We start from the raw sequence: 55,487 nt of genomic DNA on the forward strand, positions 1-55,487 counted from the left end.
TCGGCCTCGCGCGAGGTGATGCGGTCGCTGAGCGCGGCGATGCTGATCGCGGCCACCGGCCGCCCGTCGGCACCGAGGATCGGCACCGCGATGCCGCCCATGCGCTCGACCACCACGTCGAGCAGCACCGCGTGGCCGCGCTCGCGCGCCTCGCGCGCATGGGCCTCGAGCAGCTTGGGCGTGATGCGCGGATGGCGCTTGAGCTGCGGCGCGATCACCGCCAGCGCGGCCTTGCGCTCGGCCTCGGGCATCCAGGCCAGCAGCGCGAGGCTGCCGGCGCCCACGCCGAGCGGGCGGCGGCTGCCCACCGACAGGTAGTTGGCGCGGATCGGGAAGCGGCCCTCCTCCACGTCCACGCACAGCGACTCGACGCCGCTCGGGATCGAGAGGATCACGCTGTCCTCGAAGCGGCCCGTGAGGCGCAGCAGGCTCGGGCGCACCAGCGGGCGCGGATCGAAGCGCGCGAGCGCCGCGGCCCCCAGCACCAGCAGTTCGGCGCCGAGGCGGTAGTGCTTGGATGCGGCGTCGCGCACCACGAAGCCGTCGCGCATCAGCACCTCGAGCAGGCGCAGCACGGTGGTCTTGTCGAGGCCGGTCGCGGCGGCGATGTCGGTCAGGCGCGCGATGCCGGGGTCGGAGAGCGCGCGCAGGATGCGGCAGGCCCGCTCGACCGAGGAGGTCGGTTCGGTGGCGCTGTCGGCCAGCACGGAGCTGGCGGCACGGGGTCGGAGGGCCATCGGTCTTGTCTCTTTGTTTCGTTCCATGGAACCGCGATATCGGCGCCATTGGAGGACCGCGCCCCCACGCGGTCAAGAAAACGCGAAGAAGTTGCTGCCAGCGAAACTTTTCAAGGGAAAACCCCGAACGCGGCGCCGGCGCGCGTTCGGCGTTCAGGGCAGGCGGTGCTGCCAGTAGCGCGGCGCGCGCTCGCGCTCGCAGGCCACCTCAAACGGGCTCGCGCTGTGCCAGTGCGCGGCGCCGCAGCGCACGTTCTCGACCAGGCGCACCTCGCGCTCGGCATGGCGCGCCACCACCTCGGGCACCGGATGGCCGAAGCGGTTGCGGTAGCCGGCCTGGACCAGACCGATGCGCGGGCGCACCGCATCGAGGAAGGCCGCGCTCGACGAGGTCTTGCTGCCGTGGTGCGGTACCAGCAGCACGTCGGCGCGCAGCCGTTCGGGCACGCGCTCGAGCAACGCGGCCTCCTGCAGCCGCTCGATGTCGCCGGCCAGCAGCGCGGTCGCGCGGCCGTTGCCGATGCGCAGCACGCACGAGATGGCATTGGGCCGCGTGAAGAACAGGTAGTCGCCGGAGCGCGGGTGCAGCAGCTCGAAGTCCACGCCGTCCCAGATCCAGCGCCGGCCCGCCTCGCAGCGCCGCGCGGGGCGCTGCGACTGCAGCGGGTGCCCGGCCTCGATCGAGCTCAGCAGCTCGGCGCGCGGATGCATCGCGAGCACGGCGCTCGCGCCGCCCGTGTGGTCGCTGTCGCGGTGGCTCAGCACCAGCAGGTCGAGCCGCTCGCCGAGGGCGCGCAGCAGCGGCACCAGCACGCGGTGGCCGGCGTCGCTCTCGAGGCTGTAGCGCGGGCCGCTGTCGTAGAGCAGGCTGTGGGTCGCGGTGCGCACCAGCACCGCGTTGCCCTGGCCGACGTCGGCCGCGAGCAGTTCGAACTCGCCGACGGCGGGACGCGGCGGCTGCCACAGCAGCACCGGCAGCAGCAGCGGCAGGCCCAGCGCGCGCAGCGACCACGGCAGCCGCATCGCGACCAGCACGCCGCCCGCCACGCCGCAGGCCGCCAGCCATGCCGGCGGCGCGGCCATCGAGACGCTGGCGAACGGCAGCGCCGCGAGCCATGACAGCAGCAGCCCGAGCCCCTGCACCGCGCGTGCCGCGAGGTCCCACAGCGGCGCGGCGACGGTGCCGAGCATCGCCAGCGGCGTGATCACCAGCGTGACCCAGGGAATCGCGACCAGATTCGCCACCAGCCCGACCAGCGACACCTGCTGGAACAGCAGCAGGCTCAAGGGCGTGAGCGCCAGCGTGATCGTCCATTGCTCGCGCAGCAGCCGCCACAGCCGTGCGCGCAGGCCCGGGCGCGTGTCGCCGGGCCAGCCCGCGTCGGTGGCGAACAGCACGCCCACCGCGACGAAGCTGAGCCAGAAGCCGGCCTGCGTCAGGGCCCAGGGATCGAGCGCGACCACCACCGCCGCGGTCAGCAGCCAGCCGTGCGGCCAGGGCCAGCGCCGCCCCGTGAGGCGCAGCAGCGCGACGGTCGCGAGCATCCAGACCGTGCGCTGCGATGGCACGCCCCAGCCGCTGAACAGCGCATAGAGCGTGGCCAGCAGCACGCCGCCCGCGAGCGCCGCGCGCTGTGCCGGCAGGCGCAGCATCAGCCGCGGGCTGCGGCGCCAGAGCGCGCCGACGACATGCGCGGCAAGCCATGCGAACAAGGTCACGTGCAGGCCCGAGATCGACATCAGGTGGGCCACGCCGGTGGCGCGGAAGACGTCCCAGCCCTCGCGGTCGATCGCGCCCTGGTCGCCCGTGACCAGCGCGGCGATCACGCCCGCGGCAAAGCGCTCGGCCACGCGCGCGAAGATGGCATCGCGCACGGCCTCGCGCGCGCGCTCGATCGGGTGCCGCCCCGTGAGGCCCAGCCGCGCGGGCGCCTCGTCGCGCGCGCCGAGGCGCACATGGCCGCTGGCACGCAGGCCCTGCTCCCACATCCACAGCTCGCTGTCGAAGCCATGCGGGTTGCGCTGGCCATGCGGCGCCTTGAGGCGCACGGTCAGGCGCCAGCGCTCGCCCGCATGCACCGGGCTCTCGGGCAGGAGCGTCGGTGCGGACGCATCGGCCGGGCCGTTCCAGAGGCTGCCGCCTTCGGCATACCAGCCGAGCGCGATGCGGTCGGGCACCGCGGGCGATCCGGCCATGGCAGGGTCCGCCCAGCGCGCGGACTCGACGGCAAAACGGAAGCGCGTTCCAGCCTCGCCGCGCTGCGGCATCTGCGACACCACGCCCATGAGCTGCAGGTCGCGCCCCTCGAGCGCGGGATCGAGCGCACCCGCCGCATAGACCGTGGCCCGTGCGCCCGCGAGCCCCGCGCCGATCGCCGCACCGGCCAGCGCGGCGCAGACCCAGGCGACTCGCGCATGCCGCGGCATGCGCCAAACCCCGATGAGACCTGCGATGCCCGCGAGCAGTCCGCCCGCGTAAGCCATGCCGTCCCACAGCACCGGCTGCCGCAGTTGCAGCGCCACGCCCGCGAGCGCCGCCGCGAGCGCGACGAACGCGCAGCGCGCGCGCAAGACGGCATCGGATGCGTCTCGCACACCCTTGGCGACCATGATGCAAACCCTCCCCCAACGACGCTCCGTGGCGCGCTAATTGCTTTGTCTTCTGGGCTAGTATGCGTCTCACCAGAGACATCTTTTCGATGCAATCTGCCAGTACTGCACACAAAAACGCATGTCCATCCACGCCGCGCTCCACCACGTCACCCACTACAAATACGACCGCCTGGTGCAACTCGGCCCGCAGGTCGTCCGGCTGCGCCCGGCACCGCATTGCCGCAGCAACGTCATCTCGTACTCGCTGCGCGTCGAACCCGCGGATCACTTCGTCAACTGGATGCAGGACCCGTTCGCCAACTACCAGGCGCGGCTCGTGTTCCCCGAGAAGACGCGCGAGTTCAAGGTCACGGTCGACCTCGTGGTCGAGATGGCGGTCTACAACCCCTTCGACTTCTTCCTCGAGCCGCAGGCCGAGAACTTTCCGTTCGCCTACACGCCCTCGCAGGCCGAGGAACTCGCGCCCTATCTCGTCACCGAGGAGCCCACGCCGCTGCTCGCGGCCTACCTCGACAAGATCGACCGCAAGGAACAGCGCACCATCGACTTCCTGGTCGGCATCAACCAGCAGGTGCAGCAGGACGTCAACTACCTGATCCGCATGGAGCCCGGCGTGCAGACGCCGGAAGAAACGCTCACCAACGGCAGCGGCTCCTGCCGCGACTCGGGCTGGCTGCTGGTGCAGCTGCTGCGCCACTGCGGCCTGGCCGCGCGCTTCGTCTCGGGCTACCTGATCCAGCTCACGCCCGACGTGAAGGCGCTCGACGGCCCGAGCGGCACCACGGTCGACTTCACCGACCTGCACGCCTGGTGCGAGGTGTTCCTGCCGGGCGCCGGATGGATCGGCCTCGATGCCACCTCGGGCCTGCTGGCCGGCGAGGGCCACATCCCGCTGGCCTGTACGCCCACGCCCTCGAGCGCCGCGCCCATCGAGGGTGGCGTCGACGAGTCGAAGGTCGAGTTCGGCCATGACATGAAGGTCACGCGCATCTACGAATCGCCGCGCGTGACCAAGCCCTACACCGAGGAGCAGTGGGCCGAGGTGCTGACCCTGGGCGACGCGGTCGACGCGCGGCTGCAGGCCGGCGACGTGCGCCTCACGATGGGCGGCGAGCCCACCTACGTGGCCACCAGCGACCGCGACGCGCCCGAGTGGAACACCGACGCGCTCGGCCCCACCAAGCGCGGCTACGCCACCGAGCTGGTCCACAAGCTGCGCGCCGAGTACGGCCAGGGCGGCTTCCTGCATTTCGGCCAGGGCAAGTGGTACCCGGGCGAGCAGCTGCCGCGCTGGGCGCTGTCGATCTTCTGGCGCGCCGACGGCCAGACGCTGTGGCACGACCCCGAGCTGTTCGCCGACGAACGCTTCCCGACCCACTACACCAGCGAGGACGCGCGCCGCTTCACCAGCCTGCTGGCGCGCAAGCTCGGCCTGACCGATCGCTACGTGCAGCCGGGCTTCGAGGACATCTACTACTACCTGTGGCGCGAACGCCGCCTGCCGGTCAACGTCGACCCCTTCGACTCGAAGCTCGACGACGAACTCGAACGCGTGCGCCTGCGCCGCGTGTTCACGCAGAAGCTCGACGCGGTGATCGGCTACATGCTGCCGATCGAGCCCGGCAACGCGAACCGCGACGCGCCCGCGCTCGAGGGCCCGGCCTGGAAGACCGGCCCCTGGTTCCTGCGCGACGACCGCCTCTACCTGATCCCCGGCGATTCGCCGATGGGCTACCGCCTGCCGCTCGATTCGCAACCCTGGGCCAGCAAGGGCGACTACCCCTACCTGATCGAGCGCGACCCGACCGCGGCGCGCGGCGCGCTGCCGAGCGCGGCCGACTACCGCGCGCGCTACACCGTGGGCGCGACCGGCGGCACCGGTGCCGACCTGGGCGCCGTGCCCTATGCCTTCGGCACGCCCGCGGCCGTGCCCGCCACGCTGCGCATGCAGGGGCCGGGCACCGGCGAAGGACTCGACGGCAAGCCGGGCCAGGGCGATGCCGGCCACACAGGTGACGGGGCCGATGGCGATGCCGGCGATCCCGCGCGCGTCTCCGCCACGCGCCAGCCGCTGCGCGGCGAATCGGCCCACTGGGTCACGCGCACCGCGCTGTGCGTCGAGGTGCGCGACCCGCGCCGCGCCAACGGCCCGGCGGCCGAGAAGAAGGGCAGCGCCTCGGGCGTGCTCTACGTCTTCATGCCGCCGCTGGCGCGCCTCGAGGACTACCTCGACCTGGTCGCCGCCGTCGAAGCCACCGCGCGCGAGCTCGGCGTGCGCATCGTGATGGAAGGCTATCCGCCGCCGCGCGATCCGCGCCTGAAGATGCTGCAGGTCACGCCCGACCCCGGCGTGATCGAGGTCAACATCCATCCGGCCCACAACTGGAAGGAACTGGTCGACCACACCGAATTCCTCTACCAGGCCGCGTTCGAGACCCGGCTGTCGGCCGAGAAGTTCATGACCGACGGCCGCCACACCGGCACCGGCGGCGGCAACCACTTCGTGATGGGCGGCGCCACGCCGGCCGACAGTCCCTTCCTGCGCCGGCCCGAACTGCTGGCCAGCCTGCTGCTCTACTGGCACAACCATCCCTCGCTGAGCTACCTGTTCTCGGGCATGTTCATCGGCCCGACCAGCCAGGCGCCACGCGTGGACGAAGCGCGCAACGACCAGGTCTACGAGCTCGAGATCGCGCTCAAGGAGATCGCGAAGAACCGCGAGCTCTATGGCCAGCACATGCCGGCCTGGCTGGTCGACCGCACCCTGCGCAACATCCTGATCGACGTCTCGGGCAACACGCACCGCAGCGAGTTCTGCATCGACAAGCTCTACTCGCCCGACTCCAGCACCGGCCGGCTCGGCCTGCTCGAGCTGCGCGCCTTCGAGATGCCGCCGCATGCGCGCATGAGCATCGCGCAGCAGCTGCTGATCCGCGCGCTGGTGGCGCGCTTCTGGGACGAGCCCTACAAGGCGCCCGTCACGCGCTGGGGCACCGAGCTGCACGACCGCTTCCTGCTGCCGACCTTCGTCAGGATGGACTTCGACGACGTCATCAGCGAGATGCGCCAGGCCGGCTTCGCCTTCGATCCCGACTGGTTCGCGCCGCACTTCGAGTTCCGCTTCCCGCTCGTGGGCCAGGTGCAGGCGATGGGCGTCGAGCTCTCGCTGCGCAACGCGCTCGAGCCCTGGCACGTGATGGGCGAGGAAGGCTCGGCCGGCGGCACGGTGCGCTACGTCGACTCCTCGCTCGAGCGCATCGAGGTGCGCGTGACCGGCCTCAACGAGAGCCGCCACGTGGTCACCGTCAACGGCCGCGTGCTGCCGCTGCAGCCCACGGGCGTGACCGGCGAGTTCGTGGCCGGCGTGCGCTACAAGGCCTGGAACCCGCCCTCGGCGCTGCATCCGAGCATCAAGGCCCATGCGCCGCTGACGGTGGACCTGGTCGACACCTGGATGAAGCGCTCGCTGGGCGGCTGCCAGTACTTCGTGGCCCATCCGGGCGGACGCAACTACGAGACCTTCCCGGTCAATGCCTACGAGGCCGAGAGCCGGCGCCTGTCGCGCTTCACGCGCACCGGCCACACGCCGGGGCTGATGCGCACGCCGGCCGCCACCATCGAGGTGCCCGGCAGCCGCGAATTCCCGTTCACGCTCGACCTGCGGCGCTGAGCGGCGCCGCGCGCCCGCCGGCCCTTCGGGGTGGCGGGCCGGGCGGCCGGCTGTGTCGTGGCGCCCACACCGATGGCTGCGGCGGGCATTTCGCACGCCATCGCCACCGGGGCCGGTGACGGCAATGTGACAATCCCAACCCTGTGGAACCCCTCAACGAATCCCTGTTCGACGCCCAGGCGCTGGATTTTCCAGCCGCCTTGGCGTCGGCGCTCGCCCCGGCCGCCCTGCCCGGCCACTTCGACGAGCTGCGCGGCACGGCGACGCCCGAGGCCGCGGCACGGCCCGCCGCCGGGCCGGTAGCGCCCGCGGGGCCGCACCTGCACGACGCGACGGCGGGCACGCAGAGCCAGTCCCAGGCCCAGGGCGCCGGGTCCGGCCCGACCCAGTCGCAATCGCAATCCGCATCCCCGCCCCCGCGCGCGCCCTCCGCCGACCCCGCCTCGTCGGCCGCCGCCCCCGGCGACAAGCCCCCGCTGCTGCCGCCCTGGCATGCCTTCTTCGAACAGCTCGGCCCCGACGGCTTCGGCGACCTGCCGCGGCGCGCGGTCAGCCTGGAGCGCCAGATCCGCGACAACGGCGTCACCTACAACGTCTACGCCGACGCCAACGGCCCGCAGCGGCCCTGGTCCCTCGACCTGTTCCCGCTGATCGTCTCGCCCGAGAGCTGGGCGCAGATCGAGACCGGCGTGCTGCAGCGCATGCGCGTGCTCGACCGCGTGATGGCCGACGTCTACGGCCCGCAGCGCCTGCTCGCCGAAGGCCTGCTGCCGCCCGCGCTGGTGCGCGGCCATCCGGGCTACCTGCGCGCGCTGCACGGCGTGAAGCCGCCGGGCGACACCTGGCTGCACATCGCGGCCTTCGACCTCGCGCGCGGCCCCGACGGCAACTGGTGGGTGGTCTCGCAGCGCACCCAGGCGCCCTCGGGCCTGGGCTACCTGCTCGAGAACCGGCTCGCCATCACGCGCCAGTTCCCGCAGGCCTTCGAGGCGCTCCACGTGCAACGGCTGGCCGCCACCTACAGCGCCATGATGGACGGCCTGCAGCGCATGTGCCCGGCCGGCGTGCCGCCGCACATCGCGCTGCTCACGCCCGGCCCCTACAACGAGACCTACTTCGAGCACGCCTACCTGGCGCGCTACCTCGGCGTCACGCTGGTCGAGGGCAGCGACCTCACGGTGCGCGACCAGCGCCTGTACCTCAAGACGCTGCAGGGCCTGCGCCCCGTGCACGGGCTCATCAAGCGGCTCGACGACCAGTTCCTCGACCCGCTCGAGCTGCGCCCCGACTCCACGCTCGGCGTGCCGGGCCTGCTGCAGGCGATCCGCGCCGGCAACGTGCTGGTGGCCAACATGCCGGGCTCGGCCTTCCTCGAATCGCCGGCGCTGCTGGGCTTCCTGCCCGGCCTGGCGCGCCACCTGCTCGACGAGAAGCTGCTGCTGCCCGCGCTGCCCACCTGGTGGTGCGGCGAGCGCGCGGCGCTCGAGGCCGTGCTGCCGCAGCTCGGCGACTGCTTCATCAAGCCCACCTACCCGGGCATCGACGGCCGCGAGAGCTTCGACGCGGTGCTGGGCCGCCAGTTCGGCCGCCGCGAGCTCGACGAATGGGCCGGGCGCATCGTGCGCGAGGGCGAGGCCCACACGGTGCAGAGCTACCTGCCGCTGTCGCAGATGCCGACCTGGGCCAGCGACCTCGGCCCCGGCCACATCGCGCCACGCGCGGTGCTGCTGCGCGTGTTCGCGGTCAGCGACGGCGCGCAGTCGTGGCGCGTGCTGCCCGGCGGGCTGGCGCGGCTCGCGGGGCCCGATGCGCAGATCGCCTCGATGCAGCGCGGCGGCAGCAGCGCCGACGTCTGGGTGCAGACCCATGGCGAGGTCGACCGCACCACGCTGCTGCAGCCGCAGGCCACGCCGGCCTCGCTGGCGCGGCACCGCGCGCCGGTCACCAGCCGCGCGGCCGAGAACATGTTCTGGCTCGGCCGCTACACCGAGCGCGCCGAGAACGCGGTGCGCCTGGCGCGCCTCACGCTCAACATCCTCGGCGGCGAGGACCAGTCCTCGCGCCCGCTGCTCGAATGGCTGCACCGCATGGCGGCGCGCAATGCGCTGGTGCCGGCCGGCGTGCCGAGCGCGCCGCAGTCGCGCCGCGTGTTCGAGCGCGCGCTGATCGCCGAGCTCGGCGACGTGGCCCAGGGCGGCAGCGTGGGCTACAGCCTGCGCAGCATCCGCCAGGCCGCGGCCGCGGTGCGCGAGCGGCTCTCGCCCGACCACTGGAACCAGATCGTGCGCGCCGAGGCCGACTTCCTGCGCCGCGCCGCCGAGCAGGCCGGCGAAGGCAGCTTCGCCACCGGCGCGGCGCTGCGCTCGCTCGAATCGGCGAGCTCGGCGCTGTCGGCCATGACCGGCGCGCAGACCGACCGCATGACGCGCGACGATGCCTGGCGGCTGCTGTCGATCGGCCGCCACATCGAGCGCCTGAGCTTCCTCGCCAACGCCCTGCTCGCGGGTTTCCAGAACCACGCGGTGCACGAGGTCAGCGGCTTCGAGGCCATGGTCGCGCTGTTCGACAGCACCATCACCTTCCATGCGCGCTACCAGCAGCGCCGCGATGTCGCCACGCTGGTCGACCTGCTGGTGCTCGACGCCGAGAACCCGCGCTCGCTGGCCTGGGTCACGCAGACCCTGCGCGGGCGCATCGCGCGGCTCGCGGGCAGCGCGCCCGGCAAGCTCACGGCGCTGTCGTACGAGCTGCCCGACCCGGCCACCTGGACGCTCGAGCACCTGTGCGACCCCGGCCCCGCCGGCGGCGAGGACGGCCCCTATGCGGCGCTGGCCGCGCTGCTCGCGCACTGCGAGGCCGCGGCCTACCACGTGTCCGATGCCATCGGCATCCGCTACTTCACGCTGACCTCCGAATCGCTGCGCTCCGTGGGCGCCTGAGCCCGCGCTGCGCGCGCCGCGCGACCGACCATTCACCAACAACGACAACCTCAGGAGGGCTCCCCATGACCATCATCCACCGACGCTTCGCACGGACCGCCGCCGGCCTCGCCGCGGTCCTCGCGCTCGCCGGCTGCGGCAAGCAGGAAGCCGCCGCGCCCGCCGCCGCTTCGGCAGCGCCGCCCGCAGCGCGCGTGCTGGTGGTGGGCACCGATGCCGCCTACACGCCCTTCGAATCGCAGAACGAGAAGGGCGAGATCGTGGGCTTCGACATCGACATCGTGAACGCCGTCGCGAAGAAGGCCGGCATCGAGGTGAAGTTCGTCAACACGCCGTGGGAAGGCATCTTCAACACGCTCGACCAGGGCGACCGCGACTTCCTGGTGTCGGCCATCACCATCACGCCCGAGCGCCGCCAGACCATGGACTTCTCGCAGCCCTACTTCGACGCGCGCCAGCTGATCGCGATCAAGAGCGACGCGAGCGTGACCCGCTTCGAGGACCTGAAGACGCTCAAGGTCGGCGTGCAGAACGGCACCACCGGCGACGAGGTGGTCGGCAAGCTGCTGGGCAAATCGAGCGCGAACATCAAGCGCTTCGAATCGACGCCGCTCGCGCTCAAGGAGCTCGAGGCCGGCGGCGTGCAGGCGGTGGTGGCCGACAACGGCGTGGTGGCGCACTACCTCGCGAACAATGCGGGCGCGGGCTTCAAGACCGTGAGCGATGCCGGCTTCGCGACCGAGCAGTACGGCCTCGCGGTGAAGAAAGGCAACGCCGAGCTGCTCGCCAAGCTCGACAAGGGCCTGGCCGAGATCAAGGCCGACGGCAGCTACGACCGCATCTACGCCGCGCACTTCGGCGCCGCGTCGAAGTAATCTCGCACCCGCGCCATGCGACTCCACGTCACCCACGAAACCCGCTACGAGTACTCGCCGCCGGTCGAGACCGCGCAGCACCTCGCGCACCTGCGGCCGCTGGTCACGCCCTCGCAGCGCCTGCTGAGCCACCGGCTCGCGATCGAGCCCTCGCCCGCACAGCGCGTCGAGCAGGCCGACCTCTACGGCAACGTGCGCGCCTTCTTCGCGCTCGACACCACGCACGACAGCCTGGTGGTCACGGCCGAGAGCATGGTCGAGACCTCGGCGCCCGTGCTCTCGAGCGCGGTGGCGCGCGAGCTGCCGTGGGAGTCGGTGCGCGAGCGCTTCCGCTTCCGCAAGGACGCGCTGTTCGACCCGGCCTCCGAGTTCGTCTTCCCCTCGCCCTACGTGCCGCGCCACGACGACTTCGTCGCCTATGCGCGCGCGAGCTTCGCGCCGGGCCGCCCGGCCTTCGACGTGGCGATGGACCTCACCGAGCGCATCCACCGCGACTTCGACTACGACGCCGACAGCACCGAGATCAACACGCCCGCGGTCGAGGCGCTGGCCCAGCGCAAGGGCGTGTGCCAGGACTTCGCGCACATCATGATCGCGTGCTTCCGCGGGATGGGATTGCCGGCGCGCTACGTCAGCGGCTACCTGCTGACGCAGCCGGCGCCGGGCCAGCCGCGGCTGATCGGCGCCGATGCCTCGCACGCCTGGGTCTCGGTCTACCTGCCCGGCGAAGGCGACGGCCCCGACAGCGCCGGCGACTGGGCCGACTTCGATCCCACCAACGGCCGCCAGCCCGGCGAGGACTACGTGACGCTGGCGATCGGCCGCGACTACTCCGACGTCTCGCCGATGCGCGGCGTGCTGCATGGCGGCGCGCGCCACACGCTGCACGTGGGCGTGACGGTGCAGCCGGTCGACGAGCTCGAATCGCCGCAAGCCCCCGGCGGCGCAGGGCCTTCGGCCGCGGCGTCGCCTACGATCGCGGCTTCGCCGGTACAAACGCCGGTCGATTCCCCGCAGCCGCCCTCCGCGCGGCCGCCTTCACCACCGTCTCACCAGGAGCCTTCTTCATGAGCGTCTACGACAAGCTTTCCAGCCTCGGCATCACCCTCCCGCCGGTCTCGGTTCCGGCCGCCGCCTACGTGCCTTTCGTGCAGACCGGCAACCTCGTGTTCCTGTCGGGCCACATCGCCAGGAAGGACGGCAAGGTCTGGACCGGCCAGCTCGGCGCCGACGTCAGCACCGAGCAGGGCAAGCAGGCCGCGCGCGCGGTCGCCATCGACCTGCTGGGCACGCTGCACGCGGCCGTGGGCGACCTCGACAAGGTCAAGCGCATCGTCAAGGTGATGAGCCTCGTCAATTCGGTCGGCAGCTTCACCGAGCAGCACCTCGTGACCAACGGCGCGAGCGAACTGTTCGCCGAGGTCTTCGGTCCCGAGAAGGGCGCGCATGCACGCAGCGCCTTCGGCGTGGCGCAGATCCCGATGGGCGCCTGCGTCGAGATCGAACTGATCGCGGAGATCGGCTGATTCGCCTGCCGCGGTCCCTGTGGCTGGCACTGCCGCTCGCGGCCATCGCGCCGTTGGCGGCTGCGGCCGACGAGATCCCGGCGCCGCTGCGCGAGCCGGTCGCGCGCTATGCCTGCCTCAGCTGCCACGGCATGGTGCGCAAGCAGGTGGGCCCGGGCTTCGCGCAGATCGCGGCGCGCTACCGCCACGACCCCGAGGCACCGGCCCGGCTGGCCGACAAGCTGCGCGACGGCAGCGTCGGTGCCTGGGGCCGCGTCATCATGCCGCGCCAGCCCCACATGAGCCTCGACGAATCGCGCCGGCTCGCGCAGTGGGTGCTGTCGCAGCCCTCCCCGCCCTGAATGTCTTCGCGACCATGACCGATGCATTGCTGATCTGCGACGTGCTGCCCGAATCCCGCGACGCGGTGAAGTTCGAGGCGCCGGGCCGCGGCCCGGCCTTCGTCGTGCGCTGGCAGGGCCGGGTCCATGGCTACCTCAACCAGTGCGCGCACGTGGGCGGGCCGATCGATTTCGAGGGCCAGGTGCTCGAGCGCTCGGGCCGCTTCCTGATGTGCGCGCGGCACGGCGCGATCTACGAGCCCGACACGGGTTTGTGCGTGGGCGGCCCCTGCAAGGGAGCGCGCTTGGTGCCCCTGGCGGTGGAAGAGTCGGCCGACGGCAAGGTCTGGCTGCGCGCGGCCTGAGCCGGAGCGGGCGCCCCGGCATCGAGGATCTAATGCGCGGCCACGCCGCGTTCAGCCGTGCGCGCCTCGGCGCCGGTCCAGAAGTTCTCGGGCACGCCGCGCGGCTGCCGCTCCTCGATCTCGACAGTGACGCTGACCGAGATGTCGGCCGCCTGCTCGCGCCGCTTCAGAAAGCTTTCGAACTGGTCGAGGTAGTGATGTTCTTCATTCACGGATCGGGCCTCCATCTGGTTTTCGATACCAGAGGTTTTAATCCGTCGCAGCGTGTCGCCAAAGGTTGCGGATGCCGCCGCCGCGTGCAGGACAACAGGCCATCGCCGCCGCCGTGCCGCGCCTGCAAGGCCTACGACCTTCCGTAGTTGTCAGGCCGCCTTCACCGCGCGCGCGCCGGTCAGGGTCGGCATCTCGGTCGCGCTCGAGTTCACGTTCACGCTGCGGTCGAGCCGCAGGTAGCGCGAGGCGAAGCGGCAGGTCACGGTGTCGCGGAAGGCCGACTCGACGAAGGTCAAGCTCATCACGAAGGTGCGCTCGTCGAGCCATTCCCCGCTCGCCACCACGCGCATCACCGCGGGCTGGTACTCGTGGTGCAGGCGGTTGCCGGTCATGGTGGTGTCGCCCTCGATCGGCTTCCTGAGCCCCACCTGCACCGTGTGCGTGCCGCGCTCGTCCTCGAGCGTGAAGCTGCAGGCCTCGGCGCCGAAGTCCAGGCGCGCGGCCTTGATCCTGTCGGGGTTGTCGGGAAACTCGTAGCGCTGGCCCGACACGGCCGCGGCCACCGGCGACGAGGTCGGCCGCACCGGCGGCAGCAGGCGCAGGCCCGCCATGCGCCGGCGCAGCGCGGCGCTGGCCTGGCCGCCGTCGGCCGGTGCGTTCTCGAACGCGGCCGGGAAATGCTTGTAGAGCAGCCCCGCGTTGAAGCCGGCCTTCGGCGGCAGCGCCGCGTTGATCGCGAGCACCGCGTCGTGCGCGGGGAACACCACCGCGTACTGGCCGAACAGCCCGTCGGCGTTGTAGGCGCCGTTCGGGCCCAGCCACCACTGGTAGCCGTACTTGTCCTTGGTGTGCGGCTGGTGCACCGCATCGACCCATTCCTTCGTCAGCACCTGCCGGCCGTTCCACACGCCGTTCTGCGCATGCAGGATGCCGAGCTTGAGCGAATCGACGGTCTTCCAGCTCAGGCCGTTGGCGCCCGGCGAGATGCCCTCGGGCCCGACCTCCCATTCGTAGCCCGTGATGCCCAGCGGATCGAAGAAGCGCGGCTTCAGGTAGTCGGCCACCGGCTGGCCCGTGGTCTTGGTCACGATGGCCGACAGCATGTAGGTGGCGGCACTGGTGTAGACGAACTGCGTGCCGGGCGGATTCACCACCGGGATCTTGAAGAACTCGGCGATCCAGCTGGTGCGGATCTGGCGCCACACCGAGCCCGAGGTCATGGCGACGTGGCCGGTGCGCATGGTCAGCAGGTCGCGCACCGTCATCGCCGCGAGGTTCGGGCTCACCACCGGCGGCAGGTGCTCGGGGAAGAAGGACACCACCTTGTCGTCGAGCCCGAAGCGCCCCTCGGCCACCGCCATGCCGACCGCACAGACGGTCACGCTCTTGGTCAGCGAATGCGTCATGTGGCGGCGCTGCGGGCCGTAGGGCTCCCACCAGCCCTCGGCCAGCACCTGGCCGCGGCGCCACAGCATGAAGCCGTGCAGCTCGAAGGCGCCACGCTCGGCCTCGTCGAGGAAGGCCAGGATCGCCGCCGACGACACGCCCTGCGCCTCGGGTCGCCCGCGCGGCAGACCATCGGTGGGCGCCGGCGCGGCCAGCCCGGTGGCGGCCCAGCCGAGGCCGGGCACCGAGGCCATCGCCATGCCGCCGAGCGACAGGCGCAGCGCGCCGCGGCGCGAGAGCGCGGGGAAGGAAGAAGAGGAGGAGGAAGAAGAAAGTGGCGGCATGGCGGCGGTCTCCGGGAGCTGTCGTTGTTCTTCGCCGAGTGTGGACCGCGCAACTGTCATTCGCCTGTCGGCCCCGCCAGGGGAAACCCCGTCGGAGGTTCCTATTACACGCGTCGCGCACGCGACAGTGCCACTTTGGTCCGACGGGAAAACGCTAGGCGCCCCGCCCCGTTTCGTTCCTACAGTCCACGGGCCGGCATCGGCGCAATCGAAGAAGAAGCAGGAAAGGACGCGGGGCGATGGAGTTCGACTACGTGATCGTCGGTGGCGGCTCCGGGGGCGCCACGCTCGCCGCGCGGCTCAGCGAGGACGCGCGCGTGCGCGTGTGCCTGATCGAGGCCGGCGGCGACGGCCGCGGCATCCTGGTACGCGCGCCGGCCGCCACGGTGGCGATGCTGCCGGGCCGCCCGCCGATCAACAACTACGCGCTGCGCACCGAGCCGCAGCCGGGCCTGGACGGCCGCCGCGGCTACCAGCCGCGCGGGCGCTGCCTCGGCGGCTCGAGCGCGATCAACGCCATGCTCTACGTGCGCGGCCACCGCGAGGACTACGACGACTGGGAGCGCGCCGGCTGCAGCGGCTGGTCCTTCGGCGACGTGCTGCCGTGGTTCCGCCGCGCCGAGGGCAACCAGCGCGGCGCGAGCCCGCTGCACGGCGCCGACGGTCCGCTGCAGGTGGCCGACCAGCAGACGCCGCGCGCCATCAGCGAGGACTTCGTGCGCGCCGCGGTGCAGTCGGGCGTGCCCTTCAACGACGACTTCAACGGCATCGAGCAGGAAGGCGCGGGCCTCTACCAGGTCACGCAGTTCCATGGCGGCGCGAGGAACGGCGAGCGCTGCTCGGCCGCGGCCGCCTACCTGCATCCGGCGATGACGCGCCCCAACCTCGCGGTGCTCACGCACACGCAGGCGCTGCGCGTGGTGATCGAGCATGGCCGCGCCGTGGGCGTGGAGGTGCGCCGCGGCGGCAACGTCGAGCGCATCCATGCGCGGCGCGAGGTGGCGCTGTGCGGCGGCGCCTTCCATTCGCCGCAGCTGCTGATGCTCTCGGGCATCGGCGATCCCGCGCAGCTGCAGCAGCACGGCATCGCGGTGCAGCAAGCGCTGCCCGGCGTGGGGCGCAACCTGCAGGATCACCTCGACTTCATCCTCGCCTACCGCTCGAAGCACCGCGACCTGTTCGGCATCGGCCTCGGCGCGAGCTGGACCCTGCTGCGCCAGGCGCTGCTGTGGCGCAGGACCGGCACCGGCCTGATCGCCACGCCCTTCGCCGAGGGCGGCGCCTTCGTCAAGTCCTCGCCCGAGCTGCGCCGGCCCGACCTGCAGCTGCACTTCGTGATCGCCATCACCGACGACCATGCGCGCAAGCTGCATGCGGGCTACGGCTTCTCGTGCCATGTCTGCGTGTTGCGGCCGAAGAGCCGCGGCGAGGTGCGGCTGGCCGATGCCAACCCGGCCTCGGCGCCACGCATCGATCCGCGCTTCCTGTCCGACCCCGAGGACCTCGCGCTGCTGCTGCAGGGCGTGAAGAAGACGCGCGAGATCATGGAGGCGGCGCCGCTCGCGAAGTACCGCCAGCGCGAGCTCTACACGGCCGATGCGCGCAGCGACGAGGAACTGGTGCGCCAGATCCGCGCGCGCGCCGACACCATCTACCACCCGGTCGGCACCTGCCGCATGGGCGCGCCCAACGACGCGGGGGCGGTGGTCGATCCGCGGCTGCGCGTGCGCGGCATCGAGGGCCTGCGCGTGGTCGATGCCTCGGTGATGCCGACCTTGATCGGCGGCAACACCAACGCGCCCACGGTGATGATCGCCGAGCGCGCGGCCGACTGGATGCGCGGGCCTGCGCGCTTCGCGGCCGAAGCCGATCCGGCTACGCAGGGACAGGCGCCTTCGACGAGCCCCGCACCTGCAACTGCCCCGGCAGCAGCAACTGCCGCGGCGGGCTTTCGAGCCCCCGCAGCCGGTCGATCAGGCAGCTAGCGGCGGCGCGGCCGATGTCGTCGGTGGGCTGGGCCACGGTGCTGAGACCCGGGCCGATCAGCGAGGCCCATTCGGGATCGTCGAAGCCGACGAAGCCGAGATCGGCGCCGAACTGCCAGCCCAGCCGCGCCATCGCCTGCGCCACGCGCAGCGTGACGACCGCATTGCCCGCCACCACGGCGGCGCGCCGGCCGCGCCTGGCGCGCTTGCGCAGCGCCGCCAGGGCATCGTCGAGCGCCTGCTGTTCGCCCTCCACGCTCTCGAACACCTCGCCGGCCATGCGCGGCCCGTTGGCGGTCACGCAGGCGCCGAAGGCCGCGGTCCGCTCGCGCCGCGAGCTCACGCCCGCGAGCGGCTCGGTCACGTAGAGCAGCTCGCGAAAGCCGCCCTCGACCAGGTGGTCGCAGGTGGCCTTCATCGCGGCCTCGTTGTCGAGCGAGACGAAGTCGGTGTGCATGCCCGCGTGGCGCCGGTCGACCAGCACCGCGGGCTTGCCGTGCAGCGCGACCGCGTCGAACACGCCGCTGCCGCGGCCCAGGGTGTTGAGGATGAAGCCGTCGACCTGGTAGCCCGCGAGCGCGTCGATGGCCTCGCGCTCGCGTTCGCTCTCGTTGCCGAGGTTGAACAGCATCACGAGGTAGCCGGCGTCCTGGCAGGCCTTCTCGGCGCCGCGCAGCACCGCCACCGAATAGGGGTTGGTGATGTCGGCCACGATCAGGCCGATGAGCCGCGAGCGGCCGTGGCTCAGCGCCTGCGCCATCGGGCTCGGCGAATAGGCGAGCTGGGCGATCGCGGCCTCGACCCGCGCGGCGATGTCGGGGCTCAGCAGCCGCTCGCGGTGGTTGAGGAAGCGCGAGACCGTGGCCTTGGAGACGCCCGCGGCCTGCGCCACGTCGGCGATGGTGGCGCGGCCCGTCGGTTTCATGCGCTGGCCGTGTCGTAGGGCGCGGTCGGCGTCTCCCCGGCCAGCACCTGCAGCAGGTTGGTGGTCGCGAGCTCGGCCATCGCATGCCGGGTCTCGTGCGTGGCCGAGCCGATGTGCGGCAGCGGCGTCACGCGCGGATGGGTGCGCAGCGGCGAATCGGCCGGCAGCGGCTCCTTGGCGAACACGTCGAGGCCGGCCGCGCGCAGCGTGCCCTTGTCGAGCGCGTCGAGCAGCGCCTGCTCGTTCACGGTCGCGCCGCGGCCGCCGTTGATGAAGGCGGCGCCGGGCTTCATGCGCGCGAAGAAGGCGGCGTCGGCCATGCCGCGCGTGGCCTCGGTCAGCGGCAGCATCGCGAGCACGATGTCGGCGCGCGCCAGCAGCTCGTCGAGCGGCGTGTGCGTGGCCCGGCCCTGCAGCTCGGGCGCCTGCGCGGCCAGGTCGACCGCGCGGCGCGCGTGGTAGAGCACCGGCATGCCGAAGCCCAGGGCGGCGCGGCGCGCCACGGCCTGGCCGATGCGGCCGAAGCCGAGGATGCCGAGCGTCTTGCCGTGCACGTCGGTGCCGAACAGGTCCTCGCCGATGTTCTTCGTCCAGCGGCCTTCGCGCACCAGGGTCGAGAGCTCGACCACGCGGCGCTGCGTGGCCATGAGGATCGCGAACATGGTGTCGGCCACGGTCTCGGTCAGCACGTCGGGCGTGTGGCACAGCACGATGTTGCGGCGGCGCAGCTCGGTCAGCGGGTAGTTGTCGACACCGACCGAGACGCTCGAGATCACCTCGAGCCGCGGCGCCGCGTCGAGCATCGAGGCATTGAAGTTGACGCTCGAGCCGATCAGGCCCTGCGCCGCGGGCAGCGCGGCCGCGAAGGCCTCGGGCGACTGGCGCGCGTCGGCCACGACGACCTCGTGCACGGCCTGCAGGCGCGCGAGCTGGTCCTCGGGCAGGGTGCGGAAGACCAGGACGTTCTTGCGGGTGGAGGAAGACGAAGAGGAAGCCATGGCGTTCACAGCCCCGCCGCTTCGAGTTCGGCCCGCGTCGGCAGGCCCTCGGTGTCGCCGAGCACCTGCACCGCGCGCGCGCCGATCCAGGCGCCGCGGCGCACCGCCTCGGGCACGCTGCGGCCCTCGAGCAGCGCGCTGACCACGCCGGCCGCGAAGCCGTCGCCCGCGCCCACGGTGTCGATCACTTCCTTCACCGGGAAGCCCTCGACGCGACCGGTGCCGGCCACGTCGCTGTCGTAGTAGGCGCCCTCGGCGCCGAGCTTGACCACCACCAGCTTGGCGCCGCGCTCGCGGTAGAAGCGCGCCACGTCCTCGGGCTGGTCGTGGCCGGTGAGCAGCAGGCCCTCCTCGATGCCGGGCAGCACCCAGTCGGCGCGCGCGGCCAGCTCGTTGATCCAGTGGCGCATGGTCTCCTTCGAGGACCACAGCGTCGGGCGCAGGTTGGTGTCGAAGGAGATGGTGCGGCCCGCGGCGCGCATCACGTCCATCGAACGCAGCGCGGCCTGCAGGCTGGTCTCGGAGATGGCCGCGAACACGCCGGTGGCATGCAGGTGGCGCGCCGAGCGCAGCCAGGGCTCGTCGATGTCGGCCGGGCCCATGTGGCTCGCGGCCGAGCCCTTGCGGTGGTATTCGATCGGCGGGTCGCTGCCGTCGGTGACGCGGCCCTTGAACTGGAAGCCGGTGCGCTGCGCGGCATCGGCGATCACGTGCGAGCAGTCGATGCCTTCGGCGCGCATCGCGTTGAGCAGCGCGCGGCCCATCGAGTCGGTGCCGAGCCGGCTGGCCCAGCCCACCTTCAGGCCCAGACGCGACAGGCCGATGGCCACGTTGGTCTCGGCGCCGGCGGTGCGCTTGTGGAAGGACTGCGCATCCTCGATCGGCCCCGGCCGGTCGGCCACGAGCAGCAGCATGGCCTCGCCGAACAGGGCGACGTCGAAGGCGGTGGGTTCTGTCATCGGTGTGTGTGGTTCGCTACGCGCGCGCGGCGCGGATGAAGTCGATCTGCGCGCGGACGACGGCCTCGAGGTCGTCGCCCACGAGCGGGTATTCGATGGCGTGCGGCACGTCGGCCGGCAGCGCGCGCAGCACGGCGCGCCAGGGTGCCACCGAGTCGCCCAGCGGCACCGCCACCCACTTGTGCGGCAGGCGCTGCGCGCCCTTGCAGTGCACGTAGCGCACGCGCTGGCCGAGCGCCTGCGCGGCCTGCAGCGGGCATTCGCCGACCCAGTGCCAGTTGCCCATGTCGAAGGTCATGCCCAGCGACACGCCGGCGCGGTCGGCGGCTTCGAAGAAGGCCTGCAGCGCGGGCACGGTGCCGGCGCGCACGCTCTGGTCGTTCTCGATCACGAGCTCGACGCGGGTCTCGGCCAGCTCGACCTTGAGGCCCCAGAGCGAGCCGTGCGAGGACGCCTGGAAGTCGCCGATCGACATCTTCAGCCGCTTCGCGCCCACGCGCGTGGCGGCCGCGATGCCGCGCTTGAGCGCGGCGCTGTCGAGCCAGCCGCCCTGGGCCCACAGGCCCTCGGGACTGGAATAGACCGAGGCCAGGCCGTTGAGCGCCGGCAGTTCGGCCTCGGCGTCGCGCAGCATCTCGCCGCGCACTTCCACCGAATCGGCGCCCGCGCGCTTCGACAGCTGCGAGCACCAGAGCTGGCCATGGCGTCCCACCTCGGCCGCGCCGAAGGAGGACAAGGAAATCAGGACCTCGAAGGACATCAGTGGGCCTGGTGCGAGCTGAGGATCTGGCCCAGGAACTGCCGGGTCTTCTCGTTCTGGGGATTGCCGAAGAATTCCTCGGGCGGCGCCTGCTCCACGATCCTGCCCTCGGCCATGAAGATCACGCGGTCGGCCACGCTGCGCGCGAAGCCCATCTCGTGCGTCACGCACAGCATGGTCATGCCGTCCTCGGCCAGGCCGATCATGGTGTCGAGCACTTCCTTCACCATCTCGGGGTCGAGCGCGGAGGTGGGCTCGTCGAACAGCATGATCTTGGGCGTCATGCACAGCGCGCGCGCGATCGCCACGCGCTGCTGCTGGCCGCCCGAGAGCTGGCTCGGGTACTTGTTGGCCTGCTCGGGAATGCGCACGCGCGTGAGGTACTTCATCGCCACCTCCTCGGCCTGCGCCTGCGTCATGCCGCGCGAGCGCATCGGCGCCAGCGTGCAGTTCTGCAGGATCGTGAGGTGCGGGAACAGGTTGAACTGCTGGAACACCATGCCGACCTCGGCCCGCACCGCGTCGACATTCTTGCCGCCGGCCGTGAGATCGATGCCGTCGACCTCGATGCGGCCCTTCTGCACCGTCTCGAGGCGGTTGATGCAGCGGATCAGCGTCGACTTGCCCGAGCCCGAGGGCCCGCAGATCACGATGCGCTCGCCCGCGCGCACGCTGAGGTCGATGCCGGTCAGCACCTGGAAGTCGCCGTACCACTTGTTGACGGCTTCCATGCGGATGATGGGGTCGGTCATGGGGTGTTCCGCTCCCGGCTCACTGCATCTTCGGCAGGTCGGCCTGCAGCCACTTCTGGTAGAGCTTGTTGAGCTCGCCGTTGGCGGTGTTCTTGGCCACGAAGTCGTTGACGGCCTTGGTCAGCTCGTCCTGGCCCGGACGCAGCGCGATGCCCATCGACTGCTGCACCAGCGTGAACTTGTTTTCGTAGGTGCCGGCGGGCACGCGCTTGGCGATCTGGGCGGCCACGGTCACCGAGCAGCCGATGGCGTCGACCTGGCCCGAGATCAGCGCCTGCATGGCCGAGGCGTCGTCGTCGAAGCGGCGGATCTCGGTGCCTTCGGGCGCGGCCTTGGTCACGGCCACGTCCTGGGTCGAGGCACGGGCCACGCCCACGCGCAGGCCCTTGAGGTCGCCGGCGGCCTTGATCGGGGTCTTGGTCGCGCCGTACAGCACGATGGTGGCGGCCGCGTAGGGCTGCGAGAACTGCACCTGCTTCGCGCGCTCGGGCGTGATGGCCAGCGAGGCGACCAGCAGGTCGACCTTGTTGGTCAGCAGGAAGGGAATGCGGTTCGGGCCGGTCACCGGCACGATGTTGGCCTTCACGCCCCAGTCCTTGGCCAAGAGCTTGGCCACGTCGGCGTCATAGCCGTCGGGCTGGTTCTTCGCGTCGGTGGTGCCGTAGGGCGGGAAGTCGACCAGCATGCCGATGGTGATCTCGCCCTTCTTCTTGATGTCGGCCACGCTCTGCGCCGAGGCGAAGGGGGCGAAAACGGTGAGGGCGGCTCCGAGGCCGAGGGCTGCGATCGCTGCGCGGCGGGTGGTGGTGCGGGTCATGGGATGTGTCTCCTGAAAAAGAAAGGAAGCGACGGAAAAAACGAAAGCGACGGGGAAGATGGCGAACGGGGAAATCAGCGGGCCAGCGCGCGTGCGCGCTTGCGTTCCATGCGCGCAGCCAGCAGCGACAGCGGCCAGCAGATGACGAAGTAGATGGCGGCCACCACCGAGAACACGATGAGCGGCTGGAAGGTGGCGTTGTTGACGATCTGGCCGGCGCGCGTGACCTCGACGAAGCCGATGATGGCCGCGAGCGACGTGCCCTTGATGATCTGCACCAGGTAGCCCACGGTAGGCGCGAGCGCGATCCTGAAGGCCTGCGGCAGCACCACGTCGCGCATGCGCGCGCTGTAGCTCAGGCTCAGCGCCTGCGCCGCCTCCCACTGGCCGCGCGGAATGGCCTCGATGCAGCCGCGCCAGATCTCGCCGAGGAAGGCCGCGCTGTTGAGCACCAGCGCCACGCCCGCGGCGACCCAGGGGTTGATGTCCAGCCCCAGCACCGGCGCGCCGAAGAACACCAGGAACAGCTGCAGCAGCAGCGGCGTGCCCTGGAAGATCTGGATGAAGGTGGTCGAGACGCCGCGTGCCCACGCCGATTCGGACGTGCGCATGAGCGCGATCGCGAGCCCCAGGATCGCGCCGCCCACGAAGGCGATGGCCGACAGCGCGAGCGTCCATTGGGCCGCTTCGAGGATGAACAGGAATTCGGGAAAGCCGAAGGTGCGCATGGTGTGATGGTCTCCGTCGGTCGACGCTTACCGGCGGTCCGGGTAGTTGAGCGTGCGCTTGTAGATCAGCTTGAACATCGCCGAGAAGGCGAGCGCCAGCGCGAGGTAGATGGCCGCGACCACGATGTAGATCTCGAAGCTGCGGAAGGTCTGCGACTGCAGGTTGGCGGCCACCGAGGTCAGGTCGTCGGCCGAGATCACCGAGACCACCGCCGAGCTCAGCATCAGCAGGATGAACTGGCTGGTGAGCGCGGGGTAGATGGCCTTGAGCGCGGGCTTGATGATGATGAAGCGGAAGATCTCCCAGGACTTGAGGTTGAGCGCGCGGCCCGCCTCGATCTGGCCCTTGGGAATGGATTCGATGCCGGCGCGGATGATCTCGGTGGCATAGGCGCCGAGGTTCACCACCATCGCCACCAGCGCGGCCGTCTGCGGCGACCAGCGCAGCCCGATGGCCGGCAGCGCGAAGAAGAAGAAGAACAGTTGCACCAGGAACGGCGTGTTGCGGATCACCTCGATGTAGGCGTTGATCACGAAGCGCAGCCAGCCCGGCCCCGAGGTCTTGCCCCAGGCGCAGAAGATGGCCACCACCAGCCCGAGCACGGTGGCGACCAGCGACAGCTGGACGGTGATCCACGTGCCCTTGAGCAGCAGCGGCCAGGCGGCGAAGACGGCGTCGAATTGAAACTGGTAGTTCATGGTCCGGCTGCGGCGCGGGTGCACGCGCACAGTGGAAAAGCAATGCTTGCAGCTTATATGAAACCGGTTTCACGATGACCGAGGGATTACCCTAGTCGGTCTTTGCGGGGGGCCGCTGCCTACACTTCCGCGATGCTCACACCCCTGGCCGACCCCACGACCGCGCAGCTGGACGACATGGCCGCAGACCCCGGCGCCACGCTCGCCGAGACCTCCGCCCATGCCCCTGCCGTGAAGCACCTGCGCCAGGCCCTGCTGTGGCCCGTGCGGCTGATGCCGGTGCGCGATGCCAAGTCCGCGCACCAGGCGCCCTGGCACCTGCTGCGCGAGATGGGCGAGGCCTCGCCCTGGCGCGAGGAGATCGACGAATACACGGGCGACAGCAGCCGCTTCCACCAGCGCCACTACAACGAGTTCGTGAGCTTCCTGCCCTATGTGCAGCGCTTCCTCTACGGCGAGGGACGCTCGCGCGCGCAGGCCGGCGGGCCCGAGACGGGCAGCGACGGCGACTCGCCGATGCGCATCTTCCGCCGCCACGACATCGCCGCGGTGCGCGTGGTCACGCGCGCCGGCGAGGCACCGATCACGCTCGAGGTGGTGCACTGCGACCTCTACTTCTTCTTCGACGTCGACGTGGTGCTGCTGAACCTCGAAGTCGGCGTGAACGACCTGAGCCTGGCGCAGGCGCAGGAGCTGCTCTACCGCTTCGGCCGCGCCTATCCCGCGGGCTGGGATGCCGAGGGCGGCGCGCTGCACTGCATGGCCAGCGTCGAATGGCTGGCGGCCGACGGCCGCGTGCTCGCCAGCTCCGACGCGCAGCACAGCGAGGCCTTCATCTCGCACGTGGCGCAGCACCGCGCGCCACGCATCGCGGCCCATTGGGCCTACCTGATGCAGCCGCTGGTGAGCGACCATTCGGAGGACAAGGGTGCGCTGCGCTACCGGCAGATCGAGTACTACCGCATGCCGGTGATGGCCTATCTGTCGCTCGACGATCCGAAGCGGCTCACGCGCAACGACTTCATCCGCCTCGGCCTGGTCACGGGCGCGGGCGAGGCCGAGGCGGCGCTCGCGGGACGCCAGGACCACCTGCCCTATGCCGACCATCACCTGGCCGACTTCGAGAGCCGCTACTGCTACGACCGCTTCTGGGTCGATGCCGGCGCGGCCCCCCACACGCGCTACCTGTGCAACGGCCATGCGCTGATCGTGGTGGGCGATGCGCGCTCCGAGTTCTTCTGCTGCCGCGACCGCGGCGTGCTCGCGCAGTTCCGCCACCAGCACTTCCTGCTGTTCCTGATCGCGCACTTCCAGAAGGCCTCGCTGCTGATGTTCTCGGACCAGTTGGTGGAGGCGCTCAAGCGCCTCGACATCCGCAGCACGCCGAGCGTGAAGCGCTTCAAGCGCGCGATCCGCGCGAGCTTCGAGCGCTTCCTGCGCTTCACGCACCGCTACTGGTTCCACGAGATCTCGGAGCAGGCGCAGGTGCGCGCGCTGTCGCACCTGTGCGCCACCCACCTCGGGCTCGATCCGCTCTACGACGAGGTCAAGGAGCGCATCGCCGACATGAACACCTACCTCGACGCCGACAGCCTGCGGCGCCAGGCCAACACCGTGGTGCGACTCACGGTCGTGACCCTGTTCGGCCTGATCGGCACCATCACCACCGGCTTCCTCGGCATGAATCTGCTGGCCGAGGCCGAGGCGCCGCTGTGGCGCAAGGCGATCTGGTTCGGCATGGTGCTGGTGTTCACGACCTGGCTCACGGTCTACACCATGGTCAAGTCGCAGCGGCTGTCGGACTTCATCGACGTGCTGTCGAACGACCGCATGAGCTTCCGCGAGAAGCTCGGGGCGCTGGTGCGGGTGTGGAAGCCCGGGGCCGACTGAAGACCCGCCGACCTCAACCGCCGAACGACACCTGCGCGCTGTCGACCGCGCGGATCGGAACGCCGAAGCTCATTATGTCCGCCAGCGTGGCGTTGTGGTGGGCGCGGATCCGTGCGCCCGTGGCATGCGGCTTGTCGTGCGAGGTGTGGGCGTCGGCCGCGAGCGTCACCGCGTAGCCCAGCCCGGCCGCGCGGCGCACCGTGGTGTCGACGCAGAACTCCGACGAATAGCCGCAGACCACCACGCGCTTCACGCCACGCTCCGAGAGCCAGGCATCGAGCGGCGTGCGCAGGAAGGAATCGGGCGTGGTCTTGCGCAGCCGCGCGTCGCGCGTGTCGGTGTTGAGCGCGCCGGCGAGCTGCCAGCGCTCGGAGTCGAACACCAGGTCGACCTCGTTCTCGTGCTGGATGAAGGCCACCGGCACGCCGGCCGCGCGGGCGCGGGCGGTGAGCGCGTTGATGCGCTCGATCACCGCGGCGGCTTCGTGCGGACGCGGGGCGTCGTCGACGAGGCCGCGCTGCATGTCGATGACGAGGACGGCGAGAGTCATGGGGAACCCTTTCTGGTGCGCGGACGGTGAGGCCGAAGGATCGCACAGGACGCCTCCAATGCCCCTGCCCGGCGAATGTTTCTGACGTTGAAACCATTGCCCGCGCACCCACCGCTAAGCTCGCGCCGCCCGCAGAACCACACAACACCTGCCATGACCGACCCCAACGCTCCTTCCCTTTCGCAGCGCCTGCGCAGGCGCGCCACCGCCGCCTTCGCGGCCGCCTGCGCGCTGCTGGCCGGCTGCAGCAGCAACAGCGGCTGCGAGGTCCGCTACGACGCCTCGCCGCAGTTCAAGGGCTGCACCTTCCAGAACATGGACAACCCCGACGTGCTGCCCAACCAGAGCACGTGGAAGATCTGGACCCGCTTCTTCTTCGAGACCAAGACCGACTCGGTGCCCACCGATGCGATCCCCGTGGAGCCGCTGACGCCGGCCGCGCTGGCCGCGCTCGACGCGCAGGCCAACCACGTGGTGCGCCTGGGCCATTCCTCGCACCTGCTCAAGCTGCGCGGCAAGTACTGGCTGATCGATCCGGTGTTCGGCGAGCGCGTGTCGCCGTTCTCGTTCGCGGGGCCCAAGCGCTTCCACCAGCCGCCGATCGCGCTGCAGGACCTGCCGCCGATCGAGGGCCTGATCCTCTCGCACGACCACTACGACCACCTCGACGTCTACACCATCGAGTACCTCGCGAAGCGGGTACAGCACTACTTCGTGCCGCTGGGCGTGAAGGCGCGGCTGATCGCGATGGGCGTGCCGCCCGAGCGCATCAGCGAGCTCGACTGGTGGCAGGGCGGCGAGCACGACGGCGTGAAGCTCACGGCCACGCCGGCACAGCATTTCTCGGGCCGCTCGCTGACCGACCGTGGCCGCACGCTGTGGGCCTCGTGGGTGGTGCAAAGCGGCGAGCAGCGCATCTTCTACAGCGGCGACTCGGGCTACTTCCCGGGCTTCAAGCAGATCGGCGAGCGCTTCGGCGGCTTCGACCTCGCGCTGATGGAGAACGGCGCCTACGACGCCTACTGGCCCGCGGTCCACATGACGCCCGAGCAGAGCGTGCAGGCCTTCGAGGACCTGCGCGGCAAGGTGCTCTATTCGGTGCACAACAGCACCTTCGACCTCGCCTTCCACAGCTGGCACGACCCGCTGGACCGCATCGCGAAGCTCACGCAGGAGCGCAAGATCGAACTGGCCACGCCGGTGATCGGCGAGGTGCTGACGGTGGGCCAGGCGCGCACCAACGTGCGCTGGTGGGAAGGCCTGAAGTAACGGGTAGCGAGCGGCTAGCCGCGCTCGCGCCGCTCGCGCGCGCGGCGCTGCTGGCGCGTCTCGAGCGCCTGCGCCGCCACGCGGTCCTTCGCGCGCTTCTTCTCGGCGCGCTTGCCGCGGAAGTGCCGGCCCACGAGAAAGCTCCCGATGCCGGTCACGATCGCGATGACGAAGCCGATGGTGCTGATGTCGAGGCCGCCCATCAGAGCACCCGCACGATGCTGGCCGGCTTGAAGCCCAGGTCGGCCGCCTTGCCCTTGCGCGCGCGGGCGCCGCGCGCGTTGTTGAGGGTGCGGATCTCGAGCGTCTCGTCGCGCTCCTTGCCGCCGCGGCCGATGCCCTCGATCCTCACGCTGCGCGTGTAGGCCGCGGCACCCGCGAGGGTGTCCTTGGGCTCGAGGTCGATCAGCGTGAGGCCGCGGCCGCCCTTGGGCAGGCTCTTGAGCTCGGCGATCTCGAAGGTCAGGATGCGCCCGCCCGTGGAGGCGCAGGCCACGTGCGTGGCCATGGGCATCGGCTCGGCGCCGCCGGCACCGCCCACCAGCGAGGGCCGGCACAACTGCTCGCCCTCGCCCACGTCGATGAAGGCCTTGCCGCCGCGCTGGCGCGACATCATGTTCTCGACCGTGGCGATGAAGCCGTAGCCGCCCGAGTTGGCCAGCAGCAGGCTGGCCGCGACCGGGCCCGCGAAGTAGTGCGTGACATGCGTGCCCGCATCGAGCTCGATCAGCGTGGTGACCGGCTGGCCGTCGCCGCGCGCGCCCGGCAGCGAGGCCACGGGCACGGTGTAGACGCGCACGCTCTTGTCCTTGGCGCTGCCGAACACCAGCAGCGTGTCGACGCTGCGGCATTCGAAGGCGCCGTAGAGCGAGTCGCCCGACTTGAAGCTGTACTCGGGCGCCGCGGCGCCGTTGCCCGCGGCCTTCTCGCTGGCCCAGCCCTTCTGCGCGCGCACCCAGCCCTTCTGCGAGACGATCACGGTGACCGGTTCGTCGACCACCCTGACCTCGGCCACGGCGCGCTTCTCGGCCTGGATCAGCGTGCGGCGCGGGTCTTCGAAGGTCTTGGCGTCGGCCTCGATCTCCTTGACCAGCAGGCGGCGCAGCGCCGCGGGGTTGCCGAGAATGTCCTCGAGCTTCTTCTGGTCCTCGCGCAGGTTCTTGAGCTCCTGCTCGATCTTGATGGCTTCGAGCCGCGCCAGCTGGCGCAGGCGGATTTCGAGAATGTCCTCGGCCTGGCGATCGCTGAGGTTGAAGCGCGCGATCAGCGCGGCCTTCGGCTCCTCGGCGGCGCGGATGATCGCGATCACCTCGTCGATGTTGAGCAGCACCAGCTGCCGCCCCTCGAGGATGTGGATGCGGTCCAGCACCTTGTCGAGCCGGTGACGCGAGCGCTTCTCGACGGTGATCTCGCGGAACGCGATCCACTCGTTGAGCATCTGGCGCAGCGACTTCTGCGTCGGCTTGCCGTCGATGCCCACCATCGTGAGGTTGATCGACGACGAGGTCTCGAGCGAGGTCTGCGCCAGCAAGGTGGTGATGAACTCCTCCTGGCTGATGCGCGAGGTCTTGGGCTCGAACACCAGGCGCACGGCGGCGTCCTTGCTCGACTCGTCGCGCACCACGTCGAGCACCGAGAGCATCGCGGCCTTGACCTGGGTCTGCTCGGTGCTCAGCGCCTTCTTGCCGGCCTTCACCTTGGGGTTGGTGATCTCCTCGATCTCCTCGAGCACCTTCTGCGTGCTCACGCCCGGCGGCAGCTCGTTGACCACGAGCTGCCACTGGCCGCGCGCGAGGTCCTCGATCTTCCAGCGCGCGCGCACCTTGAGCGAGCCGCGGCCGCTGCGGTAGGCATCGGCGATGTCGCCCGCGCTGCTGATGATCTGCGCGCCGCCCGGATAGTCGGGGCCGGGCACGATGGCGAACAGCTCTTCCTCGCTGAGCTTGCCGTTCGACTTGATCAGCGCCACGCAGGCATCGGCGATCTCGCGCAGGTTGTGGCTCGGGATCTCGGTGGCCAGGCCGACCGCGATGCCGCTGGCGCCATTGAGCAGCGTGAACGGCAGCCGCGCGGGCAAGAGGCGCGGCTCCTCGGTGCTGCCGTCGTAGTTGGGGATGAAGTCGACCGTGCCTTCGTCGATCTCGTCGAGCAGCAGGCTGGTGATGCGCGCGAGGCGCGCCTCGGTGTAGCGCATGGCCGCGGCGCCGTCGCCGTCGCGGCTGCCGAAGTTGCCCTGGCCGTCGACCAGCGGATAGCGCTGCGAGAAGTCCTGCGCCATGCGCACCAGCGCGTCGTAGGCGGCCTGGTCGCTGTGCGGATGGAAGCGGCCGAGCACGTCGCCGACCACGCGCGCGCTCTTCACGGGCTTGGCGCCCACGGTGCCGTTGGTGCCGCCGAAGCCCAGGCCCATGCGCGACATCGAATACAGGATGCGCCGCTGCACCGGCTTCTGGCCGTCCGACACGTCGGGCAGCGCGCGGCCCTTGACCACGCTCAGCGCGTATTCGAGGTAGGCGGTCTGGGCATAGTCGGCGAGCGTGAGCGAGGTGCCGTCGCCGCCGTTGTTGTCGTCGCCGGGAGGCAGGAGATCGAGCGGGGGTTGGGAGTCCATGAAAGAGCGGGTGAGAAAACGAAAAAAGAAGGGGCGACGAAGGCGCTCAGCCCAGCGTGAAGGCCTCGTGCACCGCCGACTGGACCGAGCCGCCGAGCACGGCGCCACCGCCGGCCACGTAGATCCAGTCGCCGATGACGGCGGCACCGACGGCATGGCGCGGCGTGGTCATGGGCGCATGGCGCTGCCAGCTGTCGGCCACCGGATCGTAGCTTTCCATCTGGCCGAAGACCTTGGCCTGGCGCGGCACGCCACCGACGAGGAAACCGCCCTCGCCGCCCATGGCGAAGAAGCGGTCGCGATAGACCACCAGGCCATGGCCCGAGCGCGCGGTGGGCAGCGGCGAACGCGGCTCCCAGGTGTCGCGCGCGGGAAGGTAGACGTGGTGCAGGTCGGTGTTGTATTCGAAGGTGTTGAAGCGCCCGCCGACCACGTGGATCAGGCCGCCGTGCGCCACGCAGCCCACGTGGTCGCGCGCGCCGGGCAGCGGCTTGCGCGCGCTCCAGCGGTCGGCCTTCGGGTCGTAGACCTCGTGCCAGCCCACGCTGGCGCGTTCGGCCGCGGGCTCGGAGGCGCCGCCGATCAGGTGCAGCTGCCCGTCGAGCACCACGGCGGCGGCCGCGCCGCGCGGGCGCGGCAGCGGCGCGATGGCGCTCCAGCGGTTGGCCGCGATCTCGTAGACGTAGGCATTCGTGTCGGAGCGCCGGTTCTGCTCGACGAAGCCGCCGAGCGCATAGACCCGGCCGCCGTCGGCCGCCACGGCCACGTGGTTGGCGCCGCGCGGCAGCGGTGCGCCGTCGAGCCAGCGGTCGGCCTGCGGGTCGTAGATGTGGTGGTAGTCGCGGTTGACCGCGCCCTCCCCGTAGCCGCCGACCACGTGCATGCGGCCCTGCGCGGCCGTGGCCCAGGCCATCTCGCTGCGCGGGATCGGCAGCGCCGCGCGCGCCGCCCAGCGCCCCTGCGGGCCGCGCGGCGCGGGGCTGTCGGTGACGCGCTGCGCCTCCTGCTCGGGCGTCATGTGATGCGGCACGCCGCCCTGCAGCCGCGCATAGGGCTCGGCCGAGGACGGCACGGGCTGCGGCGCCGCGTGCGAGGCCGGATGCTGGGCGCGCGCGGCGCCGCTCAGCGCGGCGGCGCCGGCCAGGACGAAATCTCGGCGTTGCATCGCGGTCTCCTCGTTCTTGGGGTGGTCGGGGCGGGCGAAGGCGCTCGCTCGCGGGACGCCGTGCTCACGAGAGCGGCGCGGCGGATCGCTCGCCGGCATCGGCCGCGGGCGGCGCGGCCGACTCGGGCACGGCCGGCATCGCCGGCAGGCTGCGCGGCGAATCCGAGGGCATGTTGCCGCGGCCGATCGCGCCGCCGGCGGGCACCGTCATCTCCATGCGGATGCGCCCCGGCGTCTTGCCGCCGCGCAGGCTGCCGCCCCGGGCCACCGAGGGCTTGAGGTAGGCATAGAGCTGCAGCACCGTCTGCACGTAGTTCTGCGTTTCCTTGTAGTTCGGGATCTTGTTGCCCGCGCGCTGCACCGCGCCCTCGCCCGCGTTGTAGGCCGCCAGCGCCAGCTCGATCTGGCCCGGGAACATCGCGATCAGGTCGCGCAGGTAATGCGAGCCGGCGGCGATGTTGATGCGCGGGTCGAACAGCTTCTTCTCGAGGCTCGCGCGCTGGTCGCCCGCCACGCCGTAGCGCTGCGCGGTGCCGGGCATCAGCTGCATCAGCCCGCGCGCACCCTTGGGCGAGACGGCCTGCGCGTCGAAGCCCGACTCGGTGGCGATCAGCGCCTGCAGCAGCTCGTAGTCGATCGCATGCTTGTTCGAGGCATCGCGCAGCGCGCTCTTGGCGATCTTGTAGCTCGGCGAGGCCTCGAACATGGCCAGCAGCGTCTGCGAGGCCGGCGACACCTTGCCATCGAACTTGCCGTCGAGCTTGCGGTCGCCGCGGCCCAGGCGACCGAGCGGCGAGATGCCCTGCGTGGTGTCGAAGCTCTGGCCGTCGCGGAAGAACACCTGGTAGCGCTCGTCGACCTTCTCGGCCGCGAAGTGCGCCACGCCGTTGGCGTCGATGTAGCCGTAGACGTCAGCTGCGCGCGCCGGCCCCTGCAGCGCGAGCAGCAGGAAGGCCAGGAGCAACGAAGGCTTGAGGAGAGACATGCGGGGTGGAATCAAACATCGATGTCGACGTCGTCGGCGCGCAGTTCCATCAATTCGCGCCGCGCCGCCGCTTCGCCCTTGCCCATGAGCTTGGTGATCTCGCCCTGGGTGGCGCTGAAGTCGAAACGGCCCAATTGGACCTGCATCAGGCGCCGGGTGTCCGGATTGAGCGTGGTTTCCCACAATTGTTCCGCGCTCATTTCGCCCAGGCCCTTGAAGCGGCTGATGCTCCAGGCGCCTTCGCGCACGCCGTCCTTGCGCAGCTTGTCGAGCGTGGCGGTCAGTTCGCCCTCGTCGAGCGCATAGACCTTGGAGGCCGGCTTCTTGCCGCGCGCGGGCGCGTCGACCCGGAACAATGGCGGCTTCGCGACATACACGTGGCCGGTTTCGATCAGCTTCGGGAAGTGGCGGAAGAACAGCGTGAGCAGCAGCACCTGGATGTGCGAGCCGTCCACGTCGGCATCGGAGAGGATGCAGATCTTGCCGTAGCGCAGGCCGCTGAGGTCGGGCGTGTCGTCGGGGCCGTGCGGATCGACGCCCACGGCCACCGAGATGTCGTGGATTTCGGTGTTGGCGAACAGCCGGTCGCGCTCGACCTCCCAGGTGTTGAGCACCTTGCCGCGCAGCGGCAGGATGGCCTGGCTTTCCTTGTCGCGGCCCATCTTGGCGCTGCCGCCGGCCGAGTCGCCCTCGACCAGGAAGACCTCGTTGTGGCTGATGTCCTTGCTCTCGCAGTCGGTCAGCTTGCCGGGCAGCACGGCCACGCCCGAGCCCTTGCGCTTCTCGACCTTCTGGCCCGCGCGCTGGCGCGTCTGGGCGGCCTTGATCGCCAGTTCGGCGAGCTTGCGGCCGTAGTCGACGTGCTGGTTGAGCCACAGCTCGAGCGCCGGGCGCACGAAGCTCGACACCAGCCGCACCGCGTCGCGCGAGTTCAGGCGCTCCTTGATCTGGCCCTGGAACTGCGGATCGAGCACCTTGGCGCTCAGCACGTAGGAGGCGCGCGCGAACACGTCCTCGGGCAGCAGCTTCACGCCCTTGGGCAGCAGCGAGTGCAGCTCGATGAAGCCCTTGACCGCCGTGAACAGGCCGTCGCGCAGGCCGCTCTCGTGCGTGCCGCCGGCGCTGGTGGGAATCAGGTTGACGTAGCTCTCGCGCACCGGCTGGCCGTCTTCGGTGAAGGCCACGCACCAGTCGGCGCCCTCGCCCTCGGCGAAGTTGTCGGCGTTCTTGTCGGCATGGCCGCTGCCTTCGAACAGCGGGATCACCGGATCGCCGTTGAGCGTCTGCATCAGGTAGTCGCTCAGGCCGCCCTTGTAGAGCCACTGCTGCGTTTCCTTGGTCTTCTCGTTGACCAGCGTGACGCTCACGCCGGGCATCAGCACCGCCTTGCTGCGCAGCAGGTGGGTGATCTCGCCCATCGGCAGCGCGACGGTCTCGAAGTACTTGGCGTCGGGCCAGGCGCGCACCGTGGTGCCCTGCTTGCGCTCGCCGGCCTCGAGCTTGCGGACCTCGAGCGCCTCGATCACGTCGCCGCCGCTGAAGGCCAGCCTGGCCACCGAGCCTTCGCGGTGCGTCGCCACCTCGAGTCGCTTCGACAGCGCATTGGTCACCGACACGCCCACGCCGTGCAGGCCGCCCGAGAAGCTGTAGGCGCCGCCCGAGCCCTTGTCGAACTTGCCGCCCGCGTGCAGCCGGGTGTAGACCAGCTCGATCACGGGCGCCTTCTCTTCGGGGTGCAGGCCGAACGGGATGCCGCGGCCGTCGTCCTCGATGCTGACCGAGCCGTCGGCGTGCAGCGTGACCTTGATCTTCTTGCCGTGGCCCGCGAGCGCTTCGTCGGCCGCGTTGTCGAGCACTTCCTGGATGATGTGCAGCGGGTTGTCCGTGCGGGTGTACATGCCCGGGCGCTGCTTGACGGGCTCGAGGCCCTTGAGCACGCGGATCGAGCCTTCGGAGTAGCCGGAGGCGTCGGAGGAACTGGTTGGAGTCTTGGGGGGAGTCGCCATGGGGGCGGATTGTAGTCAGTCGCCGCCAAACAACTGGATGCCCGTACAGGAAGCCGGCGGCGGCGTGAACAGGTGGGCACTCAGGTGGTCGATGAAGGCCCGCAGCTTGGGCGCGGGATGGCGCCCCGACGGCCACAGCACGCCCAGGCCGATGGTGTGGGGCCGCACGGCTTCGGGCAGCACGCTGCGCAGCCGCCCGGCGGCCAGGGCCTCGCGCACGCTGAAGTCGGGCAGGCAGGCGATGCCGCGGCCGCGCTCGGCGAAGCACAGGCGGGCTTCCATGGTGTTGCAGATCATGGCGACCGGCGGCTTGAACTCGCTGCCGTCGGGCAGCGGCACGAGCGGCCAGACCTCCACCTTGCCCGTGGCGGGAAAGCGGTAGTGCAGGCAGGCGTGCGCGGCGAGTTCGGCGATCGAGGCCGGCGTGCCGTGGCGCTCGAGGTAGTCGGGCGAGGCCACGAGCAGTTGCGAGAACGCGCCCAGCCGGCGCACCGAGAGCCGCGAATCGGCCAGCTCGCCGGTGCGCACCACGGCGTCGAAGCCCTCCTCGACCACGTCGACCAGCCGGTCGCTGAAGTCCAGGTCGAGCTCGATGGCCGGGTGCTCGCGCATGAAGCCGGCCAGCACCGGCAGCACCAGCGAGCTGATCAGCGGCAGGCTGACGCGCAGCTTGCCGCGCGGCGCGAGCGCCGAGTGCGAGAGCTCCTGCTCCGCGGCCTCGATCTCGGCCAGCACGCGCCGGCTGCGCGCGAGGAACAGCGTGCCCTCGGCCGTGAGCGTGATGCTGCGCGTGCTGCGGTGGAACAGCTGCACGCCCAGGCGCTCCTCCAGCCGCGCCACGCGCTTGCCCACGGCCGAGGCGGACACGCCGAGGGCCCGCCCGGCGGCGACGAAGCTGCGGGTCTCGGCGACCTGGACGAAAACGGAGAAGCCGCTGAGGCTGTCCATGAGAGGCTCCATTGCGGACACCGACGTCCGCACTGAGCGGAACTCTATCCCCCTTTTTCCGCAGTCGGCTTGTTCCTATCGTTGGCGCCATGTCATTCGCCCACGAAAAACCTGCCTCTTCCGCCGCCAACTGGCGCGGCCCCGACCCGGCGCGCATCGACGCGGCCATCGATCGCGCATTGGCCGAGCAGCGGCTGGTCGGCGCGGTGGTGCTGGTGGCCCACGAGGGGCGCCTCGTGCACCGCCGCGCAGCCGGCCTGGCGGACCGCGAGGCCGGCCGCCCGATGCGCGAGGACGCGCTGTTCCGGCTGGCCTCGGTGTCCAAGCCCATCGTCTCGACGGCCGCGATGGTGCTCGCGGCGCAGGGCCGGCTCGCGCTCGACGACGCGGTCACGCGCTGGCTGCCGGACTTCCGCCCGCGCCTGCCCGACGGCAGCGAGCCGGTCATCACGCTGCGCCAGCTGCTCACCCACACCGCCGGGCTCGGCTACCGCTTCTTCGAGGCCCGCGACGACGGTCCCTACGCGCGGGCCGGCGTGTCCGACGGCATGGACCGCAGCGGCATCGACCTGGCCGAGAACCTGCGGCGCATCGCACGGGTGCCGCTGCTCCATGCGCCGGGCACGGGCTGGTTCTATTCGCTGGCCATCGACGTGCTCGGCGGCGTGATCGAGGCCGCGAGCGGCCAGCCGCTGGCCGAGGCGGTGCGCCGGCTCGTGACCGCTCCGCTGGCCCTGCGCGATACCGGCTTCGGCGTCGCGCCGGACGAAGCCCGGCTCGCCGTGCCCTACGTCAACGTTCCCGGCGCGGCACCGCGGCGCATGGACGGCCCGATCGTCGCGACGCCGTTCGACGGCGCCATCGGCATCCGTTTCGATCCCGCGCGCGCCTTCGACCCCGAAGCCTTCCCCTCGGGCGGCGCCGGCATGGTCGGCAGCGCGCACGACTTCCTGCGCCTGCTCGAGACCCTGCGCGAGGGCGGCGCGCCGCTGCTGCCGCGCGCCTCGGTCGACGAGATGGGCCGCAACCACACCGGCGCCTGGGGCCCGGCCGACGCGCCGGGCTACGGCTTCGGGCTCGGCTTCTCGGTGCTGCACGATCCGGTGGCGGCGGCCTCGCCCGAATCCGTCGGCACCTGGCGCTGGGGCGGCGCCTACGGGCACTCGTGGTTCGTGGACCGCGCCCGCGGCCTCAGCGTGGTGGCCTTCACCAACACGCTCTACGAAGGCATGTCGGGCGGCTTCGTGAACGAACTGCGGGACGCCGTCCATGGCTGAGCGCACCGCCCCTTCGCCCGAGGCCCGGCTGCCCCTGTCCGGCCTGCTCGCGCTGGCCGCCGCCGGCTTCGTCACGATCCTGACCGAGGCCATGCCGGCCGGCCTGCTGCCGCAGATCGGCGCCAGCCTGGACATCGCGCCCGCGCTGGTCGGCCAGTGGGTCACGGTCTATGCGATCGGCTCGCTGGTGGCGGCGATCCCGCTGGTCGCCCTGACCCAGGGCTGGCGGCGGCGGCCGCTGCTGATGCTGGCCATCGGCGGCTTCGCGATCGTCAACACGGTGACCGCGCTGTCGCACGATTACGCGCTGACGCTGGTCGCGCGCTTCTTCGCCGGCGTGTTCGCGGGCCTGCTGTGGGCGCTGGTCGCCGGCCATGCGGGCCGCATGGTGGCGCCCGCGCTGCGCGGCCGCGCGACCGCGGTGGCGATGCTCGGCGCGCCGCTGGCGCTGTCGCTGGGCATTCCGGCCGGCACGCTGCTGGGCCACAGCGTGGGCTGGCGCGCGGCCTTCCTGTGCATGTCGGTGCTGTCCGTGCTGCTGCTGGCCTGGGTGCGCTGGCGCGTGCCCGACTTCCCCGGCCAGGCGGCCGGTCGCCGGCAGCGCGTGCGGCAGGTGTTCGTGCTGCCGGGCGTGCGCCCCGTGCTCTCGGTGATGCTGGCCTTCGTGCTGGCGCACAACATCCTCTACACCTACATCGCGCCCTTTCTCGCCCATGCGGGGCTCGGCGAACGGGTCGACCTGGTGCTGCTGACCTTCGGCGGCGCCTCGCTGGCGGGCATCTGGCTCACCGGCGTGCTGATCGACCGCTGGCTGCGCGAGCTGGTGTTGGCGAGCACCGCGGCCTTCGGCGGGGCGGCGCTGCTGCTGGGCGTGGCCACGACCTCCGCGCCGGCGGTGTTCCTCGCCGTCGCCGTCTGGGGCCTGAGCTTCGGCGGTGCCGCGACCCTGTTCCAGACCGCTTCGGCGCACGCGGCCGGCGAGGCCGCCGACGTGGCGCAGTCGATGGTGGTCACGGCCTGGAACAGCGCCATCGCGGGCGGCGGGCTGATCGGCGGCCTGCTGCTGCAGGGCCGCGGCGCCGGCGCGCTGCCCTGGTCGCTGCTCGTGCTGCTGGTGCCGGCGCTGTGGCTGGCCTGGCGCGCCTGCGCCCATGGCTTTCCGGGCGCGCGGGCCATCGCGGCGGCCGGCTTTGATGCCTGAAACGCATTGAAACGCCGCCGATAAATCATCAATGGCTGTCGCCGGCGGCGCGCATGCCAAAGCCGGCTCTTGGCTACAGTCGCCGCATGCAATCGCCTTCCACTCCCACCCTCTCGATCAGGCAGGTGCTGTTCTGCGGCGCCATGATCGTCACGCTCTCGATGGGCATCCGCCATGGCTTCGGGCTCTGGCTGCAGCCGATCACGCAGGCGCAGGAATGGAGCCGGCAGACCTTCTCGTTCGCGCTGGCGATACAGAACCTCTCGTGGGGCATCTTCGGGGTGTTCGCGGGCATGCTGGCCGACCGCTTCGGCGCGTTCCGGGTGCTGATCGGCGGCGCGGTGTTCTATGCGCTGGGCCTGCTGGGCATGGCGCATTCGCCGACGCCGCTGCTGTTCACCTTGAGCGCCGGCCTGCTGATCGGCGCGGCCCAGGCCGGTACCACCTACGCGGTGATCTACGGCGTGATCGGGCGGCAGATCCCGGCCGAGCGGCGCTCGTGGGCGATGGGCGTGGCGGCCGCGGCCGGCTCCTTCGGCCAGTTCCTGATGGCGCCGGTCGAGGGCCGGCTGATCGGCCAGTTCGGCTGGCAGACCGCGCTGGCGGTGGTCGCCGTGCTGGTGCTGGTGATCGTGCCGCTGGCCTTCGGCCTGCGCGAGCCGCGGCGCGAAGCGGCGGCCGCGCAGCGCGAGCAGTCGGTGCTGCAGGCCGTGGGCGAGGCCTTCCGCTATCCGAGCTTCGGCCTGCTGATGGCCGGCTATTTCGTCTGTGGCTTCCAGCTCGCCTTCATCGGCATCCACATGCCGACCTACCTGCGCGACAAGAGCCTGCCGGCCGACGTGGCCGGCTATGCGCTGGCGCTGATCGGCCTGTTCAACGTGTTCGGCACCTACACGGTGGGACTGCTGGGCCAGAAGCTCGCCAAGCGCAAGATCCTGGCCGCGATCTATTTCGCGCGGGCGGTGTCCATCGCGCTGTTCCTCGTGGTGCCGACCTCGCCGCTGAGCGTCTACCTGTTCTCGGCCGCGATGGGCTTCCTCTGGCTCTCGACCGTGCCGGCCACCAATGCGATCGTGGCGGGCATCTTCGGCGTGGCCCACCTCTCGATGCTCAGCGGCTTCGTGTTCCTGAGCCACCAGGTCGGCTCCTTCCTCGGCGTCTGGCTCGGCGGCTACCTCTACGACACCACGGGCAGCTACGACGTGGTCTGGTATCTCGCGATCGCGCTCGGCGTGTTCGCGGCGCTGGTCAACCTGCCGGTGCGCGAGAGCGCGATCGCGCGCCCGGTGGGCCGGCCGGCCGCGCACGCAGGCTGATACACGGGCTGATGCCGGGATCACAATGGCGGCCATGACACCCCTCTCGCGCCAACGGCTCGCACGCACCGGCTGGTTCGCCGCCGCGGCGCTCGCGCTGGCGGGCGTGTTCAGCCTCTACACCCACCCCGAATTCGCGGTGATGCTGGTCGACCAGATCTGGTCGTGCTTCTGACCGTTCGCGCGCCCGGCGGGCGCAAGGCGCCATGAAAGATGTAACCAATCCCCCTTCCCCGGTCCACGGCCTGTCGGCGCCCTCGGAATGGATCGTGCGCTGGAGCCACCTGCTCGCGCCGGGCGCCACCGTGCTCGACGTGGCCTGCGGCGCCGGGCGCCACATGCACTGGTTCGCGCAGCGCGGGCACCCGGCCACGGGCGTCGACCGCTCGCCCGAGGCCACCGCCGCGGCAGCTGCCTTCGGCATGGTCGTCACCGCCGACATCGAGGACGGCCCCTGGCCCTTCGCCGGCCGGGGCTTCGGCGCGGTGGTCGTCACCAACTACCTGTGGCGAGCGCGGCTGCCCGACATCGTCGCGGCCGTGGCGCCCGGCGGCGTGCTGCTCTACGAGACCTTCGCGGCGGGCAACGAGAGCGTGGGCAAGCCCTCGCGGCCCGACTTCCTGCTGCGCCCGGGCGAGCTGCTGGCCGCCTGCGACGGGCTGCGCGTGGTGGCCTACGAGGACGGCTTTTTGAGCGAACCGGCGCGCTTCGTGCAGCGCATCGCGGCGGTCCGGGCGCCCGCCGCCGCGGCGGACCTGCCGGCGCGCCATCCGCTGAAGGCCGCCTGACCACCCCCTCGGGACCCGGGGCCGCCCGGGTGGCGGGCAGGGGGTGCGCTATTAGAATGCGTGCTTTCGTCCACGACAAAGAGATTCCCCCTTGGAGCAACTCACAGGCAGCATCGTCGCGCTGGCCACGCCGATGCACGACGACGGCAGCGTTGACTATCCCGCGCTGCGCCGGCTGATCGACTGGCACATCGACGAAGGCACCGACTGCCTCGGCGTCGTCGGCACCACCGGCGAATCGCCCACGGTCGACGTGGAAGAGCACTGCGAAATCATCCGCGTGTCGGTCGAACAGGCCCGGGGCCGCGTGCCCGTCATGGCCGGCTGCGGCGCCAACTCGACCAAGGAAGCGATCGAGCTCGCCAAGTTCGCCAAGGGCGTGGGCGCCAATTCCCAGCTCCAGGTCGTCCCCTACTACAACAAGCCCACGCAAGAGGGCCAGTACCAGCACTTCAAGGCCATCGCCGAAGCCGTGGGCGACCTGCCCACCGTGCTGTACAACGTACCCGGCCGCACCGTCGCCGATATGGCGCACGACACCGTGCTGCGCCTGGCCCAGGTGCCCGGCATCATCGGCATCAAGGAAGCCACCGGCAACATCGAACGCGCCCAGTGGCTGATCCGCGACCTGCCCGAGCGCTTCGCCGTCTACTCGGGCGACGACCCGACCGCCGTGGCGCTCATGCTGTGCGGCGGCAAGGGCAACATCAGCGTCACGGCCAACGTGGCGCCGCGCAAGATGCACGAGCTCTGCGTGGCCGCGCTCGCGGGCGACGTGAAGCGCGCGATGCAGATCCAGTTCGAACTGATGCCGCTGCACCGCAACCTGTTCGTCGAACCCAATCCGATTCCGCTCAAGTGGGCCATGTCCCGCCTCGGCCTCTGCGGCGGTGCGCTGCGGCTGCCGCTGACCGAGCTCTCCGAGGCCAGCCGTCCGGCGGTCGAGGCCGCGCTGCGCGCGACCGGGCTGCTCAAGGACTGATGCGCGCCACCGCGCCCTCGCCACCTCCACATTCCCTCCACGATCTTCTTTTACCCTGCCGCGTCCGAGGTTAAGCAACCTTTTGCCTGAACCGAGCTCAGAACGGGCGGGCACAGCGGCCCATCGATTGACCGAACCATTCCAACAAGGAAGACGACGTTGAAGTACCTCTCGCGATTCGCACTCCTGGCCCTCGTCGCCAGCCTCGCCGCCTGCTCCGTTCTCGAGAGCGACAAGATCGACTACAAGAGCGCCGGCAAGGCCCCGACGCTCGAAGTGCCGCCCGACCTGTCGCAGCTCTCGCGTGACAACCGCTACAACATCCCCGGCGGTGCCGTGACCGCCAATGCCTACCAGACCGGCGTCGCCAACGCGCCGGGCGTGCCCACCGCCGTCTCGAACCTCGGCGACGTGCGCCTGGAACGCACCGGCACGCAGCGCTGGCTGGTCGTCAACCGCTCGCCCGACCAGCTCTGGGAGCCGGTCAAGGACTTCTGGCAGGAAAGCGGCTTCCTGCTGACCACCGAGCAGCGCAACCTCGGCATCATGGAAACCGACTGGGCCGAGAACCGCGCCAAGCTGCCGCAGGACATCATCCGCGGCACGCTGGGCAAGCTGGTCGACTCGATCTACTCCACCGGCGAACTCGACCGCTTCCGCACCCGCATGGAGCGCACGGCGAACGGCACCGAGATCTACATCAGCCACCGCGGCATGCAGGAGGTCTACACCAACACGCGCCAGGACCAGACCGTCTGGCAGCCGCGCCCCTCCGACCCCGAGCTCGAAGCCGAATTCCTGCGCCGCCTGATGGTCAAGCTCGGCGTCTCGCAGGAGCAGGCCAAGCAGGTCGCGGCCACCGCCGCCGCGGCACCGGTGCAGACCGCGCGCGTGGCCAACGTCGGCGGCCAGCCGATCGTGCAGCTCAGCGACGGCTTCGACCGCGCATGGCGCCGCGTCGGCCTCGCGCTCGACCGCACCGGCTTCACGGTGGAAGACCGCGACCGCAGCGCCGGCGTCTACTTCGTGCGCTACGTGCCGCCGAACCCCGACAAGAAGGAGCCCGGCTTCTTCGGCAAGCTGTTCAGCTCGAGCAAGACCGAGTCGCCGCTCAAGTTCCGCATCCTGATCAAGAGCCAGGGCGAGAGCAGCACGGTGTCGGTGCAGAACGAAGCCGGCGCACCCGAGACCTCGGCCAATGCCGAGCGCATCGTCAAGGTCATCGCCGACGACCTGAAGTAAGTCCCATGCTCCGCTTCCGAAGCCTCGGCAGCGGCAGCACGGGCAATGCCGCGCTGGTCGAGGCGACCAGCGGCGGCCGCACCTCCCGGCTCCTGATCGACTGCGGCTTCGGCATCCGCCAGCTCGATCAGCGGCTGGCCCGCGCCGGGCTCGCCGCGAGCGACATCGATGCCATCTTCGTCACGCACGAACACGGCGATCACATCGGCTGCGCCCACACCCTCTCGCGGCGCAACCGCATTCCCGTCTGGATGAGCGAAGGCACCTGGCTGGCCACGGGCGGGCGCGACTTCGAAGGGCAGCTGCACATCGCGCGCGACGACGAGGATTTCGCGGTCGGCGAGCTGTCGGTGCATCCCTTCACCGTGCCGCACGATGCGCGCGAGCCGCTGCAGCTGCGCTGCACCGACGGCAACCGCACGCTCGGCGTGCTGACCGATCTCGGCCATGCCACCGCCCACGTGCTCGCGCGCCTGAGCGGCGCGCATTCGCTGCTGCTGGAGTTCAACCACGACAGCGAGCTGCTGGCCAACTCGGCCTACCCGCCGTTCCTGAAGATGCGCGTGGGCGGCAACTACGGCCACCTCTCGAACCAGGCCGCCGCGGAGATCGCGCGCGCGGTGCTGCACGACGGGCTGCGCCACGTGGTCGCGGCGCACCTGAGCGAGCAGAACAACCGGCCCGAGATCGTGCGCCAGCTGATGGCACAGGCGCTCGGCGGCAACGAAGCCGAGATGCTCACCGCGAGCGCGGCCGAAGGCTCGCCCTGGCTCGACGTCTGAGCGCGCGTGCCGCGCGATCGGCAGCCGATTGAAAGGCGATTGAAAGCCCCATGAAGAAAGCCGCCCTGAGGCGGCTTTGCTTCGTGTGCGGCGACGGCTTACTTGCTCGGCGCTTCGCCCTTCTTCGCGGCTTCGGTCGCGGCATTGGCCGCATCGAGTGCCGACGATGCGGCGGCCGATGGTGCCGAGGCGCCCATCGACGGCGCCGATGCGGCAGGGGCGGGCGCGGGGGCCGGTGCGGGCTCGGTCACGGGCGCGGGCGGCGGCGTGGTCACGGCGGGCGCCGCATCCTCCTTCTTGCCGCAAGCCACCAGGGCGGAAGCGGCGAGCAGCGAGGCGAGCAGGACGGACGTTGTCTTCTTCATGAAAAGGCTCCTTTGGCAATGAAGGTCTTGAGGGACGAAAAAAATTCTAGACCCGCATGCTGTCGCTCTTATGTCTGGCCGCGGGATTCGCGGCATTGGCTTACAAGCCCAGCGTGCTCGCGGGAAATGCGGGCCGGGCCTGGCGCCAGCATTCCTCGATCGATTCGCGCAGCGCGCTGCGCGTGCGCGCATCGGCACTGGCGAGACCGCGGCCGCGCTCGACATCGATGCGATGAAGGAACCACGACGGTGTCCACAGCGCGCTCGGCACGCCGCTGCCGGCCTGTGCCGGCGACACGCGCAACGCGCGGCATTCGACGATGTGGTCCCAGCTGCGGCGCCAGCCGACGAAGCGCGCATGCCGGCGCTCCACGCCATCGAAGCGCTCGGCCAGCAGCACCAGCCTGCGGCCGCTGGCCGACCAGGCCTGCAGCGCCTCGATGCTCGCGCGCTCGCCCAGCGGCCAGTCGGCGAAGTCGGGGTCGCTGAAGATCACTTCCTTCCAGCCCTGCTGCGCCGCCGACGCGAGCGCGGTGCGCAGCAGGCGGTCGAAGTCCTCGCGGCCGTCGAAGCGGCCCTCGGGCAGCGGCGACGGCAACGCGGTGTCACTCGGCATGCAGCCAGCCCGCCTCGCACCATTCGGCCAGCAGCGACAGCGCATCGTCGCTGGCCTTCGCGAGCTCGCGCGGCCCGAGCGCGCGCCGGTCGGCAAGGCGCCGCATCAGCGTGGCATCGGCCCCGCCCGCGCGAAAGCTCTCGCCGTTGATGTAGAGATGGCGCGCGTCGTAGAGCATGCGCGTGCGACGATCCAGCCGCACCGCGCGCAATGCGTCGGGCGCCTCCCCGCCCTCGTCGAACCAGGTGCTGGCCTTGGGCTCGGTCAGCGATTCGCCGAGCGCGCGGTCGATCGCATCGGGATCGCGCAGCGCCATCTCTACCGCCTTGCGCGCGAAGGCCTGCAGCGCGGCGGGCATGGCGCCGGGCGCCTCGACCGCGGGCTGCGCGGGGTCGCGGTAGCGCACGGCGGCCGACGGGCCCGCGTCCTCGAGTTCGTCGGCATGGGCCTGCGCGATGCGCGCCAGCAGGTCGGCGCCGAGCTCACCCGCGGACGGCGAACGCAGCCCGATCGAGAAGGTCATGCAGTCACCGCCGACCGCCACGCCGTCGTGCGCATAGCGCGGCGGCAGGTAGAGCATGTCGCCGGGCTCGAGCACGAAGCTCTGCTCGGGCTCGAAGCGCTCGAGGATCTTGAGCGGCACCCCGGGCTGCAGCCGCAGGTCGCCCTGCTTGCCGATGGACCAGCGGCGCCGGCCCTGCGCCTGCAGCAGGAACACGTCGTAGCTGTCGAAATGCGCGCCCACGCCGCCGCCGTCGCTCGCGTAGCTGATCATCAGGTCGTCGAGCCGCGCGTCGGGCAGGAAGCTGAACTGCCGCAACAGCGCATGGATGCCCTCGTGGTGCAGGTCGACGCCCTGCACCAGCAGGGTCCAGGCGGCCTGCTTCAGCGAGGGCAGCGAACGGCGCGGCAGCGGGCCGTGCTTCAGGCTCCAGCCGGTCTTGCCATGGCGGATCAGCCGGGACTCGACCTCCTCGCGTTCGGCCAGCGCGAACAGCGCGGAACGGTCGATGGGTGGCACCATGTCGGGTACCGCCTGTCGCACCAGCAGCGGTTTCTTCTGCCAGTGCCGCCGCATGAACTGCGCGGCGCTCAGGCCGCCCAGCAGGGGCAGCGGTGTTGTGATCTCCATGGGAGAATTCTGCAATGGAAATCTCTGAACAATGCGTGGTCGGCCTGACCTGGACCCTGAAAGACACGCTCGGCGATGTGCTGGACGTGCTCGACGAACCGGTCGAATTCCTGATCGGTGGCGACGATCTGTTCGACGTGATCGAGGCGGCCCTGCAGGGCCATGAGCCCGGCGACCGCATCCAGCTGCAGGTCGAGCCCGAACAGGGCTTCGGCGACTTCAACGACCAGTTGCTCTTCCTCGAGCCGCGCGCCCTCTTCCCCGAGGGCACCGAGGAAGGCATGACCTTCGAGGGCAGCGCGCTGCCCGCGGGCGTGAGCGAGAACATCCCGAAGGATGCGATGTACACGGTGTCCGAGATCTACCCCGAGCACCTCGTGCTCGACGGCAACCATCCGCTGGCGGGCATCGCGATCCGGCTCGACATCCTCGTGCGCTCGGTGCGCGAAGCCACCGAGGAGGAGATCGGCCGCGGCACCGCGGGCACGGCCTTCTTCAAGGTGCAGCCGGTCTCGCCGGGCAACGACACGCTGCACTGATCCCTCGATCGCATCAACGACAAAGCCGGGCATTGCCCGGCTTTTTCTTGGCTGGCGCGACGTGACGCCGATGCCGACCTACATGCGCGAGAGCTGGCCGTTGTCGATGCGCACGCGGTCGCCGATGCGCAGGTCGCCCGGGTGCTGCACGTCGAAGGCACGGTAGCCGCCGCGGTCGGTCTGCACCGAGATGCGGTAGCTCTCGTAGGCACGCGGACCGTTCTGCTGCGCCTCGATGGTGTTGCCCAGCAGCGCACCGCCGATCACGCCGAGCGCGGTGGCCGCCGCGCGGCCGTTGCCACGGCCGAACTGGTTGCCCACCACGCCGCCGATGACGCCGCCGGCCACGGCACCGCCACCGGTGGTGCCGGTGCCGGCGGTCTCGCTGCGCAGCACCTCGATGTTCGCCACGTGGCCGTACTCGACGTAGGCGGCCTCGCGGTAGGGCACGGCCTGCGGCGGCGGCTGGTAGGGATAGCGGGAGGTCTGGTAGACCGGTGCGGGTGCCACGCAGGCGGTGAGCGTGGCCAGGGCCAGCACGGATGCGGTGACGGAAACGAAGCGCATTGAGATCTTCATGTTGAAAGGCTCCTCGGAAAGAACGGTGCGCCATGCGATGGAGCGGCGCACCCGCCTGTGTGTTCAACGCCGCAGTGGCTACGGCGATGACGCAAGGACACAAGCTGAAACCTGTGAGCCCCGCCCCGCTTCCGAGGTTCCTTTCTTTACCGCCGCGATACGCGCCGTTGCGCGCGGTTGCGCATCGCTGCAGTCAGCTGCCGGTCAGTGCTTGCCGGTGGAACCGTAGCCGCCCTCGCCGCGCTGCGTGGGCGCGAACTCGGTGACGACATGGAACTTCGCCTGCACCACCGGCACGATGACCAGCTGCGCGAGCCGCTCCATCGGCTGCAGCACGAAGGGCGTGTCGCTGCGGTTCCAGGCGCTGATCTTGAGTTCGCCCTGGTAGTCGCTGTCGATCAGTCCGACCAGATTGCCCAGCACGATGCCGTGCTTGTGGCCCAGGCCCGAGCGCGGCAGGATCATCGCCGCGTAGGCCGGGTCGCCGAGATGGATCGCGATGCCGGTGCCCACCAGTTGCCAGGCATTGGGCTCCAGCGTGACGGGCGCATCGATGCAGGCCCTGAGATCGAGCCCCGCGCTGCCGGGTGTGGCGTAGGTGGGCAACTGCTCCACCATGCGGGGATCGAGGATGCGGACGTCGACTTTCACTTGCTTGCTTTTCCTTGTTGAGATTCTGTCTCGCGGCGGTTCGCCTGCTCGAGCACCTGCTGCCACTTGGCCGCGCCCGGGAAGGCCAGCGTCTTGAGCTTGCCGGCGAACCAGAAGGCCAGGCCGGCCAGCACCACGAGCACGTAGATCGGCACGCCGACCGACCACAGGATCACGAAGGCCACGCCGGCCGCGCCGAGGAGGGGCTTGGTGAGCGCGCCGAAGGGCCCGCCCTGCGCGGATTCGGACTTGGCGGCATTGGTGGCCGCGGCGCGCGCGCGGGCCTGCGCCGGCGGCACCACCGCGCCCGGTCCCGCGCTCGGCGTCATGCCGACGTCGAGCCCGTGTTCGCCGGTCACGTCCGTCTGGCCGCGCCCGAGGTTCCTCGCGGCCTGGGCCGTCAGCCCCTCGACATAGCGCACGAAGTCGCCATTGGGCGGGGTGTTCCATTCAGCCTTCATCAGACCCTCCAGTCGGGCAGCCGCGCCGCGATCTCCGTCATGAGCTCGCGCGCCAGCGTGAGCTTGGGCGCGCGAGGCAGTTCGCGCACGCCATCGGCGTCCACGAGCAGCAGCGCATTGTCGTCCTGGCCGAACGTCAGCGGGCCGATATTGCCCACCAGCAGAGGGATGCCCTTGCGCTCGCGCTTGGCCTTGGCATGCGCGACGAGGTTCTCGCTCTCGGCCGCGAAGCCCACGCAGAACAGCTTCTTCGCCTGCGCGCGCTCGCTGCGCGCCACGGTCAGCAGGATGTCGGGGTTCTCGACGAACTCGAGCACCGGCGTCTTGCCGCTGCCGTCCTTCTTGATCTTCTGGTCGCTCTGGGTCGCGGGGCGCCAGTCGGCGACCGCCGCCGTTGCTACGAAAACGCTAGCACGCGAGGATGCACCGACGGTCGCCGCGAGCATCTCCTGCGCCGAGCGCACGTCGATGCGGGTGACGCCACGCGGCGTCGGCAGGTGCACCGGCCCGGCCACCAGCGTGACCTCGGCGCCGGCTTCGCGCGCGGCGCGGGCGATGGCGAAACCCATCTTGCCCGACGAGTGGTTGGTGATGCCGCGGATCGGATCGAGCGCCTCGAAGGTCGGTCCGGCCGTCACCAGCAGGTGCTGGCCCGCGAGCAGCTTGGGATGGAAGAAGGCGGTGATGTCTTCCAGCAATTGGGCCGGCTCGAGCATGCGGCCGTCGCCGGTCTCGCCGCAGGCCTGCCAGCCGTTGCCCACGCCGAGCACGGTGGCGCCGTCGGCCGCCACCTGCGCCAGGTTGCGCTGGGTCGCGGGATGCATCCACATCTCGCGGTTCATGGCGGGCGCGAGAAGCAGCGGCACGCGGTCGCGCGGGCGCGCCAGGCACAGCAGGCTCAGCAGCTCGTCGGAGCGGCCCTGCACCAGGCGCGCGATGAAGTCGGCGCTGCAGGGCGCGAGCACGATCGCGTCGGCCTCGCGGCTCAGGTTGATGTGCGGCATGTTGTTGGGCTCGCGCGCGTCCCACTGCGAGGTGTAGACGGGGCGGCCCGACAGCGCCTGCATCGTGACCGGCGTCATGAACTGCTCGGCCGATTCGGTCATGACGACCTGGACCGTGGCCCCCGCCTTCACGAACAGCCGGCACAGCTCGGCCGATTTGTAGCAGGCGATACCGCCCGTGAGTCCCAGAACGATGTGTTTGCCGGCGAGGTCTTGCATGGTGGGGCGGAGTGTAATGACCCGCGCATCCCCGCCGCGCCCTGGGGCGAACGGTCGTTCGCGGCGGCCCCGATGTCCCGCGCCGGGCGAGGTAACAGTGTCCACCCGCGCCAGGTGTCGCCGGGGGCACACCTATAATCTCAATTTCCCACTGCCCGGTCCTCGCGTCCGGAACTGGCATGACCAAATTTGTCTTCGTCACCGGTGGTGTGGTGTCTTCCCTCGGCAAGGGAATCGCCTCCGCCTCGCTGGCCGCGATCCTCGAATCGCGCGGCCTCAAAGTCACCCTCATCAAGCTCGATCCCTACATCAACGTCGACCCCGGCACGATGTCGCCGTTCCAGCACGGCGAGGTGTTCGTCACCGACGACGGTGCGGAAACCGACCTCGACCTCGGCCACTACGAGCGCTTCATCACGACGCGCATGCGCAAGGCCAACAACTTCACGACCGGCCAGATCTACAAGACCGTGCTCGAGAAGGAACGCCGCGGCGACTACCTCGGCAAGACGGTGCAGGTGATCCCGCACATCACCAACGAGATCCAGGAATACGTCAAGCGCGGCGCCGGCATCGGCACCGCGCACGAGGTCGACGTGGCCATCGTCGAGATCGGCGGCACCGTGGGCGACATCGAGTCGCTGCCCTTCCTCGAGGCCGTGCGCCAGATGAGCCTGCGCATGGGCCCGAACAACTCGGCCTTCGTGCACCTGAGCTACGTGCCCTGGATCGCCGCGGCCGGCGAGCTCAAGACCAAGCCCACGCAGCACACGGCGCAGAAGCTGCGCGAGATCGGCATCCAGGCCGACGCCCTGCTGTGCCGCGCCGACCGCCCGATCCCCGACGACGAGCGCGCCAAGATCTCGCTGTTCTCGAACGTGCCCGAATGGGGCGTGATCTCGATGTGGGACGTGGACACCATCTACAAGGTGCCGCGCATGCTGCACGAGCAGGGCCTCGACGGCTTGATCTGCGACAAGCTGCGCATCAACACGCCACCGGCCAAGCTCTCGCGCTGGGACGAACTGGTCTACGAGGTCGAGCATCCGCAGCAGGAAGTGGCGATCGCCATGGTCGGCAAGTACGTCGACCTGTCGGACAGCTACAAGTCGCTCAACGAGGCGCTGCGCCACGCCGGCATGAAGAACCATGCGCGCGTGAAGATCGACTACGTCGACTCCGAGACCATCACCGCGCAGGACGTCTCGCGCCTGGCCAAGTACGACGCCATCCTCGTGCCCGGCGGCTTCGGCCAGCGCGGCGTCGAGGGCAAGATCCTCGCGGCCCGCTTCGCGCGCGAAGGCAAGGTGCCCTACCTCGGCATCTGCCTGGGCATGCAGGTCGCCACCATCGAGTACGCGCGCCACGTGGCCGGCCTGCCCGATGCCAACAGCACCGAGTTCGACCCCGAGACCTCCTGCCCCGTGATCGCGCTGATCACCGAGTGGAAGGACGCCGACGGCACGATCAAGGTGCGCAACGAGAAGTCCGACCTCGGCGGCACCATGCGCCTGGGCGCACAGAGTTCCGACGTGACCGACGGCACGCTGGCCCACAGCATCTACGGCGACGTGGTCACCGAGCGCCATCGCCACCGCTACGAAGCCAACGTCAACTACCTCGACCAGCTGCGCAAGGCCGGCCTCGTGATCTCCGCGCTCACGCAGCGCGAGCAGCTCACCGAGATCGTCGAGCTGCCGCAGGACGTGCATCCGTGGTTCATGGGCGTGCAGTTCCACCCCGAGTTCAAGTCGACGCCGTGGAGCGGCCATCCGCTGTTCAACGCCTTCATCAAGGCCGCGCTCGACCACAAGGGCCAGGGCGCCGGCAATGCGGGCAAGACGCTGAAGGCGGTCGCGTGACCAGCGCCTACATCATCGCCAACGTCGAAGTCACGAACCCGACCCAGTACGAGGAGTACAAGAAGTGGTCGACCGCCGCCATGCAGGCGCATGGCGCCGAGGTCTGCGTGCGCGGCGGCAAGGTCGAGGTGCTCGAGGGCGACTGGGCGCCGCAGCGCATCGTGATCCTCAAGTTCCCGAGCGTCGAGGCCGCGAAGCAGTTCAACAGTTCGCCCGAATACGGCAAGGCGCGCGAGTCGCGCCAGGGCGCCGCGATCATGCGCATGGTCGTCGTCGAAGGTCTGTGATCCGTTTTTACTGGAGAAAGAAAAGAAGATGAGTGCAATCGTTGACATCGTCGGCCGCGAGATCCTCGACAGCCGCGGCAATCCCACCGTCGAGTGCGACGTGCTGCTCGAATCGGGCACCATGGGCCGCGCGGCCGTGCCCTCGGGCGCATCCACCGGTTCGCGCGAAGCCATCGAGCTGCGCGACGGCGACAAGAAGCGCTACCTCGGCAAGGGCGTGCTCAAGGCGGTGGAGAACATCAACACCGAGATCTCCGAAGCCGTGCTCGGCCTCGATGCCAGCGAACAGGCCTTCCTCGACCGCACGATGATCGACCTCGACGGCACCGACAACAAGGGCCGCCTGGGTGCCAACGCCACGCTGGCCGTGTCGATGGCCGTGGCTCGCGCGGCCGCCGAGGAATCGGGCCTGCCGCTGTACCGCTACTTCGGCGGCATGGGCGGCATGCAGATGCCGGTGCCGATGATGAACGTCATCAACGGCGGCGCGCACGCCAACAACAGCCTGGACCTGCAGGAGTTCATGATCATCCCCGTGGGCGCGCCGAGCTTCCGCGAAGCCGTGCGCTACGGCGCCGAGGTGTTCCATGCGCTCAAGAAGATCCTGGGCGACCGCGGCATCAGCACCGCCGTGGGCGACGAAGGCGGTTTCGCGCCGAGCGTCGAGAGCCATGAAGCGGCGATCCAGCTGATCCTCGAAGCCATCGACAAGGCCGGCTACGTGGCTGGCGAGCAGATCGCGCTGGGCCTGGACTGCGCCGCGAGCGAGTTCTACAAGGACGGCAAGTACGTGCTGTCGGGCGAGAACCTCTCGCTGTCGGCCGAGAACTGGACCGACATGCTGGCGACCTGGGTCGACAAGTACCCGATCATCAGCATCGAGGACGGCATGCACGAAGGCGACTGGGACGGCTGGAAGCACCTGACCGAACGCCTGGGCAAGCGCGTGCAGCTGGTGGGCGACGACCTGTTCGTCACCAACACCAAGATCCTGCAGGAAGGCATCGAGAAGGGCATCGCCAACTCGATCCTGATCAAGATCAACCAGATCGGCACCCTGACCGAGACCTTCGCCGCGATCGAGATGGCCAAGCGCGCCGGCTACACCGCCGTGATCTCGCACCGCTCGGGCGAAACCGAGGACAGCACCATCGCCGACATCGCCGTGGGCACCAACGCCGGCCAGATCAAGACCGGCTCGCTCTCGCGTTCGGACCGCATCGCCAAGTACAACCAGCTGCTGCGCATCGAGGAAGACCTCGGCGACATCGCCGTCTACCCGGGCCGCGGCGCGTTCTACAACCTCAAGTGATGCCCCCTCCCCGGCCCGAAGAGCCGCGCGCATTGCCGCTTTTTCCGCATTTCGCGGATCGGCGATGCGCCGTCCCTGGCGGGCCGTGCGGGGAGCGCGGGTAAAGTCCGCGGACCATGCGCGCGCGCTTCATTCCTCCCATCGTTCTGCTCGTGCTGCTGGCCATCCTCCAGTGGCAGCTGTGGAACGGGCGCGGCAGCGTGCGCGACGTGGCGCAGCTGCAGGCCAAGCTGGCCTCGCAGAAGGAGTCGAACGCCAAGGCCGCCATCACCAACGAGCGGCTGGCCTCCGAGGTCAACGACCTCAAGGACGGCCTCGAGATGGTCGAGGAACGTGCCCGCCAGGAGCTGGGCATGGTCAAGCCCAACGAGGTCTTCGTCCAGATCGCCCACTGATCCACGCGGGCCGCTCTCGCCGAGCCCTCGGCGCGCCGTGCACGCCGCCCTGCCGATGCCCGAACTCCTCTCCGCCCCCGCCTTCGCGCTCTGGGGCTCTCCCGTCACCTGGCTCGAATGCGTGGCCGCCGTGCTGGCACTGGCCATGGTCGGCTGCAACATGCGCGAGATCCACTGGGGCTGGCCGCTGGCGATCGTCAGCTCGCTGCTCTACGTGGGCGTGTTCGCGCAGGCGAAGGTCTATGGCGACGCCTCGCTGCAGGTCTTCTTCGCCGTCGTCGCCTTCTGGGGCTGGCTGCAATGGCTGCGCGGCCACCGGGCCGACGGCTCGGCGCTGCGCGTGAGCCGCCTCTCGCGCCGCGGCCTCGCGCTCGCGCTGCTGGCCTGCGCGCTGGCCTGGCCCGCGGTCGCCCTCTTCCTGCGCCGCTTCACGGACACCGACGTGCCCTGGTGGGACGGCTTCGCCACCGGCCTGAGCCTGGTCGGCCAGTTCCTGCTCGGGCGCAAGTTCATCGAGAACTGGGTCGTGTGGCTGGCCGTCAACCTGGTCAGCATCGGCCTCTTCGTCCACAAGGGCCTGTGGCTCACGGTCGGGCTGTACGCCGTGTTCGCGGCGCTCAGCGTGGCCGGCTACCTGGCCTGGCGCCAGCGGCTGCCGAGGGCGGCCGCCGCATGACGCCCGTGCTGCCCACCGGCTGCATCGTCGCGCTGCTCGGCGCCGAGAGCACCGGCAAGACCGAGCTCGCGCGCGCCCTCGTGCAGCGCATGAACGAGCGCGGCATCCACGCCACCTTCGTCGGCGAGTACCTGCGCGAATGGTGCGAGCGCGAAGGCCGCACGCCGCGTGCCGACGAGCAGCAGGCCATCGCCGAGGAGCAGACCCGCCGCATCGATGCCGCGGCCGCGCTCGGCGTGGCGGTGGCCGACACCACGGCCGTCATGACCGCCGTCTACAGCGAGTTGCTGTTCGCCGACACCACCCTCTACCCCGATGCGCTCGCGGCCCAGCAGCGCTGCGCGATCACCCTGCTGACCGCGCTCGACCTGCCCTGGGTGGCCGACGAGATGCGCGACGGCCCGCATGTGCGCGAGCCGGTCGACGCGATGGTGCGCCGCGCGCTCGCCAGCGCGGGCGTGGCCTACACCGTGGTCCATGGCAGCGGCAGCGAACGGCTGGCCAGCGCCTGGCGCGCGATCCAGAGCGTGGCCGACCGCGGAGGCCTGTCGCGCGATGGCGGACGCGATGCCGTAGCGCCCGATCGCGGCGCCGCCACGGCGGGCGAAGGCTGGACCTGGTCCTGCGACAAGTGCTCCGATCCCGAGTGCGAGCACCGCCTGTTCACCGACCTGCTCGCGCGCCGCGAGTGAGGCCGCCGCGCCCGCGCGGTGCCCTCCGACATGGCGCCGACCGGCGCTGCGCCATCCTCTAAGCTTCGGCGTCCGTTGCCCGTTGCCGTTGTTCCCCCTCTTCCTCTTGCCTGGAGACCCGATGCCTCTTCGCCGCCGCTTCCGCACCGCCGCCCTCCTCGCCACCGCCCTCGCGGCCTCGGTGCTGGTCGGCGCCGCCGCCAGCGCGGCCCCGTTGCGCGCCACGGTCGAGAACGGCACCACGCCCACCGCCTGCGCCGAGGAGGACAACGTCTCGCTGGTGCTGCGCGGCGAAGGCATACGGCGGCTGCGCATCGAGGCGCTGCAGCCGTCCTACCTCGACAGCATCGGCAACGACGTCACCGCGCCCGACTTCTCGGGCTGCAACTTCGACGGCGGCGAGCATCCCACCGACCCCGCGCACCGCTTCGAGCCGCGCACCGTGGTGCTGCTCGACAACGCGCAGTGGCGCATCGTCGGCATGACGCTCGCGAGCTTCTGGCGGCCGCAACGCGTGCCGGTGCGCGTGGGCACCGTCAGCGACCGCGGCTTCCACCTGCTGCAGGTGTTCCGCAAGGAGAACGGCAAGGCGCTCGAGGCGCTGGTGCTCTATCCCTCCGACGGCTACTGGCGCATCAAGCCCCTGCCCGAGGCGCGCTTCGGCGACGGCGTCTACGGCTCCTCGTTCCTGCTCGGCCCGGTCGAGCAGGCCAGCCGGCCGGTGGTCGACATCGCCTCGATCCGCATCGTGCCGAAGCCGCTGTCGATCCACCTGCGCTTCGCGCGCGGCGGCAGCGCCGTCGCCAACGTCGAGGAGATCAGCCGCGAACGCACCGCGCTCGACGTGCGCTTCTCGGCCCCCACGCGCGAGGCCCGGCCCTTTGCCGTGCTGCGCTCGATGTACGTGACGCCCGACAACGCCGACGTCAGCGAGGTGCGCTGGCAGGCCGCGCCCGATGCGCCGCTGGTCGCAACGCCGCTGCCCGAGGTGAAGACGCTCAAGGGCACGCAGTTCCGCTTCGGGCGCAGCCTGCCGTCGAAGCACAACACGAGCGCGCCCGACATCTTCTTCGGGGGTTTCGACAGCAGCCTTCGCTAGCTAGCGACGCGCCGCGCCCGTCACCACCAGAGCGACACCGCTCATCACGAGCCCGATTCCCGTCAGCGTGAGCCAGGCCGGTACCTCCCCGAGGAACACCGCGCCGATCAGCACGGCCAGCGCGGGCGCGAGCGCACCGAAGATGGCGGCCCTGGGCGCACCCAATCGACGCACGGCCTCCGTGTAGAAATACATCCCGAGGATCGCCACCAGGATCCCTTGGGCGACCACCTGGAAGCCGACGGCCGATGGCGGCGCCGTGAAGATGTTCGGCGTGAACCCGAAGAAGTAGACCGGCGTGAACAGCACGGCGGAGCACACGTTGACGAGCGCCGTCGCATGCCAGGGGCTGATTCCCGAACGGCGCTGCGCGACGGTGAAGCTCGCGAAGCACAGGCCCGCGAGCAGGAACAGCAGGTCTCCTCGCCACTCTCCCGCGGCGCGATCGGCCAGCAGTGCATAGCCGCCGATGCACAGCACGCCGGCGACGACGACGGCCATCCCGCCCAGTTGCCGCCGCGTGAATCGCTCACCGAACAGCAGGCCCGACAGCACCGCCACCCAGATCGGCATCGTTCCGATCATGAGCGTGGCGACATGCGAGGCCGGTGCGAACTGCATGCCCACCGAACCCAGCAGCATGAAGGGCACGCCCGCGCCGAGGACCATGATCGACAGGCGAACCATGCCGATCTGCGCAACGCCCAACCCCTTCCGGGCGAGCACCGGCCACAGGAAAAGCGCCGAGACGCCGAAGCGCAGGAAGGTCACGTCGTGCGGCCCGAGGCTGGTGGTCACGGCAAACCGCGTGGCGACCGACCAGCTCGACCAGATCAGCGCCACCGCGAGGCCGCAGAACACGCCGACGACCAGCGATCGGCGCACCGCCCGCGCACCGGCCTCTTCCACGACTCCCATTTTCATGACGATCCCTGGTGCCTGGTTCAGGCCCGTGCCTTGTTGAAGTTGCAGAGA

At 70.6% G+C, this 55,487-nt stretch carries 53 protein-coding genes (1 of these 53 cut by a window edge); 26 read left to right on the plus strand and 27 right to left on the minus strand.

Features of this window, described 5'->3' with window-relative positions:
- Together R0232_RS22525 and R0232_RS22530 are read right to left on the minus strand one after the other, a co-directional pair.
- On the minus strand, nt 1-737 hold the 5' portion of the coding sequence (locus R0232_RS22525; RefSeq protein ID WP_431509480.1) for an IclR family transcriptional regulator. 124 nt of this gene lie to the left of the window's left edge; only the first 737 of its 861 coding nucleotides appear in the window; its start codon is at nt 735-737; the stop codon falls past the left edge of the window.
- Between the two features lie 153 nt (nt 738-890).
- A complete protein-coding gene (locus R0232_RS22530; protein WP_431509481.1) occupies nt 891-3,347 on the minus strand; it encodes a DNA internalization-related competence protein ComEC/Rec2 in 2,457 nt (818 codons plus the stop codon).
- Nucleotides 3,348-3,468: 121 nt separating this feature from the next.
- On the opposite strand from R0232_RS22530, the gene R0232_RS22535 reads away from it, so the two are divergent.
- The 7 genes from R0232_RS22535 to R0232_RS22565 all read left to right on the plus strand — a co-directional run bounded on the left by R0232_RS22535 (nt 3,469) and on the right by R0232_RS22565 (nt 13,045).
- The gene (locus R0232_RS22535) at nt 3,469-7,020 is read left to right on the plus strand and encodes a DUF2126 domain-containing protein (protein WP_431509482.1); all 3,552 of its coding nucleotides are present in this window, start codon (nt 3,469-3,471) and stop codon (nt 7,018-7,020) included.
- A 143-nt stretch (nt 7,021-7,163) separates the two neighbouring features.
- Complete coding sequence (locus tag R0232_RS22540) at nt 7,164-9,959, plus strand: circularly permuted type 2 ATP-grasp protein (RefSeq protein ID WP_431509483.1); 2,796 nt, start codon at nt 7,164-7,166, stop codon at nt 9,957-9,959.
- A 65-nt stretch (nt 9,960-10,024) separates the two neighbouring features.
- Nucleotides 10,025-10,834, plus strand: coding sequence for a basic amino acid ABC transporter substrate-binding protein (locus R0232_RS22545; protein ID WP_431509484.1), 810 nt, complete (start codon nt 10,025-10,027; stop codon nt 10,832-10,834).
- A gap of 15 nt (nt 10,835-10,849) precedes the next feature.
- On the plus strand, nt 10,850-11,905 hold the full coding sequence (locus R0232_RS22550) for a transglutaminase family protein (RefSeq protein WP_431509485.1): 1,056 nt from the start codon (nt 10,850-10,852) through the stop codon (nt 11,903-11,905).
- Nucleotides 11,902-12,360 carry a RidA family protein gene (locus tag R0232_RS22555; RefSeq protein ID WP_431509486.1) on the plus strand — a complete coding sequence of 153 codons (459 nt, stop codon included), beginning with the start codon at nt 11,902-11,904 and terminating at the stop codon, nt 12,358-12,360. The genes R0232_RS22550 and R0232_RS22555 overlap by 4 nt, the downstream gene beginning before the upstream one ends.
- A gap of 53 nt (nt 12,361-12,413) precedes the next feature.
- On the plus strand, nt 12,414-12,701 hold the full coding sequence (locus R0232_RS22560) for a c-type cytochrome (protein WP_057595371.1): 288 nt from the start codon (nt 12,414-12,416) through the stop codon (nt 12,699-12,701).
- Between the two features lie 14 nt (nt 12,702-12,715).
- A complete protein-coding gene (locus R0232_RS22565) occupies nt 12,716-13,045 on the plus strand; it encodes a Rieske (2Fe-2S) protein (protein ID WP_093354716.1) in 330 nt (109 codons plus the stop codon).
- Between the two features lie 29 nt (nt 13,046-13,074).
- On the opposite strand, the gene R0232_RS22570 is transcribed toward R0232_RS22565, so the two are convergent.
- Together R0232_RS22570 and R0232_RS22575 are read right to left on the minus strand one after the other, a co-directional pair.
- Complete coding sequence (locus R0232_RS22570; protein ID WP_143129335.1) at nt 13,075-13,257, minus strand: hypothetical protein; 183 nt, start codon at nt 13,255-13,257, stop codon at nt 13,075-13,077.
- 150 nt (nt 13,258-13,407) lie between these two features.
- Nucleotides 13,408-14,988, minus strand: coding sequence for a serine hydrolase domain-containing protein (locus tag R0232_RS22575; protein ID WP_431509487.1), 1,581 nt, complete (start codon nt 14,986-14,988; stop codon nt 13,408-13,410).
- 239 nt (nt 14,989-15,227) lie between these two features.
- On the opposite strand from R0232_RS22575, the gene R0232_RS22580 reads away from it, so the two are divergent.
- Nucleotides 15,228-16,973, plus strand: a complete 1,746-nt coding sequence (locus R0232_RS22580; RefSeq protein WP_431509488.1) for a GMC family oxidoreductase — start codon at nt 15,228-15,230, stop codon at nt 16,971-16,973.
- On the opposite strand, the gene R0232_RS22585 is transcribed toward R0232_RS22580, so the two are convergent.
- The 8 genes from R0232_RS22585 to R0232_RS22620 form a co-directional block, all read right to left on the minus strand.
- Nucleotides 16,864-17,898 (minus strand): LacI family DNA-binding transcriptional regulator, encoded by a 1,035-nt coding sequence (locus R0232_RS22585; RefSeq protein WP_057595376.1) that lies wholly within the window; start codon nt 17,896-17,898, stop codon nt 16,864-16,866. The genes R0232_RS22580 and R0232_RS22585 overlap by 110 nt on opposite strands.
- Nucleotides 17,895-18,896: a 2-hydroxyacid dehydrogenase gene (locus R0232_RS22590; RefSeq protein WP_431509489.1), complete on the minus strand. Its 1,002-nt coding sequence runs from the start codon at nt 18,894-18,896 to the stop codon at nt 17,895-17,897. The genes R0232_RS22585 and R0232_RS22590 overlap by 4 nt, the downstream gene beginning before the upstream one ends.
- Before the next feature lie 5 nt (nt 18,897-18,901).
- Entirely contained in the window at nt 18,902-19,855 is a 954-nt protein-coding gene (locus tag R0232_RS22595) for a sugar kinase (RefSeq protein ID WP_431509490.1), read from the minus strand.
- Between the two features lie 16 nt (nt 19,856-19,871).
- A complete protein-coding gene (locus R0232_RS22600; protein WP_431509491.1) occupies nt 19,872-20,615 on the minus strand; it encodes a sugar phosphate isomerase/epimerase family protein in 744 nt (247 codons plus the stop codon).
- A complete protein-coding gene (locus R0232_RS22605) occupies nt 20,615-21,367 on the minus strand; it encodes an amino acid ABC transporter ATP-binding protein (protein ID WP_281080738.1) in 753 nt (250 codons plus the stop codon). Before R0232_RS22605 ends, R0232_RS22600 begins: the two co-directional genes overlap by 1 nt.
- A gap of 19 nt (nt 21,368-21,386) precedes the next feature.
- Nucleotides 21,387-22,184: a transporter substrate-binding domain-containing protein gene (locus R0232_RS22610; RefSeq protein ID WP_093354693.1), complete on the minus strand. Its 798-nt coding sequence runs from the start codon at nt 22,182-22,184 to the stop codon at nt 21,387-21,389.
- A 74-nt stretch (nt 22,185-22,258) separates the two neighbouring features.
- Nucleotides 22,259-22,912, minus strand: coding sequence for an amino acid ABC transporter permease (locus R0232_RS22615; protein ID WP_209543327.1), 654 nt, complete (start codon nt 22,910-22,912; stop codon nt 22,259-22,261).
- Between the two features lie 27 nt (nt 22,913-22,939).
- On the minus strand, nt 22,940-23,611 hold the full coding sequence (locus R0232_RS22620) for an amino acid ABC transporter permease (protein WP_057595383.1): 672 nt from the start codon (nt 23,609-23,611) through the stop codon (nt 22,940-22,942).
- Between the two features lie 177 nt (nt 23,612-23,788).
- Between R0232_RS22620 and R0232_RS22625 the strand changes: the two genes are divergently transcribed.
- Complete coding sequence (locus R0232_RS22625) at nt 23,789-25,501, plus strand: hypothetical protein (protein WP_431512924.1); 1,713 nt, start codon at nt 23,789-23,791, stop codon at nt 25,499-25,501.
- A gap of 13 nt (nt 25,502-25,514) precedes the next feature.
- Here the strand turns inward: R0232_RS22625 and R0232_RS22630 are convergent, their stop codons facing one another.
- Entirely contained in the window at nt 25,515-26,051 is a 537-nt protein-coding gene (locus R0232_RS22630; protein ID WP_431509492.1) for a cysteine hydrolase family protein, read from the minus strand.
- A 153-nt stretch (nt 26,052-26,204) separates the two neighbouring features.
- Here R0232_RS22630 and R0232_RS22635 point away from each other — a divergent pair, with 153 nt between their 5' ends.
- The gene (locus R0232_RS22635) at nt 26,205-27,320 is read left to right on the plus strand and encodes an MBL fold metallo-hydrolase (RefSeq protein WP_431509493.1); all 1,116 of its coding nucleotides are present in this window, start codon (nt 26,205-26,207) and stop codon (nt 27,318-27,320) included.
- Nucleotides 27,321-27,334: 14 nt separating this feature from the next.
- On the opposite strand, the gene R0232_RS22640 is transcribed toward R0232_RS22635, so the two are convergent.
- The 6 genes from R0232_RS22640 to R0232_RS22665 all read right to left on the minus strand — a co-directional run bounded on the left by R0232_RS22640 (nt 27,335) and on the right by R0232_RS22665 (nt 35,035).
- Entirely contained in the window at nt 27,335-27,523 is a 189-nt protein-coding gene (locus R0232_RS22640; RefSeq protein ID WP_093354683.1) for a hypothetical protein, read from the minus strand.
- Complete coding sequence (gene parC / locus R0232_RS22645; protein ID WP_431509494.1) at nt 27,523-29,931, minus strand: DNA topoisomerase IV subunit A; 2,409 nt, start codon at nt 29,929-29,931, stop codon at nt 27,523-27,525. The genes R0232_RS22640 and parC overlap by 1 nt, the downstream gene beginning before the upstream one ends.
- Nucleotides 29,932-29,977: 46 nt before the next feature.
- On the minus strand, nt 29,978-31,096 hold the full coding sequence (locus R0232_RS22650) for a Kelch repeat-containing protein (RefSeq protein ID WP_431509495.1): 1,119 nt from the start codon (nt 31,094-31,096) through the stop codon (nt 29,978-29,980).
- A 64-nt stretch (nt 31,097-31,160) separates the two neighbouring features.
- On the minus strand, nt 31,161-32,081 hold the full coding sequence (locus R0232_RS22655) for a lytic transglycosylase domain-containing protein (RefSeq protein WP_431509496.1): 921 nt from the start codon (nt 32,079-32,081) through the stop codon (nt 31,161-31,163).
- Nucleotides 32,082-32,092: 11 nt separating this feature from the next.
- Entirely contained in the window at nt 32,093-34,087 is a 1,995-nt protein-coding gene (locus tag R0232_RS22660) for a DNA topoisomerase IV subunit B (protein WP_296777294.1), read from the minus strand.
- Nucleotides 34,088-34,102: 15 nt separating this feature from the next.
- Nucleotides 34,103-35,035, minus strand: a complete 933-nt coding sequence (locus tag R0232_RS22665) for a LysR family transcriptional regulator (RefSeq protein WP_208513332.1) — start codon at nt 35,033-35,035, stop codon at nt 34,103-34,105.
- An 89-nt stretch (nt 35,036-35,124) separates the two neighbouring features.
- Between R0232_RS22665 and R0232_RS22670 the strand changes: the two genes are divergently transcribed.
- From R0232_RS22670 to R0232_RS22705, 8 genes are all read left to right on the plus strand, one after another.
- Nucleotides 35,125-36,312 (plus strand): serine hydrolase domain-containing protein, encoded by a 1,188-nt coding sequence (locus R0232_RS22670; protein WP_431509497.1) that lies wholly within the window; start codon nt 35,125-35,127, stop codon nt 36,310-36,312.
- Nucleotides 36,305-37,513, plus strand: a complete 1,209-nt coding sequence (locus R0232_RS22675) for an MFS transporter (protein ID WP_431509498.1) — start codon at nt 36,305-36,307, stop codon at nt 37,511-37,513. The genes R0232_RS22670 and R0232_RS22675 overlap by 8 nt, the downstream gene beginning before the upstream one ends.
- A gap of 86 nt (nt 37,514-37,599) precedes the next feature.
- Nucleotides 37,600-38,829 carry an MFS transporter gene (locus R0232_RS22680; RefSeq protein ID WP_431509499.1) on the plus strand — a complete coding sequence of 410 codons (1,230 nt, stop codon included), beginning with the start codon at nt 37,600-37,602 and terminating at the stop codon, nt 38,827-38,829.
- Between the two features lie 34 nt (nt 38,830-38,863).
- Nucleotides 38,864-39,004: a hypothetical protein gene (locus tag R0232_RS22685; RefSeq protein ID WP_172705632.1), complete on the plus strand. Its 141-nt coding sequence runs from the start codon at nt 38,864-38,866 to the stop codon at nt 39,002-39,004.
- Nucleotides 39,005-39,035: 31 nt separating this feature from the next.
- On the plus strand, nt 39,036-39,617 hold the full coding sequence (locus R0232_RS22690) for a class I SAM-dependent methyltransferase (RefSeq protein ID WP_431509500.1): 582 nt from the start codon (nt 39,036-39,038) through the stop codon (nt 39,615-39,617).
- Between the two features lie 133 nt (nt 39,618-39,750).
- Nucleotides 39,751-40,599: a 4-hydroxy-tetrahydrodipicolinate synthase gene (gene dapA, locus R0232_RS22695; protein WP_057595398.1), complete on the plus strand. Its 849-nt coding sequence runs from the start codon at nt 39,751-39,753 to the stop codon at nt 40,597-40,599.
- A gap of 159 nt (nt 40,600-40,758) precedes the next feature.
- Entirely contained in the window at nt 40,759-41,841 is a 1,083-nt protein-coding gene (gene bamC, locus R0232_RS22700) for an outer membrane protein assembly factor BamC (RefSeq protein ID WP_093354660.1), read from the plus strand.
- 5 nt (nt 41,842-41,846) lie between these two features.
- Entirely contained in the window at nt 41,847-42,623 is a 777-nt protein-coding gene (locus R0232_RS22705; protein WP_093354658.1) for an MBL fold metallo-hydrolase, read from the plus strand.
- Nucleotides 42,624-42,721: 98 nt separating this feature from the next.
- On the opposite strand, the gene R0232_RS22710 is transcribed toward R0232_RS22705, so the two are convergent.
- The 3 genes from R0232_RS22710 to R0232_RS22720 form a co-directional block, all read right to left on the minus strand.
- On the minus strand, nt 42,722-42,988 hold the full coding sequence (locus R0232_RS22710; protein ID WP_093354655.1) for a hypothetical protein: 267 nt from the start codon (nt 42,986-42,988) through the stop codon (nt 42,722-42,724).
- A 100-nt stretch (nt 42,989-43,088) separates the two neighbouring features.
- Nucleotides 43,089-43,604 (minus strand): hypothetical protein, encoded by a 516-nt coding sequence (locus R0232_RS22715; protein WP_431509501.1) that lies wholly within the window; start codon nt 43,602-43,604, stop codon nt 43,089-43,091.
- Nucleotides 43,594-44,736 carry a JmjC domain-containing protein gene (locus R0232_RS22720; protein WP_431509502.1) on the minus strand — a complete coding sequence of 381 codons (1,143 nt, stop codon included), beginning with the start codon at nt 44,734-44,736 and terminating at the stop codon, nt 43,594-43,596. The genes R0232_RS22715 and R0232_RS22720 overlap by 11 nt, the downstream gene beginning before the upstream one ends.
- Before the next feature lie 14 nt (nt 44,737-44,750).
- Between R0232_RS22720 and R0232_RS22725 the strand changes: the two genes are divergently transcribed.
- Entirely contained in the window at nt 44,751-45,275 is a 525-nt protein-coding gene (locus R0232_RS22725; RefSeq protein WP_208513327.1) for an FKBP-type peptidyl-prolyl cis-trans isomerase, read from the plus strand.
- 78 nt (nt 45,276-45,353) lie between these two features.
- Here R0232_RS22725 and R0232_RS22730 read toward each other — a convergent pair whose 3' ends face one another.
- The 4 genes from R0232_RS22730 to coaBC form a co-directional block, all read right to left on the minus strand.
- The gene (locus tag R0232_RS22730) at nt 45,354-45,854 is read right to left on the minus strand and encodes a glycine zipper 2TM domain-containing protein (protein ID WP_057595940.1); all 501 of its coding nucleotides are present in this window, start codon (nt 45,852-45,854) and stop codon (nt 45,354-45,356) included.
- 204 nt (nt 45,855-46,058) lie between these two features.
- Entirely contained in the window at nt 46,059-46,505 is a 447-nt protein-coding gene (gene dut / locus R0232_RS22735) for a dUTP diphosphatase (RefSeq protein ID WP_057595939.1), read from the minus strand.
- Entirely contained in the window at nt 46,502-46,966 is a 465-nt protein-coding gene (locus tag R0232_RS22740) for a hypothetical protein (protein WP_208513326.1), read from the minus strand. Before R0232_RS22740 ends, dut begins: the two co-directional genes overlap by 4 nt.
- The gene (coaBC, locus tag R0232_RS22745; protein WP_057595937.1) at nt 46,966-48,189 is read right to left on the minus strand and encodes a bifunctional phosphopantothenoylcysteine decarboxylase/phosphopantothenate--cysteine ligase CoaBC; all 1,224 of its coding nucleotides are present in this window, start codon (nt 48,187-48,189) and stop codon (nt 46,966-46,968) included. Before coaBC ends, R0232_RS22740 begins: the two co-directional genes overlap by 1 nt.
- Nucleotides 48,190-48,368: 179 nt before the next feature.
- Here coaBC and R0232_RS22750 point away from each other — a divergent pair, with 179 nt between their 5' ends.
- The 7 genes from R0232_RS22750 (at nt 48,369) to R0232_RS22780 (ending at nt 54,512) form a co-directional block, all read left to right on the plus strand.
- Nucleotides 48,369-50,051: a CTP synthase gene (locus R0232_RS22750; RefSeq protein WP_208513325.1), complete on the plus strand. Its 1,683-nt coding sequence runs from the start codon at nt 48,369-48,371 to the stop codon at nt 50,049-50,051.
- Nucleotides 50,048-50,338, plus strand: coding sequence for a DUF1330 domain-containing protein (locus R0232_RS22755; protein ID WP_296777275.1), 291 nt, complete (start codon nt 50,048-50,050; stop codon nt 50,336-50,338). Before R0232_RS22750 ends, R0232_RS22755 begins: the two co-directional genes overlap by 4 nt.
- Before the next feature lie 28 nt (nt 50,339-50,366).
- Entirely contained in the window at nt 50,367-51,650 is a 1,284-nt protein-coding gene (gene eno / locus R0232_RS22760; RefSeq protein WP_057595934.1) for a phosphopyruvate hydratase, read from the plus strand.
- 116 nt (nt 51,651-51,766) lie between these two features.
- A complete protein-coding gene (ftsB, locus tag R0232_RS22765) occupies nt 51,767-52,045 on the plus strand; it encodes a cell division protein FtsB (protein WP_093354631.1) in 279 nt (92 codons plus the stop codon).
- A gap of 55 nt (nt 52,046-52,100) precedes the next feature.
- Nucleotides 52,101-52,721 (plus strand): nicotinamide riboside transporter PnuC, encoded by a 621-nt coding sequence (gene pnuC, locus R0232_RS22770; protein ID WP_431509503.1) that lies wholly within the window; start codon nt 52,101-52,103, stop codon nt 52,719-52,721.
- Entirely contained in the window at nt 52,718-53,413 is a 696-nt protein-coding gene (locus tag R0232_RS22775) for an AAA family ATPase (RefSeq protein WP_296801693.1), read from the plus strand. Before pnuC ends, R0232_RS22775 begins: the two co-directional genes overlap by 4 nt.
- Nucleotides 53,414-53,534: 121 nt before the next feature.
- Nucleotides 53,535-54,512 (plus strand): hypothetical protein, encoded by a 978-nt coding sequence (locus tag R0232_RS22780; RefSeq protein ID WP_431509504.1) that lies wholly within the window; start codon nt 53,535-53,537, stop codon nt 54,510-54,512.
- Here R0232_RS22780 and R0232_RS22785 read toward each other — a convergent pair whose 3' ends face one another.
- A complete protein-coding gene (locus R0232_RS22785) occupies nt 54,513-55,421 on the minus strand; it encodes a DMT family transporter (RefSeq protein WP_431509505.1) in 909 nt (302 codons plus the stop codon).
- Nucleotides 55,422-55,487 lie beyond the last annotated feature (66 nt).

This window comes from Variovorax sp. DAIF25 (assembly GCF_050711835.1).
In the GTDB taxonomy this organism is placed as follows: domain Bacteria; phylum Pseudomonadota; class Gammaproteobacteria; order Burkholderiales; family Burkholderiaceae_C; genus Variovorax.

What these genes read in the sequence shown, in the direction of transcription:
- R0232_RS22715 (WP_431509501.1), bottom strand. Translation starts at nt 43,604, where the DNA reads ATGCCGAGTGACACCGCGTTGCCGTCGCCGCTGCCCGAGGGCCGCTTC.
- R0232_RS22650 (WP_431509495.1), bottom strand. Translation starts at nt 31,096, where the DNA reads ATGCAACGCCGAGATTTCGTCCTGGCCGGCGCCGCCGCGCTGAGCGGC.
- R0232_RS22530 (WP_431509481.1), bottom strand. Translation starts at nt 3,347, where the DNA reads ATGGTCGCCAAGGGTGTGCGAGACGCATCCGATGCCGTCTTGCGCGCG.
- R0232_RS22640 (WP_093354683.1), bottom strand. Translation starts at nt 27,523, where the DNA reads ATGGGCGGCCTCGACATCAGCACCATCGGCTTCGTCATCGCGATCGTG.
- R0232_RS22610 (WP_093354693.1), bottom strand. Translation starts at nt 22,184, where the DNA reads ATGACCCGCACCACCACCCGCCGCGCAGCGATCGCAGCCCTCGGCCTC.
- R0232_RS22750 (WP_208513325.1), top strand. Translation starts at nt 48,369, where the DNA reads ATGACCAAATTTGTCTTCGTCACCGGTGGTGTGGTGTCTTCCCTCGGC.
- R0232_RS22565 (WP_093354716.1), top strand. Translation starts at nt 12,716, where the DNA reads ATGACCGATGCATTGCTGATCTGCGACGTGCTGCCCGAATCCCGCGAC.
- dapA (WP_057595398.1), top strand. Translation starts at nt 39,751, where the DNA reads ATGCACGACGACGGCAGCGTTGACTATCCCGCGCTGCGCCGGCTGATC.
- R0232_RS22725 (WP_208513327.1), top strand. Translation starts at nt 44,751, where the DNA reads ATGGAAATCTCTGAACAATGCGTGGTCGGCCTGACCTGGACCCTGAAA.
- R0232_RS22730 (WP_057595940.1), bottom strand. Translation starts at nt 45,854, where the DNA reads ATGAAGATCTCAATGCGCTTCGTTTCCGTCACCGCATCCGTGCTGGCC.
- R0232_RS22655 (WP_431509496.1), bottom strand. Translation starts at nt 32,081, where the DNA reads ATGTCTCTCCTCAAGCCTTCGTTGCTCCTGGCCTTCCTGCTGCTCGCG.
- R0232_RS22685 (WP_172705632.1), top strand. Translation starts at nt 38,864, where the DNA reads ATGACACCCCTCTCGCGCCAACGGCTCGCACGCACCGGCTGGTTCGCC.
- R0232_RS22595 (WP_431509490.1), bottom strand. Translation starts at nt 19,855, where the DNA reads ATGACAGAACCCACCGCCTTCGACGTCGCCCTGTTCGGCGAGGCCATG.
- parC (WP_431509494.1), bottom strand. Translation starts at nt 29,931, where the DNA reads ATGGACTCCCAACCCCCGCTCGATCTCCTGCCTCCCGGCGACGACAAC.
- R0232_RS22660 (WP_296777294.1), bottom strand. Translation starts at nt 34,087, where the DNA reads ATGGCGACTCCCCCCAAGACTCCAACCAGTTCCTCCGACGCCTCCGGC.
- R0232_RS22575 (WP_431509487.1), bottom strand. Translation starts at nt 14,988, where the DNA reads ATGCCGCCACTTTCTTCTTCCTCCTCCTCTTCTTCCTTCCCCGCGCTC.
- pnuC (WP_431509503.1), top strand. Translation starts at nt 52,101, where the DNA reads ATGCCCGAACTCCTCTCCGCCCCCGCCTTCGCGCTCTGGGGCTCTCCC.
- R0232_RS22675 (WP_431509498.1), top strand. Translation starts at nt 36,305, where the DNA reads ATGGCTGAGCGCACCGCCCCTTCGCCCGAGGCCCGGCTGCCCCTGTCC.
- R0232_RS22535 (WP_431509482.1), top strand. Translation starts at nt 3,469, where the DNA reads ATGTCCATCCACGCCGCGCTCCACCACGTCACCCACTACAAATACGAC.
- R0232_RS22665 (WP_208513332.1), bottom strand. Translation starts at nt 35,035, where the DNA reads ATGGACAGCCTCAGCGGCTTCTCCGTTTTCGTCCAGGTCGCCGAGACC.
- R0232_RS22705 (WP_093354658.1), top strand. Translation starts at nt 41,847, where the DNA reads ATGCTCCGCTTCCGAAGCCTCGGCAGCGGCAGCACGGGCAATGCCGCG.
- R0232_RS22720 (WP_431509502.1), bottom strand. Translation starts at nt 44,736, where the DNA reads ATGGAGATCACAACACCGCTGCCCCTGCTGGGCGGCCTGAGCGCCGCG.
- R0232_RS22775 (WP_296801693.1), top strand. Translation starts at nt 52,718, where the DNA reads ATGACGCCCGTGCTGCCCACCGGCTGCATCGTCGCGCTGCTCGGCGCC.
- R0232_RS22710 (WP_093354655.1), bottom strand. Translation starts at nt 42,988, where the DNA reads ATGAAGAAGACAACGTCCGTCCTGCTCGCCTCGCTGCTCGCCGCTTCC.
- R0232_RS22580 (WP_431509488.1), top strand. Translation starts at nt 15,228, where the DNA reads ATGGAGTTCGACTACGTGATCGTCGGTGGCGGCTCCGGGGGCGCCACG.
- R0232_RS22670 (WP_431509497.1), top strand. Translation starts at nt 35,125, where the DNA reads ATGTCATTCGCCCACGAAAAACCTGCCTCTTCCGCCGCCAACTGGCGC.
- ftsB (WP_093354631.1), top strand. Translation starts at nt 51,767, where the DNA reads ATGCGCGCGCGCTTCATTCCTCCCATCGTTCTGCTCGTGCTGCTGGCC.
- R0232_RS22630 (WP_431509492.1), bottom strand. Translation starts at nt 26,051, where the DNA reads ATGACTCTCGCCGTCCTCGTCATCGACATGCAGCGCGGCCTCGTCGAC.
- coaBC (WP_057595937.1), bottom strand. Translation starts at nt 48,189, where the DNA reads ATGCAAGACCTCGCCGGCAAACACATCGTTCTGGGACTCACGGGCGGT.
- R0232_RS22585 (WP_057595376.1), bottom strand. Translation starts at nt 17,898, where the DNA reads ATGAAACCGACGGGCCGCGCCACCATCGCCGACGTGGCGCAGGCCGCG.
- eno (WP_057595934.1), top strand. Translation starts at nt 50,367, where the DNA reads ATGAGTGCAATCGTTGACATCGTCGGCCGCGAGATCCTCGACAGCCGC.
- R0232_RS22740 (WP_208513326.1), bottom strand. Translation starts at nt 46,966, where the DNA reads ATGAAGGCTGAATGGAACACCCCGCCCAATGGCGACTTCGTGCGCTAT.
- R0232_RS22780 (WP_431509504.1), top strand. Translation starts at nt 53,535, where the DNA reads ATGCCTCTTCGCCGCCGCTTCCGCACCGCCGCCCTCCTCGCCACCGCC.
- R0232_RS22680 (WP_431509499.1), top strand. Translation starts at nt 37,600, where the DNA reads ATGCAATCGCCTTCCACTCCCACCCTCTCGATCAGGCAGGTGCTGTTC.
- R0232_RS22545 (WP_431509484.1), top strand. Translation starts at nt 10,025, where the DNA reads ATGACCATCATCCACCGACGCTTCGCACGGACCGCCGCCGGCCTCGCC.
- R0232_RS22615 (WP_209543327.1), bottom strand. Translation starts at nt 22,912, where the DNA reads ATGCGCACCTTCGGCTTTCCCGAATTCCTGTTCATCCTCGAAGCGGCC.
- R0232_RS22605 (WP_281080738.1), bottom strand. Translation starts at nt 21,367, where the DNA reads ATGACCGACCCCATCATCCGCATGGAAGCCGTCAACAAGTGGTACGGC.
- R0232_RS22590 (WP_431509489.1), bottom strand. Translation starts at nt 18,896, where the DNA reads ATGGCTTCCTCTTCGTCTTCCTCCACCCGCAAGAACGTCCTGGTCTTC.
- R0232_RS22550 (WP_431509485.1), top strand. Translation starts at nt 10,850, where the DNA reads ATGCGACTCCACGTCACCCACGAAACCCGCTACGAGTACTCGCCGCCG.
- R0232_RS22625 (WP_431512924.1), top strand. Translation starts at nt 23,789, where the DNA reads ATGGCCGCAGACCCCGGCGCCACGCTCGCCGAGACCTCCGCCCATGCC.
- R0232_RS22555 (WP_431509486.1), top strand. Translation starts at nt 11,902, where the DNA reads ATGAGCGTCTACGACAAGCTTTCCAGCCTCGGCATCACCCTCCCGCCG.
- R0232_RS22690 (WP_431509500.1), top strand. Translation starts at nt 39,036, where the DNA reads ATGAAAGATGTAACCAATCCCCCTTCCCCGGTCCACGGCCTGTCGGCG.
- R0232_RS22620 (WP_057595383.1), bottom strand. Translation starts at nt 23,611, where the DNA reads ATGAACTACCAGTTTCAATTCGACGCCGTCTTCGCCGCCTGGCCGCTG.
- R0232_RS22600 (WP_431509491.1), bottom strand. Translation starts at nt 20,615, where the DNA reads ATGTCCTTCGAGGTCCTGATTTCCTTGTCCTCCTTCGGCGCGGCCGAG.
- R0232_RS22635 (WP_431509493.1), top strand. Translation starts at nt 26,205, where the DNA reads ATGACCGACCCCAACGCTCCTTCCCTTTCGCAGCGCCTGCGCAGGCGC.